The 57,671-nt window shown below is 53.4% G+C and carries 50 protein-coding genes and 1 pseudogene (2 of these 51 cut by a window edge); 24 read left to right on the plus strand and 27 right to left on the minus strand.

Going from position 1 to position 57,671, the window contains the following annotated elements; translation table 11 throughout:
• From VSX58_RS11305 to VSX58_RS11315, 3 genes are all read left to right on the plus strand, one after another.
• A protein-coding gene (locus tag VSX58_RS11305) for a transposase (RefSeq protein ID WP_327618154.1) crosses the window boundary here: on the plus strand, positions 1–265 show its 3' portion. It extends 620 nt beyond the left edge of the window; the window shows 265 of its 885 coding nt (coding positions 621–885); the start codon falls outside the window, past its left edge; it ends in the stop codon at positions 263–265.
• 10 nt (positions 266–275) lie between these two features.
• Positions 276–731, plus strand: coding sequence for a hypothetical protein (locus tag VSX58_RS11310; RefSeq protein WP_327618155.1), 456 nt, complete (start codon positions 276–278; stop codon positions 729–731).
• Between the two features lie 93 nt (positions 732–824).
• A complete protein-coding gene (locus VSX58_RS11315; RefSeq protein WP_327618156.1) occupies positions 825–1,622 on the plus strand; it encodes a hypothetical protein in 798 nt (265 codons plus the stop codon).
• 89 nt (positions 1,623–1,711) lie between these two features.
• Here the strand turns inward: VSX58_RS11315 and mobQ are convergent, their stop codons facing one another.
• Positions 1,712–3,133, minus strand: a complete 1,422-nt coding sequence (gene mobQ, locus VSX58_RS11320; RefSeq protein WP_327618157.1) for a MobQ family relaxase — start codon at positions 3,131–3,133, stop codon at positions 1,712–1,714.
• Positions 3,134–4,050: 917 nt separating this feature from the next.
• On the opposite strand from mobQ, the gene VSX58_RS11325 reads away from it, so the two are divergent.
• Positions 4,051–4,344 carry a hypothetical protein gene (locus VSX58_RS11325; protein WP_327618158.1) on the plus strand — a complete coding sequence of 98 codons (294 nt, stop codon included), beginning with the start codon at positions 4,051–4,053 and terminating at the stop codon, positions 4,342–4,344.
• Between the two features lie 28 nt (positions 4,345–4,372).
• Entirely contained in the window at positions 4,373–4,657 is a 285-nt protein-coding gene (locus tag VSX58_RS11330) for a conjugal transfer protein TraD (RefSeq protein ID WP_327618159.1), read from the plus strand.
• Positions 4,658–4,932: 275 nt separating this feature from the next.
• On the opposite strand, the gene VSX58_RS11335 is transcribed toward VSX58_RS11330, so the two are convergent.
• Positions 4,933–5,265 carry a YegP family protein gene (locus VSX58_RS11335; RefSeq protein ID WP_327618160.1) on the minus strand — a complete coding sequence of 111 codons (333 nt, stop codon included), beginning with the start codon at positions 5,263–5,265 and terminating at the stop codon, positions 4,933–4,935.
• Between the two features lie 231 nt (positions 5,266–5,496).
• On the opposite strand from VSX58_RS11335, the gene VSX58_RS11340 reads away from it, so the two are divergent.
• Together VSX58_RS11340 and VSX58_RS11345 are read left to right on the plus strand one after the other, a co-directional pair.
• On the plus strand, positions 5,497–5,748 hold the full coding sequence (locus tag VSX58_RS11340) for a type II toxin-antitoxin system Phd/YefM family antitoxin (protein ID WP_327618161.1): 252 nt from the start codon (positions 5,497–5,499) through the stop codon (positions 5,746–5,748).
• Position 5,749: 1 nt separating this feature from the next.
• Positions 5,750–6,019, plus strand: a complete 270-nt coding sequence (locus tag VSX58_RS11345; RefSeq protein WP_327618162.1) for a Txe/YoeB family addiction module toxin — start codon at positions 5,750–5,752, stop codon at positions 6,017–6,019.
• An 87-nt stretch (positions 6,020–6,106) separates the two neighbouring features.
• On the opposite strand, the gene VSX58_RS11350 is transcribed toward VSX58_RS11345, so the two are convergent.
• Positions 6,107–6,511: an H-NS family histone-like protein gene (locus tag VSX58_RS11350; protein ID WP_327618163.1), complete on the minus strand. Its 405-nt coding sequence runs from the start codon at positions 6,509–6,511 to the stop codon at positions 6,107–6,109.
• Positions 6,512–6,617: 106 nt separating this feature from the next.
• Here VSX58_RS11350 and VSX58_RS11355 point away from each other — a divergent pair, with 106 nt between their 5' ends.
• Together VSX58_RS11355 and VSX58_RS11360 are read left to right on the plus strand one after the other, a co-directional pair.
• On the plus strand, positions 6,618–6,878 hold the full coding sequence (locus VSX58_RS11355; RefSeq protein ID WP_327618164.1) for a hypothetical protein: 261 nt from the start codon (positions 6,618–6,620) through the stop codon (positions 6,876–6,878).
• 248 nt (positions 6,879–7,126) lie between these two features.
• On the plus strand, positions 7,127–7,705 hold the full coding sequence (locus VSX58_RS11360; protein ID WP_327618165.1) for a type 4 pilus major pilin: 579 nt from the start codon (positions 7,127–7,129) through the stop codon (positions 7,703–7,705).
• Positions 7,706–7,747: 42 nt separating this feature from the next.
• On the opposite strand, the gene VSX58_RS11365 is transcribed toward VSX58_RS11360, so the two are convergent.
• Positions 7,748–8,425 (minus strand): O-methyltransferase, encoded by a 678-nt coding sequence (locus tag VSX58_RS11365; protein WP_327618166.1) that lies wholly within the window; start codon positions 8,423–8,425, stop codon positions 7,748–7,750.
• 162 nt (positions 8,426–8,587) lie between these two features.
• Here VSX58_RS11365 and VSX58_RS11370 point away from each other — a divergent pair, with 162 nt between their 5' ends.
• A complete protein-coding gene (locus VSX58_RS11370; protein ID WP_407654865.1) occupies positions 8,588–10,174 on the plus strand; it encodes a shufflon system plasmid conjugative transfer pilus tip adhesin PilV in 1,587 nt (528 codons plus the stop codon).
• An 89-nt stretch (positions 10,175–10,263) separates the two neighbouring features.
• Here VSX58_RS11370 and VSX58_RS11375 read toward each other — a convergent pair whose 3' ends face one another.
• Positions 10,264–10,434 (minus strand): hypothetical protein, encoded by a 171-nt coding sequence (locus tag VSX58_RS11375; RefSeq protein ID WP_327618168.1) that lies wholly within the window; start codon positions 10,432–10,434, stop codon positions 10,264–10,266.
• Between the two features lie 513 nt (positions 10,435–10,947).
• On the opposite strand from VSX58_RS11375, the gene VSX58_RS11380 reads away from it, so the two are divergent.
• Positions 10,948–11,376, plus strand: coding sequence for a hypothetical protein (locus tag VSX58_RS11380; RefSeq protein ID WP_327618169.1), 429 nt, complete (start codon positions 10,948–10,950; stop codon positions 11,374–11,376).
• A gap of 373 nt (positions 11,377–11,749) precedes the next feature.
• On the opposite strand, the gene VSX58_RS11385 is transcribed toward VSX58_RS11380, so the two are convergent.
• The 3 genes and pseudogenes from VSX58_RS11385 to VSX58_RS11395 all read right to left on the minus strand — a co-directional run bounded on the left by VSX58_RS11385 (position 11,750) and on the right by VSX58_RS11395 (position 13,813).
• The gene (locus VSX58_RS11385; protein WP_327618170.1) at positions 11,750–12,082 is read right to left on the minus strand and encodes a hypothetical protein; all 333 of its coding nucleotides are present in this window, start codon (positions 12,080–12,082) and stop codon (positions 11,750–11,752) included.
• Between the two features lie 196 nt (positions 12,083–12,278).
• A pseudogene (locus VSX58_RS11390) lies at positions 12,279–12,578 on the minus strand (tyrosine-type recombinase/integrase); the annotation flags it as partial.
• On the minus strand, positions 12,575–13,813 hold the full coding sequence (locus VSX58_RS11395) for a tyrosine-type recombinase/integrase (protein WP_407654866.1): 1,239 nt from the start codon (positions 13,811–13,813) through the stop codon (positions 12,575–12,577). The gene VSX58_RS11395 and the pseudogene VSX58_RS11390, both read right to left, overlap by 4 nt.
• A 227-nt stretch (positions 13,814–14,040) precedes the next feature.
• Between VSX58_RS11395 and thiM the strand changes: the two genes are divergently transcribed.
• The gene (gene thiM / locus VSX58_RS11400) at positions 14,041–14,835 is read left to right on the plus strand and encodes a hydroxyethylthiazole kinase (protein WP_327618223.1); all 795 of its coding nucleotides are present in this window, start codon (positions 14,041–14,043) and stop codon (positions 14,833–14,835) included.
• A gap of 22 nt (positions 14,836–14,857) precedes the next feature.
• Complete coding sequence (thiD, locus tag VSX58_RS11405) at positions 14,858–15,664, plus strand: bifunctional hydroxymethylpyrimidine kinase/phosphomethylpyrimidine kinase (RefSeq protein WP_327618171.1); 807 nt, start codon at positions 14,858–14,860, stop codon at positions 15,662–15,664.
• Between the two features lie 87 nt (positions 15,665–15,751).
• Here thiD and fbaB read toward each other — a convergent pair whose 3' ends face one another.
• Complete coding sequence (gene fbaB, locus VSX58_RS11410) at positions 15,752–16,801, minus strand: class I fructose-bisphosphate aldolase (RefSeq protein ID WP_327618172.1); 1,050 nt, start codon at positions 16,799–16,801, stop codon at positions 15,752–15,754.
• Positions 16,802–17,350: 549 nt separating this feature from the next.
• Here fbaB and psiE point away from each other — a divergent pair.
• Positions 17,351–17,758 (plus strand): phosphate-starvation-inducible protein PsiE, encoded by a 408-nt coding sequence (psiE, locus tag VSX58_RS11415; protein ID WP_327618173.1) that lies wholly within the window; start codon positions 17,351–17,353, stop codon positions 17,756–17,758.
• A gap of 44 nt (positions 17,759–17,802) precedes the next feature.
• Here psiE and yegS read toward each other — a convergent pair whose 3' ends face one another.
• From yegS to VSX58_RS11430, 3 genes are all read right to left on the minus strand, one after another.
• Positions 17,803–18,702, minus strand: a complete 900-nt coding sequence (gene yegS, locus VSX58_RS11420; protein WP_327618174.1) for a lipid kinase YegS — start codon at positions 18,700–18,702, stop codon at positions 17,803–17,805.
• Between the two features lie 491 nt (positions 18,703–19,193).
• Entirely contained in the window at positions 19,194–20,558 is a 1,365-nt protein-coding gene (gene trhP, locus VSX58_RS11425) for a prephenate-dependent tRNA uridine(34) hydroxylase TrhP (protein ID WP_327618175.1), read from the minus strand.
• Positions 20,559–20,764: 206 nt separating this feature from the next.
• The gene (locus VSX58_RS11430; RefSeq protein WP_327618224.1) at positions 20,765–21,727 is read right to left on the minus strand and encodes a glutathione S-transferase family protein; all 963 of its coding nucleotides are present in this window, start codon (positions 21,725–21,727) and stop codon (positions 20,765–20,767) included.
• Positions 21,728–22,268: 541 nt separating this feature from the next.
• Between VSX58_RS11430 and VSX58_RS11435 the strand changes: the two genes are divergently transcribed.
• The 3 genes from VSX58_RS11435 to VSX58_RS11445 are packed head-to-tail and all read left to right on the plus strand — an operon-like array spanning position 22,269 to position 24,382.
• Positions 22,269–22,652, plus strand: coding sequence for a PAAR domain-containing protein (locus VSX58_RS11435; protein WP_327618176.1), 384 nt, complete (start codon positions 22,269–22,271; stop codon positions 22,650–22,652).
• A gap of 51 nt (positions 22,653–22,703) precedes the next feature.
• Positions 22,704–23,918 carry an S-type pyocin domain-containing protein gene (locus VSX58_RS11440; protein WP_327618177.1) on the plus strand — a complete coding sequence of 405 codons (1,215 nt, stop codon included), beginning with the start codon at positions 22,704–22,706 and terminating at the stop codon, positions 23,916–23,918.
• Positions 23,915–24,382, plus strand: coding sequence for a DUF6392 family protein (locus VSX58_RS11445; protein ID WP_327618178.1), 468 nt, complete (start codon positions 23,915–23,917; stop codon positions 24,380–24,382). The genes VSX58_RS11440 and VSX58_RS11445 overlap by 4 nt, the downstream gene beginning before the upstream one ends.
• A gap of 79 nt (positions 24,383–24,461) precedes the next feature.
• On the opposite strand, the gene baeR is transcribed toward VSX58_RS11445, so the two are convergent.
• From baeR to VSX58_RS11480, 7 genes are all read right to left on the minus strand, one after another.
• The gene (baeR, locus tag VSX58_RS11450; RefSeq protein WP_327618225.1) at positions 24,462–25,184 is read right to left on the minus strand and encodes an envelope stress response regulator BaeR; all 723 of its coding nucleotides are present in this window, start codon (positions 25,182–25,184) and stop codon (positions 24,462–24,464) included.
• A 14-nt stretch (positions 25,185–25,198) separates the two neighbouring features.
• On the minus strand, positions 25,199–26,584 hold the full coding sequence (gene baeS / locus VSX58_RS11455; protein ID WP_327618226.1) for an envelope stress sensor histidine kinase BaeS: 1,386 nt from the start codon (positions 26,582–26,584) through the stop codon (positions 25,199–25,201).
• A gap of 7 nt (positions 26,585–26,591) precedes the next feature.
• Positions 26,592–27,995 (minus strand): multidrug transporter subunit MdtD, encoded by a 1,404-nt coding sequence (mdtD, locus tag VSX58_RS11460; RefSeq protein WP_327618179.1) that lies wholly within the window; start codon positions 27,993–27,995, stop codon positions 26,592–26,594.
• A 169-nt stretch (positions 27,996–28,164) separates the two neighbouring features.
• Positions 28,165–31,224 (minus strand): multidrug efflux RND transporter permease subunit MdtC, encoded by a 3,060-nt coding sequence (gene mdtC, locus VSX58_RS11465; protein WP_327618180.1) that lies wholly within the window; start codon positions 31,222–31,224, stop codon positions 28,165–28,167.
• Positions 31,221–34,343, minus strand: a complete 3,123-nt coding sequence (locus VSX58_RS11470) for an MdtB/MuxB family multidrug efflux RND transporter permease subunit (protein ID WP_327618181.1) — start codon at positions 34,341–34,343, stop codon at positions 31,221–31,223. The genes mdtC and VSX58_RS11470 overlap by 4 nt, the downstream gene beginning before the upstream one ends.
• A complete protein-coding gene (locus tag VSX58_RS11475; protein ID WP_327618182.1) occupies positions 34,343–35,563 on the minus strand; it encodes an MdtA/MuxA family multidrug efflux RND transporter periplasmic adaptor subunit in 1,221 nt (406 codons plus the stop codon). The genes VSX58_RS11470 and VSX58_RS11475 overlap by 1 nt, the downstream gene beginning before the upstream one ends.
• A gap of 219 nt (positions 35,564–35,782) precedes the next feature.
• Positions 35,783–36,979 carry a NupC/NupG family nucleoside CNT transporter gene (locus VSX58_RS11480; RefSeq protein WP_327618183.1) on the minus strand — a complete coding sequence of 399 codons (1,197 nt, stop codon included), beginning with the start codon at positions 36,977–36,979 and terminating at the stop codon, positions 35,783–35,785.
• A 391-nt stretch (positions 36,980–37,370) separates the two neighbouring features.
• Here VSX58_RS11480 and VSX58_RS11485 point away from each other — a divergent pair, with 391 nt between their 5' ends.
• A complete protein-coding gene (locus VSX58_RS11485) occupies positions 37,371–38,699 on the plus strand; it encodes a D-serine ammonia-lyase (protein ID WP_327618184.1) in 1,329 nt (442 codons plus the stop codon).
• Positions 38,700–38,891: 192 nt separating this feature from the next.
• Here VSX58_RS11485 and galR read toward each other — a convergent pair whose 3' ends face one another.
• Positions 38,892–39,902 carry an HTH-type transcriptional regulator GalR gene (gene galR, locus VSX58_RS11490; RefSeq protein WP_327618185.1) on the minus strand — a complete coding sequence of 337 codons (1,011 nt, stop codon included), beginning with the start codon at positions 39,900–39,902 and terminating at the stop codon, positions 38,892–38,894.
• 320 nt (positions 39,903–40,222) lie between these two features.
• Between galR and galT the strand changes: the two genes are divergently transcribed.
• Together galT and galK are read left to right on the plus strand one after the other, a co-directional pair.
• Positions 40,223–41,263, plus strand: a complete 1,041-nt coding sequence (gene galT / locus VSX58_RS11495) for a galactose-1-phosphate uridylyltransferase (RefSeq protein WP_327618186.1) — start codon at positions 40,223–40,225, stop codon at positions 41,261–41,263.
• 9 nt (positions 41,264–41,272) lie between these two features.
• Positions 41,273–42,436 (plus strand): galactokinase, encoded by a 1,164-nt coding sequence (galK, locus tag VSX58_RS11500; protein WP_327618187.1) that lies wholly within the window; start codon positions 41,273–41,275, stop codon positions 42,434–42,436.
• A 233-nt stretch (positions 42,437–42,669) separates the two neighbouring features.
• Here the strand turns inward: galK and mgtE are convergent, their stop codons facing one another.
• The 4 genes from mgtE to VSX58_RS11520 all read right to left on the minus strand — a co-directional run bounded on the left by mgtE (position 42,670) and on the right by VSX58_RS11520 (position 47,000).
• Positions 42,670–44,094, minus strand: a complete 1,425-nt coding sequence (gene mgtE / locus VSX58_RS11505; protein ID WP_327618188.1) for a magnesium transporter — start codon at positions 44,092–44,094, stop codon at positions 42,670–42,672.
• A gap of 352 nt (positions 44,095–44,446) precedes the next feature.
• A complete protein-coding gene (locus tag VSX58_RS11510) occupies positions 44,447–44,671 on the minus strand; it encodes a YfgG family protein (RefSeq protein WP_327613346.1) in 225 nt (74 codons plus the stop codon).
• 201 nt (positions 44,672–44,872) lie between these two features.
• A complete protein-coding gene (locus VSX58_RS11515; RefSeq protein WP_407654868.1) occupies positions 44,873–46,015 on the minus strand; it encodes an MFS transporter in 1,143 nt (380 codons plus the stop codon).
• Between the two features lie 649 nt (positions 46,016–46,664).
• On the minus strand, positions 46,665–47,000 hold the full coding sequence (locus tag VSX58_RS11520) for a hypothetical protein (protein WP_327618190.1): 336 nt from the start codon (positions 46,998–47,000) through the stop codon (positions 46,665–46,667).
• A gap of 482 nt (positions 47,001–47,482) precedes the next feature.
• Between VSX58_RS11520 and VSX58_RS11525 the strand changes: the two genes are divergently transcribed.
• A complete protein-coding gene (locus VSX58_RS11525) occupies positions 47,483–48,727 on the plus strand; it encodes a Zn-dependent hydrolase (protein WP_327618191.1) in 1,245 nt (414 codons plus the stop codon).
• Here the strand turns inward: VSX58_RS11525 and VSX58_RS11530 are convergent, their stop codons facing one another.
• A complete protein-coding gene (locus VSX58_RS11530) occupies positions 48,728–49,615 on the minus strand; it encodes a helix-turn-helix domain-containing protein (RefSeq protein WP_327613342.1) in 888 nt (295 codons plus the stop codon).
• 368 nt (positions 49,616–49,983) lie between these two features.
• Between VSX58_RS11530 and VSX58_RS11535 the strand changes: the two genes are divergently transcribed.
• Together VSX58_RS11535 and VSX58_RS11540 are read left to right on the plus strand one after the other, a co-directional pair.
• On the plus strand, positions 49,984–50,784 hold the full coding sequence (locus tag VSX58_RS11535) for a dihydroorotate dehydrogenase electron transfer subunit (RefSeq protein WP_327618192.1): 801 nt from the start codon (positions 49,984–49,986) through the stop codon (positions 50,782–50,784).
• On the plus strand, positions 50,781–51,713 hold the full coding sequence (locus VSX58_RS11540) for a dihydroorotate dehydrogenase (protein ID WP_327618193.1): 933 nt from the start codon (positions 50,781–50,783) through the stop codon (positions 51,711–51,713). Before VSX58_RS11535 ends, VSX58_RS11540 begins: the two co-directional genes overlap by 4 nt.
• Before the next feature lie 76 nt (positions 51,714–51,789).
• On the opposite strand, the gene ppx is transcribed toward VSX58_RS11540, so the two are convergent.
• Together ppx and ppk1 are read right to left on the minus strand one after the other, a co-directional pair.
• Positions 51,790–53,325: an exopolyphosphatase gene (gene ppx, locus VSX58_RS11545; RefSeq protein ID WP_327618194.1), complete on the minus strand. Its 1,536-nt coding sequence runs from the start codon at positions 53,323–53,325 to the stop codon at positions 51,790–51,792.
• Complete coding sequence (gene ppk1 / locus VSX58_RS11550; protein ID WP_327618195.1) at positions 53,325–55,397, minus strand: polyphosphate kinase 1; 2,073 nt, start codon at positions 55,395–55,397, stop codon at positions 53,325–53,327. Before ppk1 ends, ppx begins: the two co-directional genes overlap by 1 nt.
• A gap of 379 nt (positions 55,398–55,776) precedes the next feature.
• On the opposite strand from ppk1, the gene VSX58_RS11555 reads away from it, so the two are divergent.
• Positions 55,777–57,671, plus strand: partial view of an ABC transporter permease subunit gene (locus tag VSX58_RS11555; protein WP_327618196.1) — the 5' portion only. It continues 271 nt past the right edge of the window; only the first 1,895 of its 2,166 coding nucleotides appear in the window; its start codon is at positions 55,777–55,779; its stop codon lies off the right edge, out of view.

Here is a 57,671-nt window from a genome sequence, read left to right on the forward strand (position 1 = left end):
CCTGTCAGCGTACTTCCGCTATCCGGCGGATATCCGCAAGGTGATTTACACCACCAACGCCATCGAATCGGTGCATCGGCAGTTCCGTAAGCTGACGAAAACCAAAGGCGCATTCCCGAACGAAAACAGCCTGTTGAAGCTGCTTTATCTGGGGCGAATGAATGCGCAGGAGAAATGGACAATGCCAATCCAGAACTGGAACCTGACCTTGTCGCAGTTAGCCATTTATTTTGACGGGCGACTGAATAACGTGATTACGCTGTAGGACATTTACCGTGACACAGAATTCTGAACACTCCCTTTCTATCTGCCAGTCTTGCCTGACGCACTTTAGGAAAGTGATTGCGGCCTGCAGCCGGTGGCAAATTCCCCGTGAACTCTACACGCCTATCAATGTTCCTGTCGATCATGGCAAGAGTATTGCCGACATCATGAAATGCTACCGATGCGGTGAAGTAATCCCTATCTTTGATTTTGAAAGGCATAACGGAAGAAAGCCACATACAGTTCAATACCGGTATTCCAAGACAGCGGGAGCGAAGTATTGGGCCAACACCTGTCCGAATTGTAGAGCGCTACAGGGTCATTGGTTTCTCTATATGGAAATTCATGAGGATGGCTCCCTATGCCACCTGCAGAGCATCGATGACAACGAGTATGAACTCGGCCAAGTATGGGGAACGGATGAAGAAAAACTTGCGGCCATTCTTCATTTCGACAGTAAATTATGATCATAAATAACGTGATAAAAATGTGATGATTTCCTTAAATTTATATGCTATTGATATAAAATGTTATGTTTTATTGTTTAACAGGGTGAGTTGATGAAAATATATTTGGACCATAACATTATTATTTATTTGCGTAATGGAAATGCAGATGAGCTTAGTAGGAAGATAGATGATTTGAAATCAAATGGAAATATTTTTTTATTTAGCCCTGCGCATTTAGAAGAAATTGCCGTGTCATACAAGAGATATAATGTAAATAAAAAAATTATTGATAGAGATATTTCATTTTTGACAGACCTTTGTGGAAATAATTCCTTAAGACCAAATACAAGAGAAAGCGTGGCCGTTGGTACGGAATACCCGATTGAATGCTTCCAACGAGTTATAAGATATTATGACAGAAATGATGAAGCCGAGATGATTGATCGAGAGGTTATTGTCGATGCTAATGATAATCCCGCAGGCTCTCCTCAAGAGATGAATAATATACTTCCTGAAGATGTTCTTGAACACGCCCACTATAAAGAGAGGTTACTTTGTTCATTGGTGATTAATAAATATATAAGTCAAGAGGATTCTATTAAATACTTCAATTCGTGGCATTTCGACCAATCACCACCGAAAATAATTAGAGACAGGTTCTGCGTTTTAGAACATTCTATAAATTTAATCGCTAACTGGCTTGAAAAACTTGGCTACTATAGAGAAAAAGAGACAAAGTATAGATCAAGGCTTCATGACGTTTCTCATATAATATATGGGAGATACTCTGATATATTTGTATCTAACGATAGTAAGTTAGTAAAAAAAGCTCAAGCAATATATGCTTTTTTAGGAGTTGAAACTAAGGTCATGCTTATGCAACAATTTTTAGATGATCCTAAGTTATAGATGATCTGCTAATATTTAAGATATGATAAACGCTCTACAATTTATCGTGAGCGTTTATTGACGAAAGATTATCTTTAACAATATAGTTGTTATCTATCTTTATAGCCATTATGTGGCCTTAGTTTGGGTATTGGCGGTTTCCCATCAGCCGCTAGTGTTGGTCTGTAGTTAAGAGCGCTATCAGGCTGTGCTGGTTTAACTGGACGACGTGGAAAGCGTCTAATCGCATCAGGTGTTGGACTATAAGTGTCACTGTTGAATCTGGCGCGTCTTTCATACTCAGTACGTGGCACATAGATGCCTTGAACCTCATCAAAGACATAGTTTTCAGCAATACGCTTATCATGTTCAGCATCAACGGAAACAGGTGCAGGTTTCTTCTTAGCCCAGACAAATTTCTCTTTTATGTATTCTACTACCAACCGCGTGAAACGTTTAAATATACCATCTTGACGAGGTTTAGCCTGCTTTCTCTTAGATTTAACAGGAGCGCGTTTAACCGTACTGGCAGTTGGGAAGGATGAGGTTTTCAGTTTAGTGCGTGTATGAGGCGTAGGGGCAACGAGAACAGGTTTTTGGCCTTCAGATGCTGACTGTGAACCTGTTTCAGAGAACTCTGTTCGAGGTTGTATTTCAGGCAATACGATTTCAACAGGCTCAGGCATTTCGGATACGGTGAAACTTCTAAGGTCAACAACGATCTGCAGATCTAAATCTTTGAAGGTGTTGTATGTGGCCTGTGCTTCCTGTTTCATCTCATCACGAACAGCCTGTTCAGCAGCACGTTTTTCCTGAACGCTCTTATTGTTCCACTTGGCACGATGGACACGTTGCATAGGTGGACGGCTGGTTGCTGTTGCCTTGGCGAGCCATAATGCTTTTGCTTCTACATCTAAGGTAATAGTGGCGTTTTCGAGTGCTTCATTGTATTGAGCATCAATAGAACGATGATCAATACGCTCATTGCTACCAGCAGCAGCCAGATAGCGATTGGCAATCACTGACCATGATTCACGCCAAAGGATTACGTTTTTCTTGTCGTTCCAGCTTCTTTCTTTTTTACCAAAGCCATCAGCAGTGATTGGTTTCAAAGTCAACATCACATGAGCATGGGGATTATTACCATCAAGATCGTGAAATGCGATATCGGCAATCATGCCCTTATCAACGAAATTTGTCTGGCAGTATTCAACAACCAATTTTATCTTGTCTTCATTGCTAAGTTCACAGGGAATAGCTACATCAAAATAACGAGCTGTTTGACCGTCTTTTTGACGCTCAACTCTTTCTACTTCATTCCACAAGGCTGTTGAGCTTTCAATAATATGAGCAGGCGAGGAAGCTGGCGCTAATATCTGATGATGGAATAAATCTGTTCGGTGGCTGAAATCATATGTGTTGCCAGTGCGATCATCTGTTATTTTGCAACGCGCATGGTAGGCAGCCTTCCTACAGGAAGACATGCCCTCAGAACGTTTCACAATTTTAAACTCCAGATGAAATATCGCCATATACTAATTAACCTCAAATATGACCATGCTGCTGTTAGTTTTTCGTAAGAAAAACTCTATGTGTTGACCTTGGTTTTGCTTTTAGCCTGCGGCAGGCAACCGTCGGTAGACCCCACACGCTCACGAAGTGAGTGTATAAGTGGGCATTGTTTTTTCTAACAATGTAAAAGCCTCTACTTAATTAATACGAAATATATTAACGACTGTAAAACAAAACGCCGAATTAAGCGGCGCTATCTGGATGAAAGGGCGAAGTATTCCGCGATATTACACGGATGGGTTTTAGATAGCGTCCGAAGGACAAGGGAAGTATTAATTTATCCCGCCGTAAGGCGGGAAAGACCTAAAACAAGAAAATAGTTGTTATAGCCGATAGTTTTCCCTGTTGCACAATTCACAGGTTAATAGAAAATTTTCAGGATAAAATGCAACAGGTAAAAACAAAAACACTAATGATCAAAATTAAGTAACGTGGTGAGTATTAGATAAAATAGTTAGTGATTACTATCGCATAGTGTTGTTAAATTTGATTTCACTTTTCAGTTTCATACATTTTCTTAAACTGGTCATACCTGAGCATGGAGAAAAAATGAAAATTTGTATTGAGTTCGAACCCTCATCATCGGGACAATCCCTCACAGCAAGTGATTGTCGTCAACAATCACGAAATGCTGCCTTATTATATTAATTTGCCATTTCAATAAAAATAAAGTAGAGAATAACAGGCGTGAAATAAAAGGAGAACAACATGAGGCTTGGTAGGCCATTAATTTAATGACAATAAATTCTGTGGCTTTGGGAATAAATATTTGGCTGATGAGTATGTGGATCATCAGATAAAAATATAATGTTCTATCCTATTGAAAAATATTAAAAATGTGTTAATTGAATTGCACTGAATATTACAAGGAGAGAGTATGCATAAAAATCATGATGAGGCCATTGATTGGGTAGCAAGACGATTAATTGAGGATGGTATCTACACTAACATTGAACAAGCCTATGCTAAGGCAACAGATATCATTAGCCGTAAAAGAGAGGAGATGAGAGAAAAACAGGAGAAGGATTATTTTCGTTTTCGTATTAAGTCCATAAAGAAAAGAATAGCATCAGGATACGAATACGCAAATATTCCATACAGGCCTAAAAAGCCGATAGTAAAAAACAACTATTCAGATTCATTTTTGGATTGGGATGCTGACGACAAATAAAACTATAAAAATATAAAGGAGAAAAATCATGACAAGAAAAACAATCAAACAACAAATTGCTTCAGCACAGGAACGCCTATTTTTCTTGGAAGCTAAAAAGAAACAGCAAACGAAAAAAGAAAACACGCGTCAGAAAATTATTTTCGGCGCAGAGGTTGCCAAAGTTTTAGGATGTGATATTGGTTATGTAGATAAGGAATTGGTTTTTGGGATTCTGCTTGATATCCCGAATCTTAATGAAAGTGATGTTGATGCCTACAGAGCACAAGGTCAAGCCTATATTGAAAGTGTTTTAAATAAATCCAAGCAGTAAATTTTCCTTTTTTCACGTCCGTACGGTGAGCCGACCTAAAACTTGTTTTTAGGTCGGTGAGCTGCTAAGTGAATATGAATAAATCATTTTTAACCAATTGCATCAATTGATAATTATTATATTGTGATTGGTGGCGTCCATCCTGAATTTTCTTGATATCAACTTCAGTGTCAACTCGATAGATATATTCAGTCATAGTGCTAATTATTATTTAAGTTAAATATTTGCTGTAAAGCCAAATCCAAAAGGTAGGATTTGGCTCAGAGATAATACGATCAGGTATTATCTCTCACGGTCTTGGTGCTTCCGTTATTTTTTACCGATGCAATGCCTGTTTCACGAGATTGCGTGGTGGCATACAGTTGGCTTGTCCCAATAACCTGATGATTGGCCGCTTTTAAATTGAAATAGAATTTTCCATTGGCGGAATCTTTCTTTTCATACCTTTCATCTAAAGGACTATTTACCTGAACAGAGGCAATGCCATTCTCTGCTGCTCCTTTTGTCGTATAAAGCTCGCTGGTAAGAATAATTTCGCCATTACCTGCTTTAAGAACAAATCGGAACTGACCATCACTGCTCTTACTCAATTCGAACCAACCAGACATATGAACTCCTTGATTTAAATCGATGATGTAAACAGTATTTGAAAACGCATTTTATGCAAAACCAGTATGCCTGAAAACCCACTTGGTGGGAATGAGGTGATGAAGTCCATGATTTGTATTGACCTGATTTTTACTTTTATGTTGATATCCCTGTCCTACCTTGACTTTTTCAAGCGCTCCAATTAATCTGTACATAAATACGTACGTTTGTTGTATAGAGGAGACATTGCTATGGCGCACGTCCGTTTGACCGAATTCCGTCAGAACATCGCCGCACATTTTGATGAGGTCATCTCATCAAGAGCGCCTTTGCTTGTTACACGCCAAGGGTCAGAGGCTATGGTCATGCTGGCTGAAGGGGAATACGAATCCATTCTGGAAACCCTGCACTTGCTTTCAACTCCGGCAAACTCTGAGCGGTTGCGCGAAAGCATTAAACAGCTCAGTGACGGAAAGGTGGTAGAGAAGGATCTGACTCTCTGATATGAAACTTCTATGGACAGAGAATGCTTGGCAGGATTATCTATACTGGCAGGAAAACGACCCCAGTATGGTCACAAAAATCAACGAGCTGATTAAGGATACCAAACGGTCGCCCTTCAAGGGATTGGGGAAACCAGAACCCCTCAAAGGTGACCTATCTGGTTTCTGGTCACGACGAATATCCGGTGAGCATCGTTTTGTCTACCGTGTGTCGGGAAAAGACAATACTCAGCAACTGGACGTTGTTCAGTGTCGATTCCATTACAAATAGCCTGCACCTAAGTGTATTAGCTTGATGATGAGTTAATACACTTTATAGTCATTCGTTATGCTGTTTTTGTAGCGCTGGTGTTCCGAGTTACCTGATTTCGAAATCCTCCAAGCTCTTACCACTTCCAAGAGCGGCAGCAATCGCTTTAGGTGTACGACCCTGACCCGTCCATAACTTTTCATTGCCATTCTCATCAACGTATTTATATTTAGCTGGACGAGGAGTACGTTTAGATTTTGCTGATTTTCCGGTAGACACAGAGCCAAGCAGTTCAGCCGGATCAATTCCATCAGCCAGTAATTGAGCGCGGAAGGCTTCAAGTTTGGCCTGACGCTCTGCATTTTGTTGTTGTGCGCTGGCTTCTTCTTCGCGGCGGTCTTCAACAATCGCGGTCAATTTTTCCAGCATTTCTTCCAATGTTTCCAGATCGATTTCACGCGCCTGAGCACGAAGGGTACGAATATTGTTTAATACTTTAAGGGCTTCACTCATAGTCTGTCATCCTGATAAAGAGAAATAGGTTATCGTGAGTTAGTGAGTTAAAAATTTGACAATCGACAACGCTAAATTATATATCAATATAACTAAGGAGGAAACAATGAAGAGAGAAAAATTAAGCGTCTACTCTGGATTTATTTATACAATGGTATTTTTAGCCGTTTTAATCGTGCCATATGGTTTGGGATGGGCGCTTTGCCATATCAGCCATGATGTTTTAAGCCATCTTATTTTGTATTCTTTAGGGGGTGCGGGGCTTGGTGTGTTTCTCATGCTATTAGGTATTGTACTTATGATCACTGACAGTTTATGGCGTTTTTTAAAGAATGCTCAAAAAATATTTCTGAGAGAAAAATCATGAAGAAAATAACAAAAGGTCGATATGGTTTTGTTTATGTGACTGTGTTTTTTATTGTCTTGGCTGTTAATGTAATTATTAATCTATCATAGATGACTATTCGATCATTAAAAGAGACGTTTTTCTTTTTTACATCTATAACAGATTGACCGTTCATCGGTAAAAAAGCCAAGTATCCGTTTTTTGCTCTTGTTCAATCAAAATTAATTGATTATCTCTTTTTTATCATTTAAATGACAAAGGAGATAAAAATGATCTTGTTGAAGAAAAGAAAAAGTAAAAAAGGGTTTTCCCTGCTTGAACTACTTTTAGTTCTTGGGATTATCGCAGCGTTAGTGGTTGCGGCATTTATTGTTTATCCAAAGGTTCAGTCCTCGCAAAGAGCCACAGCGGAAAGTAATAACATAGCGACAATTCAGGCTGGGGTAAAAGCGCTTTACACGGCAGCATCCAGTTATTCAGGGTTAAATGAAACTGTTGCAGTTCAGGCAAAGATTTTCCCTGATAATATGTTGAGTGGTTCAGGCTCCGCAGCGAAGCCTGTTAATGCCTTTAAAGGCAACGTCTTATTAGGCACCTCAACCGATAGTCCTTCCGGCGTGGCTAACTCGGCATTTACTATCACATATGTTGATGTTCCTGCATTAGAATGCACCAAGATTGTTTCCGGCGTTGGCGCAAACTTTTACAGCGTAGCGATTGGAACAGGTAGTTCGGCGTTAACAACAGGCAATATCAGAAAAGCCAGCAGCGATATGAATATGGCGACAGTGGCATCAACGTGTCAGTCTGGTGGAAACAGTAATACCATTACCTTCACCTCATTATGAATAAAAGGGCGTTCGCCCTTTTATCAATTAGTAAAAATATTATTATTTTACAATTGCTATTGCAAAACCATCCCAACCTTTTTCACCAACGGTTTGAATAGCCGTACTGGTCAAGCGAGGTTCTTCTGACATCATTTGAAGAAACGTTCTTACACCTATGACATTTTTATCTTCAGATCTCTCATCTGCTACTGCACCACCACGAACCACGTTATCACCAATGATAACTGTTCCCGAACGTGATAAATTTAGAGCCCATTTAAGATACTCTGGATTATTGACTTTATCTGCATCAATAAAAATTAAATCAAAAGATTCTTTAAGTGCAGGCAATATATCAATTGCAGGCCCTACATGAAGTTCTACCTTGTCATCTATTCCTGCGTTTACTATATTTTGTTTAGCAATGGTGGCGTGTTTTTTATTCGCTTCTATTGTGACGATTTTCCCTGTATTGGGAAGTGCTTTCGCCATCCAAATGGTACTATATCCACCGAGAGTGCCAATCTCCAATATACGTGAAGCTTTTATCATTTTGGCGTAAAGATAAAGCAATTTACCCTGTGTAGGGGAAACATCATGTTCAGGAAGAGAGTTCTCTTTGTTGTTTATTAATGCATTAGTTAACGATTCATCTTGTGCTACCAAAAGATTAGAAAAATATTCATCAACAGCGGCCCATTGTTTATGGCCTTCAGATGGATAATCAGGCGTTCTCATTGTCATTCCTCTTATGATGAAGTGTTAGTGTAGTCTATCACTTTAATATTTCACATTAATGATGAGTGAAAGTATATTTAAATATAATTTATAACAATCATATTGACCACTTTTTTATTTTTGCTAATTAAATAGTACGTGAAATAAAAAAGGACGATGAAAATGATTAAACATAAAAAAGGGTTTTCCTTACTGGAAATTATTCTGGTGTTAGGTATTGGCACTGCAATGGCTTTCCTGAAGTTTCAGGATATGAAGAATGAACAAGAAACAGTAATGGCGAATGCCGTTGGTTCTCAAATGAAACAAATGGGGGAAGCGGTCAACCGCTATATTAGTATCCGCTATGATAAACTTTCAACCCTGTCTTCCAGTAGCAGCCAAACCAGCGATCCGGGACCAAGAATCTGTTCAGCGGCAGAGTGTGAAATCACTTATCAGACATTGATTAATGAAGGGCTATTGCCTGTTAGTTATACAGGTAAAAATGCTCAGGCGTCTTCCTATAAGATTATTTTAAAGCGTGATGGCACCGCACCCAATTATGTTATCAATGGCCTGATTACCACAACTTTAGCATGGAAAGAAGGCGCTAAAATCCGCTATGACCTGTTAGGCCGTGCAATGTGGACAGCGGGTATCGATAGCGGAATCACGAGAACGGCAACGGTCGTTTCAGGGTATCAGGGGCAGTGGTCAGAAAAAGCAGCGGATTATAGCAATATCACATCAGAAGGATTACTGGTCTACCGCGTCGGCTATGATAGTTCCATGTATTCGGTTTATTTGCGTCGTGATGGAACCTTGCCAATGACGGGCGATCTGAATATGGGAGGTAATGATATTAACAATGCCAGAAATATTACTGCTTCAGGAACCGGTAATTTTGGTGGTTATATAAAATCCGGTGGCAACATCACCGCGACCACAGGTTTTGGCGATCTTATTTCACTCGGGGGTGACAAGGTAAACCGTGATTATGAAATGATCCTCCACACTAAAGGATTACCGTTAATTATTCATGATACAGAAAACTCCACCGACAGCACTATTTTAAAAACGTATGGAAATATTGAGGCCAATGGAAACATTCTTGCCAGTAAAAATATTACGGCTACAGGTAATTTGAATGGACGTCAGCTTACGGTGAAAAATGGCTATGGTGATACGATGATATTAGGCGGTGATGCGGCAGGTGAGGATTATGAAATAAGATTATCGGATAATCGACCACTGACGCTATGGCGTCATGATGGCACGACATCAGGTTCTGCGACAGAAACACGTTTTCAGGTTTGGGGCAGCCAATCCAATCGAGGGGATCTTAATATTGCTGCATCGGGAGCAGCAGCAGGAAAGATAACTGCGTCTGGCAATATCTTATCTGGAGGAACTGTTTCAGGGCAATATTTACAGCCAACATCGACAATCAGTAGTGGTGCAGCGTGTTCAATACCCGGTGCAATTAGTAAAGATGATAAAGGGGCGATTTATTCCTGTGAAGATCTAATATGGCAGCAACCAGCATCAAAGGTTTTGATAGGTTTATACCGAGTTGATATTGTTAACAGAGGAGGACGTAAGGAGTGTGTTTTACCGAATTCTGCAACAGGTGATTGTTCATGCTCTCCCGGTTTAAAAAGTGTTCAAATATCATCAACCAGTGAACAACATGAACAAGGGGGAGGCGGTAATGGTTCGGGGGCGAGTTATTATTCATATCAAAATATATATGCTTGTGTTAATTAAATAGGTCTAAAGAAATAGCTTGTTTCCGTGCATGGTCTATTTAGAATACAAGCTATTTTTGAGATAAATAGCAGTAACTTCTTCCAGTTTTAACTCATTTCTGCTTTTTGATAGGTCTGATGTAGAATATCGAGCCTTTCCCACAACACAAGAGACAGGATCTCTTTGGCTTGGGGGTTTTCAATCTCAACAACAGCGTAAATTAATGCCCGACATTGATCGATGATTTCTTCCAGTTCTAGCGGCGTGTTATCGAACATGATAAGCCTCCGCTACTGGATACTGATATGTGGCAAAAAAAGCAGTAGCCAGATGCAGATTTTCAGGAAGGGAATAGGTAAACTGACACACAGCCATAGCGTTATCCTTCTAACGTTGAGGTTAGCCCTTGTCTGGTATCGCAAGTACCTTTCAGGGGCGAAACGGTCTTTTTGTTAAATACGTACCTGATTGGCTGCAATGTAAGGCTAGGAATGGTGCTAGTCAATTCAATTAATTAACGCGATACAAGGCTGTGCTGGGCAAAACTCCATTCCCTTAAAATACATCTAGTTCTAGATATGTGTGAACAGCAGGATAAGCTGTTGTTAATGCTGAGATGAGTTTGGGGGATTGGCTCAACGCATTGACTTGGCAGAAATTTAAACGAATGAGGAGTAAGTCAAAGAGGTAAAGCTCAAAATAAATTTTAATTAAAAAATCAACACCATTTTTTTGACAAAAACCTTGTTATTTATTATTGATAATAAATCATAAATAACATAGGTGTTTAAATGAAAATATTAATTAACGTACAAAAAAACTGGCCTGATAATGTAAAAGATCTCAATTCAGCTAAATATGATCAAAATGAAATCCCTTGGTGTGGTAAAGAACTGTTCTTTTTACATGAAGATGGAAGGGTTTATCAGAGATATGTGAAGATGCCTTTTATCGTTGATGTTGATGAGTTTTCTTTATTCTCGTTAACAAATAAGGACGATAGCTCTTTTTTGATAGAAAAAATCACTGATTGGCCTAAAGGTGTCAATATTCGAAAAGGATTCGTCCGTGCAGAATGGGGACATAAATCCTATGGGTCTTGTTTTTATGTTTTTCCTGATGGTAGCAATGTGTATGCTTATTTTGATGCCCCGGTGATTCAAGAGCATCATAGGATATATAACGTAATGCCTTTTATTACATACGAGGTCTTGAACTAACTTGTCTTTTTAGTTCTTCAATCTTTATTTTTAATCTAATGAGATAGCAGGGGGATCGACTCCGCTGACTATTTTTTACTCATGATTTTTTATTTTAAATTATTGCTATTTACTTGCAAGGGGCTATTTTGAAAATAAATAAATATTTTAAAATTAAAACAGTGACAATTTGACAGGCGTAAATAAATATATTAATTGATGACTGTGTTTTCTAAATTTCTTAATAAAAGGTGGGGTGATTATGGTTTCTTATGGCTTTATGATTTTTGTGGTGATTTGTTCGGTTATAATAACAGGATTAATGTCTGGAAGCTCAGAAGATGCAGATAAAGACATCAAGATAAGACGTTCATCTTATCTTGATGGTCCATCATCATGAGTTCTTTAATTTCCCGACAACAATTGCGCCACGAGTAACAGAAAAGCCCGTATCACCGAGATATTTTTTGTTACCGTTACTGAGAATTGCATGATTCTGTTCTGACGTACCGAGATTCAGAGGAAGAATGTTCACAACCTCATACCCCTCTTCATCGAGTTTGTTATAAGTATCTTCAAGTGCTTTGGAAAATTGATCATAATCTGCGAGTCTTGAGGTTGGTAACTCAATAGATTTTGTTTTTTTCCACCAGAAATATCCTTCTGTAACTTGATCTTCATATTTACCAATACCAGCGTAAAACCATCGAGTAACAAATTTTTTCATAATTTAAAATTCCTTTTTATCACATTAGTTTTTTCTGTTTTACGAAATTTTTTGTTTGCTGGCACTTTGCTATACGGATTTGTCAGCAAGGGCAGGCCGAAATTTATAGTGTCAGATTATGTTCTGAGAAGAATGAAAAAGCCAGAAGGAATAAATTTTTTAGCAGGATAACAGGCCGTCCGTGGCCTTGATCAATTTATCCCTTCTGCCCAAACTCAAACGGCCTGACCATATCGCTGCTGTTAGCATCCAGAAAATCAGCCCACCATTGCAACATTAGGCGACTTTGCTCAAGATGTTTAGCTTTGTGGGTATAGGGTGCACGAACGTTGTTATTTTCCATGTGGCACATTTGGAGTTCAACTACGTCTTCCGGCCAGATACCCGATTCAATCAACGCGCTGCATGCCAGTGTGCGGAAACCATGACCGCACAGATCGGTTTTGGTGTCATAGCCTATCTTTCGTAGCGCCTTGTTGATGGTGTTCTCACTCATTTACTTGTATCCGCAAGTTTAGGCAGTCCCTCTTGCCATTCCTTTGGCTTCTTGTTGATGATATTTTTCTCAAACCACTGAAACCAAACAGGCCAAGCCTTATCGACCTTTTTCTGAAAGGCTTTTGGTTGGTAAGTTGCCAGAATCTTTGACATTACCATACTGAGGCTATGACCTAACATCAGGTCTACAATAATGGGATCAATTCCCGCCTCGTTGCTCATCATTGATGCCGTACTGCGTCTCAGATCGTGAGTCGTAAAATCATTTCCTACCGTTTCTCGTAGCCTGACAGCGGAATGAGACATCGTGGTATGTCCGATATGTGTCCATATCTGTTTGCTAAGGTTATGCTTTGTCCAAGACCATTCTTCTAACAGACTGATCAGGTAGTCAGGAAGAGGGTATACACGCTCCTGTTTTGTTTTGGTGCGTTCTGCGGGTAAGGTCCATGTTTTAGCCTTTAAATCTATTTCAGGCCATACCAGCTTTGCTGATTCCGACTTGCGAGTACCAAAGACCATAATAAAGCGCATCGCTGCATGAGAAGGGGTGTTACCCAAGGAATGCCAGAGTATGCGGTATTGTTCTGCCTGTAGATGGTTATCACGTATTTTACCTATTACAGCAGCAACTTTTTTTCTGTCATGGATCTCTGACAATTTTTGCGGAACGTATACAGGTTGTCCCGGTTGTTGCCCTTGTATGCCATGCACCTGAAAGGCATATAACATCACCATTTTGATAATCTGGCACATACGATGAGAAGCGTTGCTGACCCCCATCGCCAAAATATGAGAATAGACATGGTGGTAAGTAAGCTGTTCAGGGTCTACGTTATGCAGGGCTTTACCATGTTTGTTCCAGATCGCCCGTCTTCCCGGTTTTGACGGTTTAGCGCATTTTACTTCCAGCCACTCCTGAACCAGACCATCCATAGTGGTGGGTTTTCCGGTGAGTGTTTTGCTGGGTGCGAAGCCTTGTCTGGTTTTTTGTACCTGTTGCAAATGCCATTTTCTGGCATCTTCCAGACTGTAGGCTGGATAGGTGCCTAAAGTAACATCATTGCTACCTACAATATAACGCCAGCTTTTTGTTATCACGCCTGATGGATTTCTTCGGGCAGCAAAGTACAATCCTGTTAATCCGTTGTTGAAGACGATTTCTTTCTTCATTGTCTTACCATCGGGGATGGTGAAACGCTGGATGTCAGTTTTAGTTTTGAGCATTGGCATTATCCGATTTTTTCACGTCCCTAGTATGTACCTAAAATGCACCGAGATGAATAGAAATCTTATGAGACATAGTGAACTATTATCTCATTGTTTTATTGCTACTATTTAACTTTGTTAGATGTTCTGAGACACTAGCTTTCTATTTGAACTGGATAATGCCAGCGTAGGGAAGTCTCGGTATGCCAACCAACCGGTTACCGCCTTCTTGCACGCCGGTTGGGGGAATGATGAACACTCGACCTGTCGATTTACCGGCTGCCCGCGCGGCGGCGTCTCTAACGCAGTTTCATGCGTTGTCTCCTTTAGTTCACTGTCTGACCAACGACGTGGTGCAATCGTTCACCGCCAACGTGTTGCTGGCGCTCAACGCATCGCCGGCGATGGTGGTGGATCCAGAGGAGGCCGCGCAGTTCAGCGCACTGGCCGACGCGCTGTTGATCAATGTCGGCACACTGGAGCGCCACCGCGCCGACGCCATGCTGGCGGCCGTGCGCGCCGCCAACCAGGCGGGCACGCCCTGGACGCTTGACCCGGTGGCGGTCGGCGGGCTGACGTTCCGTAGCGGATTCGCCCGCGAACTGCTGCAATTAAAGCCGGCCGCCATCCGGGGAAATGCGTCGGAGATCATGGCGCTGGCCGGGATGAACGCGCAGGGGCGCGGGGTGGATAGCGCCAACGACTCATTGAGCGCGCTGCCCGCCGCCCGCGAGCTGGCCCTGCGCTTCTGCACGGTGGTGGCGGTGACGGGCGCGGTGGATTATGTGACGGACGGCGCTCATGACTGGGCGGTAAGCGGCGGGGATAAAATTATGACCCGCGTAGTGGGAACCGGCTGCGCGCTATCCGCCGTAGTCGCCGCTTTCTGTGCGCTGGAGGGCGATCGTTTGCAGCACGTGGCGACGGCCTGCTATGTGATGGCGCTGGCGGGAAAGCAGGCCGCCGCACAGTCGCAGGGGCCGGGCAGTTTTATTCCCGCCTTTCTTGACCGTCTTTATGGCCTGCGGGCGGAGGATCTGGCATGAAACAGCGTATTGAGGATCTGGCATGAAACAGCGTATTAATGCGTTAACCATCGCCGGCACCGACCCCAGCGGCGGGGCCGGGATCCAGGCAGATTTGAAAACGTTTTCCGCGCTGGGGGCTTACGGCGCCTCGGTGATTACCGCGCTGGTGGCGCAAAATACCCGCGGCGTTCAGTCCGTCTACCGAATTGAGCCGGCGTTTGTGGCGGCCCAGCTTGATTCCGTGCTGAGCGACGTGCGTATCGACAGCGCCAAAATCGGCATGTTGGCGCAGGCCGAAATCGTCGAGACGGTGGCCGAGCGTTTGCGTCACTATGCTATCCCTTACGTGGTGCTGGATACGGTTATGCTGGCGAAAAGCGGCGATCCGTTGCTGTCGAGCGATGCCGTGGCGTCGATTCGCCATTTACTGCTGCCGCATGTCTCGCTGATTACCCCTAATTTACCGGAAGCGGCCGCCTTGCTTGGTTGTCCGCCGGCCGAAAACGAACCAGAGATGCGCGAGCAGGGAGAGGCGCTGCTGGCTTTGGGATGCCGGGCGGTGTTGATGAAAGGCGGGCATTTAAGCGAGGATGAGAGCCCCGACTGGCTGTTCAGCAAGAACGCTCGGCCGCTGCGTTTCACCGCGCCACGCGTCGACACCCGGCATACTCACGGCACCGGGTGTACCCTGTCCGCCGCGCTGGCGGCGCTGCGTCCGCGCCATGCCGACTGGGCGTCGACGGTCGCGGCGGCGAAACATTATCTGCAACAGGCGCTTGAGCAGGCCGATTCGCTGGAAGTGGGGCAGGGGATAGGCCCGGTGCATCATTTTCATGCCTGGTGGTGATTCTACGTCAGGGGAGATGAAATGCGCGCGGCGCTATGCGGCTGTCCGGCGCGCGCATCGCGGCGCGGCCGGACAATTTCCGGCGGGTTACGCGATGGTTACGCTCTTATCGAGATAGGTATCCTGTACGGCGTTGATCAGCGCCACGCCCTCTTTCATGGATTTTTTGAACGCCTTGCGGCCGAGGATCAGTCCCATGCCGCCCGCGCGTTTGTTGATCACCGCGGTCCGCACGGACTCCTGCAGATCGTTATCGCCGGCGGCGCCGCCGGAGTTGATCAGCCCGGCCCGTCCCATGTAGCAGTTGGCCAACTGATAGCGCACCAGATCGATCGGGTGTTCGGTGGTGAGTCGGTCGTAGACGCGATCGTCGGTATAGCCGAATTTAATGGCGCGGTAGCCGCCGTTGTTTTCCGCCATTTTCTGCTTCACGATATCGGCGCCGATGGTGGCGGCGATATGGTTGGCCTGGCCGGTAAGATCGGCGCTGGCGTGGTAATCGACCCCGTCTTTTTTGAAGGCCGGATTGCGCAGATAGGCCCAGAGTACGGTGACCAGGCCCAGTTCGTGCGCGCGTTCGAAGGCGCTTGAGATCTCTTCAATCTGGCGGCGCGACTGCTCCGAGCCAAAGTAGATGGTGGCGCCCACGGCGACCGCCCCCAGATTAAACGCCTGCTCGACGCTGGCGTACAGCGTCTGGTCGTACTGGGTCGGGTAGCTCAGGGTTTCATTGTGATTGAGTTTGACCAGGAACGGGATCTTATGCGCATAGCGGCGCGAAACCGCGGCCAGCACGCCGTAGGTGGAGGCCACGCAATTGCAGCCCGCTTCTATCGCCAGCTCAACGATATTTTTCGGGTCGAAGTAGAGCGGGTTGGCGGCGAAGGAGGCGCCGGCGGAGTGTTCCACGCCCTGATCGACCGGCAGGATGGAGAGGTATCCGGTGCCGGCCAGGCGGCCGTGGTTGAACAAGGTCTGCATCGAACGCAGCACGCCGTTGGGGCGGTTATTATCGAGCATAACCCGATCGACGAAGTCGGCGCCCGGCAGGTAGAGGTTTTCCGCAGGGATGGTGGTACAGCGGTGTTGCAGCAGATCTTCCGCTTCCTTACCTAATAACTGTGCAATATCAGTCATGGTTAACTCCTGGTTTGGCTTTTCTTTATCGCCGTCTCAGGTGATTGCGCTTGTTATGCTGGGTAAAAGACCCGTTAGTTATAAGTCCTACATCTTGTCCCAGGATGACTGGTGCAAAACGGTTACGGCGTAATGAAAAGCGACGGTTGACGTCTGGTAAAAGCAGGAACGGTACATCCTGACTTTTAACAGAAACCATAGTTGCGATCGCCGATAATTGCCATGATACGCGGCAAATTTCGCGCGGCGTTTCCCCTGCTGGCGGCGCAGGGGAAATACAACCTTCGTCAACAGCGGAAAAAACGGGGCGAGCCGCGAGTGCGGGTCACTTAAGCCGGTTTTTAGGGGAAAAACCGGGGGAGGTTCCCGTAGGGACGCCTCACCCCGGTGGTCGCCCCGTGCATCTCAATGCTTAAACGATCGGCATTAAGCGAACCGCTTTTTTAGCGGTAATTTTGCTTATAAATAAGCATCTTGTTTCCCTGATGAAAGATAAGGGTGTTAACCTGATGAGAGGAAGCGGCGCAATGATTGATGTAAGGAGTAAGCATGACGGCTTCAAAACGCGGGATAATGGTTTCCAAGGGATTGCAGACGATACTCAATATCGGTCTGCTGATATTGGCTATTATTCTGGTGATTTTTTTGGGGAAAGAGACCTACCATCTGGCGCAGGTATTATTGATTGCCAATGAGAAAGATTCTTCCTATCAGTTAATTGAAAGTATTGTGATCTACTTTTTGTATTTTGAATTTATCGCGCTGATCGTGAAGTATTTCCAGTCGGGATACCATTTTCCGCTGCGCTATTTCGTGTATATCGGCATCACGGCGATTATCCGGCTGATTATCGTCGACCACAAAAATCCGATCGATACGCTGATTTACGCCGCCGCCATTTTGCTGCTGGTGATTACGCTCTATCTAGCGAACAGCAACCGCCTCAAGCGCGAGTGACTCGGCGGCCGCGTCCTGACGGCGGACGCGGCCGTTTTGCGCGGCTAGCCGAGCAATGGGCACTGCGGCGGCAGGCGGCAGCGAATAGCCCCCGGCATCACCTCGATGCGCAGGCGGTTGGCTTTAAACGGCTCGCCGTCCAGATTAAAGGTCATCTCGTTCGGCGCGGTAATCTCCAGCCAGGGCTGGGAGGCCGAAATCATATTGGGGTTTTCCGCGCCGGTGAACCAGGCCTGTAGCATATTGGGCAGCGGCGCTTGCGCCGACAGGATGCTCAGCGCCAATTGACCGTCGTTCACCAGCGCATTCGGACAAAGCTGCTGACCGCCGCCGGCCTGGCGGCCGTTGCCGATGGCGACGACCCAGGTATCCCCCGACCAGTTAAAATCCGGTCCGCGGATTTCGCAGCGTTCGGACTGCAGCATATCCATGCGCAGCAGCGCGTTCAGCACATAGGATGCGCCGCCCAGCGCGGCTTTCATTTTCGCTGGCGTTTCCGTGGTTATGCGGGTGGCGAAACCGCCGGTCGCCATATTGATGAAATAGTGCTCGTTATTCACTTTGGCGACATCGATGGCGGTCGCTCGCCCCTTGATCGCCAGCGTCAGCGCGTTATGCACATCGACAGGGATCTGGCAACCGGTGGCGAAATCATTGGCGGTTCCCAGCGGAATGATGCCCATGCTGGGGCGTACCGCTTCCGCCTGTTCCGCCAGCGCGCCGGCGACCTCATTAACCGTGCCGTCTCCTCCCGCGGCGATGACATTATCGGCTTTCAGCCGGACGGCTTCTTCCACGTAGCGGCGCGCATCGCCTGATTCCCAGGTCACTCTGACATGCAGGGTGTTTCCCTCCTTACGCTGCTCGCCAATGGCCTGGCGCAGCAGATCGTTATCGCTGTTTTTCCCGTTTAGAATGAGCAGAGTGGCGGAGGATTGAGCCATGACGTTCTCCAATTCGGTATCGCAAAATAAGTCAATCTTATGGCGAATCCGCTGCGGCAGGCGAGAAATCGCGCTCGCGCGCAAAAAACACCGGGCGCACCGCCGTCTGCCGTCGGGACTCGCCCTCTAATAATAGCCAGTAAATACAGTTAGTCAGCAAAAACGAAGGCTGAAACCGGAAGATACGCTGAATGCCTGCGGCCGGCGCATGATGCGGCACGATGGGTGCCTGAAAAAGAAAAAGCCAGCTCAAGGGAGATTGAGCTGGCCAAGGAGGTGGTTCCTAGTAGTATCACTACGCTTATTTTTCGTTCTATATTTTCTCAGCGACACAATAGTAACTATTAGGGCGAATAATTGATGTGATCTGATTCTAATATTTATCTATACCCGTCATACTTCAAGCCGCATATGCGTTGGCTTTATTACTCGCCCCGTCCGTGGGCTTGCCGCCGCGGGGACGCCGGCGTGAAGCCGGCGGCCGGGCCGCGCTATTTGGCGTTTGGATTGCGCGTGGTGGTGGCTTCCGGCAAATTACGCAGCAGCAGCGCGTATTCCAGCTCAATCTCCTCCGGCACCGGCAGATAGACGATATGTCCGTTGCCCGGCGCGACGTCGGTCGCCTGTCCTTTGGCGTTTTGCATGGCTTCGACGGTGAATTGAACGTTGCCTTTAGGGGTCATCATCTCCACGCTGTCGCCGCAGGAGAATTTGTTTTTCACCGCGACTTCCGCCAGCCCGTCGCGCCGAACGCCGGTGAACTCGCCGACAAACTGCTGGCGGTCGGAAACGGAATAGCCGTAGTCGTAGTTCTGGTAATCCTCATGCACGTGGCGGCGCAGGAAACCTTCGGTATAGCCGCGGTGTGCCAGGCCTTCCAGCGTCGCCAGCAGGGTCGGGTCGAAGGGTTTGCCGGCCGCGGCGTCGTCAATGGCGCGGCGGTAGACCTGGGCGGTGCGGGCGCAGTAGTAAAACGACTTGGTGCGCCCCTCGATTTTCAGCGAATGGACTTGCATCTGCGTCAACCGTTCCACGTGCTGGATGGCGCGCAGATCGCGCGAGTTCATGATGTAGGTGCCGTGTTCGTCTTCAAAGGCGCTCATATATTCGCCGGGGCGCTGGCTCTCTTCCAGCATAAAGACTTTATCGGTCGGTTCGCCGATGCCCAGCGTCGGCTCGACGTTTTTCACCGCGATAGGCGGGTGTCGGTGGACGATATTACCGACCTCATCCTCTTTGCCTTCCTGGACCTTGTATTCCCAGCGGCAGGCGTTGGTGCAGGTGCCCTGATTGGGATCGCGCTTATTGATGTAGCCGGACAGCAGGCAGCGGCCGGAGTAGGCCATGCACAGCGCGCCGTGGACGAAGATCTCCAGCTCCATCTCCGGTACTTTGCCGCGGATTTCGGCGATCTCTTCCAGCGACAGCTCGCGGGAGAGAATCACGCGGCTCAGCCCCATCTGCTGCCAGAATTTCACCGTCGCCCAGTTGACCGCGTTGGCCTGAACGGACAGGTGAATCGGCATCTGCGGGAAGTTTTCCCGCACCAGCATAATCAGTCCCGGATCGGACATGATCAGCGCGTCCGGCCCCATATCAATCACCGGCTGCAGGTCGCGCAGGAAGGTTTTCAGTTTGGCGTTATGCGGCGCGATATTAACCACCACATAGAATTTCTTTCCCAGCGCGTGGGTTTCATTGATGGCCTGCGCCAGCGTCTGGTGGTTGAATTCGTTATTACGCACCCGCAGGCTGTAGCGAGGCTGGCCGGCGTAAATCGCGTCCGCGCCGTAGGCGAAGGCGTAACGCATATTTTTCAGCGTCCCGGCCGGAGAAAGCAGTTCCGGTTTAAACATGATGTCTCTCGATTCTGATCACAAGTCAGGCTGCTCCCCGCAGGGGGCAGTAAAGGCGGGGATTCTAGCGCTTATCAATGAAAAAAGCAGCAGATGGCCCACAAAAAGTAGGCGTAAAGATCGCGCTGGCGGCGGCCCGCGGGCGCGTCATATTTAGCGCCGTCGGCGGCGCGATCGGTTCGGCTATGATACGATCGGCAAGGCAATCAGCCCTTGAGCGCCGTCCGCGAGGCGCCCAGTCTTTCCCGGTCATGGGGGCGGGAGAAGTCGATCCGCGGGCCCGCCGGCACGATGCCGGTGGGGTTTAGCCACTTAATACCGTAATAACCGGCCTTAATCTGCGCGATATTGACGGTCTCTTTCACGCCCGGCCATTGGTACAGCTCGCGCAGATAGTTCGACAGGTTGGGGTAATCCTCGATACGGCGCAGATTGCATTTGAACGCGCCGTGATAGGCGACGTCGAAACGGGTCAGGGTGACGAACAGGCGCCAGTCGGCCTCGGTCAGCGTGCCGCCGGCAAGATAACGGTTCGCCGCCAGGTGCGCCTCAACCACGTCCAGCGTGGCAAACAGGGTCGCGACCGCCTGGTTATAGCTCTCCTGCGTTTTGGCGAAGCCGGTTTTATAGACGCCGTTGTTGATGCCGTGGTAGATAAGGTCATTCCAGCGGTCGATATCGTCGCGCAGCGCGGGCGGATAGAAATCGAGCCGGTTGTCGGTCAGCGGGTCAAAGCTATCGTTGAGGATACGGATGATATCCGCCGATTCGTTATTGACGATGTTCCCCTCCTGGCGGTCCCATAGGATCGGCACCGACACTTTTCCCGTATAGTTTTTATCGCTGGCGGTATACAGCTGGTGCAGAAAGCGGATAGGACCGACTTTTCCGCCGGCGTCCTGCGGCGCGCTGAATTCCCAGCCGTTGTCTCCGATATGGGGCTCGGCGATGGCGATCCGGATGATATTTTCCAATCCTTTCAGCTTGCGAAAAATTAACGTGCGGGAGGCCCAGGGACAAAAGTAAGAGACAAAAAGCTGATAGCGGCCGGGCTCCGCGGCCACCTCGGTCTGGCGGAATAGCGTCTCCTGCCGGTGGAATGCGCCGTTCTTAATCTCTTCGGCGGCGACGTCGCCGTTAACCCATTTGCCATCCACTAAACCTGCCATCATGCCTCGCTATAATTTGATGATAATTGCCGTTGGGGATAAGCCTATCAGCTTGAGACAAAGAGAAAATGATAAATATTTCACTAACTCGGACAGATTTTTTGACCGGGTCGGTCTGTCGCGGCGCAGGGAATGGTGGCCGTTGTCGGCATTTTCTCTATGTGTTTGGGCACAGCCGGCGCAGCCGTGACACGGTGAGCGCGAGCGCCGACGGCTCCTGGTTATTCAACGGACGTTCGCAATATTCGCGGCTGAGATACAGGATCGCATCGTTGCCGTCAGGCTGATTGCCGACTGGCGCCACTTGATGGGAGCAACAATCTCGGCGTTCCGGCGCAATCGCGACATTATGGGTAGAAACACCTTGATGAAAAAGATATTCTCTGGAACTAATGCTGTTCACTTAAGCCGGTTTTTAGGGGAAACACAGGGGGAGGTTCCCGTAGGGACGCCTCACCCCTGTGGTCGCCCCGTGTATCTCGATGCTTAAACGATCGGCATTAATTCTTTGGAACGGTCTATCATAGAGAAAGGATTTTTTATGAGTCGCGCATTGGCCTGCCTTGGGGATAAAACCACCTACGGCCGTATCGTTTCCGCCTCCTCGTCATGGTTCGAAGGCAGTAAAGCCATTGCGCTGTCCGGGGATAAAGCCTGGTGCGGTAAATGCAAGGGGACGTTCCCGATCGTCGGCACGGCGGAAGGGTGGGGTGAAACGCAGCTTTTCGTCGCGACGGGCGACAGAGTGGCATGCGGTTGTCCCGGGCATGTCGTCTTTGGCTCGACGAGCCAGTACGTTCAGTCATTCTCCAGTTCAACGCCCTCACCATCGCCGGCTGTTTCTGCCCCGCCTTACGCTTCGCTTTCCAGCCCGATAACGCCAATACACACTCGCGTATTCGCCAAATCCTGTCTGCGCGGGTAGGGATGCAATGACGCCGGGAAAGCGCGCGAGCCGCATACCAATTTTGCCGAGATGGCCTTTTATCAGGCTGTTCCTGCTGACGATCCGGCCACAGATAATGACGTTCCCCAACATGCCCAGAGCGCCAAGAAAAAGAAACCGGTCGAAGAGATTCCAGAACCGAAGAAGCGAAGCGCCCCGTATAAATGGTGGTTCGGTAATCATGAGGAAACGGATTATCAGGCGGCAAAAGCTACGGCTGCCGGTGCGGCTAACGCCCGGACGGCGGTAGAAGGAGCCAGCGTTCTTGGGTTGGTTGGCGGGAGAGCCATTACATCAGGAACGTGGGCGGTACGTGCTGCCGCCGGTCTGGGAGAAATCGCCGCCGCAGGCCCCGGCGCGCCATTAGCCGCATTACTGGTAGGCATGTATCCCGGCAAGCTCAATGACGGCGAGCAGGATTTTATTGATCGCATGAGGCTGGAGCAGATGCGCGAAGCCCCAAGCCGAGTGCGTTATACATGGGAAACCGACGGCCAAGGCAATCCTGTTCCGCATGGCTGGCATACGCCGCCGGGTAAAGACAGGGTGCGGGTGCGCAAAATGGCATGGGACAATAGCCGGCAGGCGTATACCTTCACCACAGAGGAAGAGCCGCGTATCACCATTATCTGGACGCCGGACAGTTCAGGTGTCAATGTTCCTTCGAATACCGGCAATCAGAACCCGGTAAGGATACCTAATCCGGTTGTTGTCGATCCTTTACCGGATAACACCAATATTGAGGCAACGACCAGCCCGGCGGCGGAAGAGAAGACGTTTGCGGATTATATTTTGATCTTGCCGGTGGCGAACATTCCGCCGATTTATGTTTATTTGAGCAAGCCACCTGTTGAGTTTTTGGAGGTTGAGCTTTATAGCGATTTTGTTAGGCGCTCACGTCAGGGAAAATATGAGGCAGATCATATGCCATCGAAAGCAGCAGTTAAGGCATATCTGAAAACCCATTATCCAGAAATGACACCTGAAGATATTGAGTTTGCATCTCAAGATGTCGCTGCAATAGTGATACCTAAAAAGGTACACCGGCAGATCAGTGAAACCTACGGCGGGCGCAACACATCTGCGCAAATTGAACTGGACTCAAAAAATCTCAGGGCTGCCCTTGATCGCAATCTTGATGCAATTAAACCAGCTTTAAAAGAACATGGGGCAACAGAAAGCCAGATAGAATCTGCAAGGTCGAAAATGCATAAGCTAAACAGTGAAATGGGGTTGTATAAATGACAGTGAATATTGATGTTTTAATAAGCTGTTTAGGCAAAACGTATCAGGAACTTATTGATAATGAATTGATCACCTACAAAAGCCCCCCGACAGGATCATCTGGAGATCCTGACCTAAGTCTTGATATGGCAAAAGAAGGTCTTTTCTTATCTTTCAAACGAGATGGCCGGACATTGCAGGCTATCGTCGTAAAAATCCAGAATGATAAGGTAAAAAACTGGATATTCCCGAACGAATTGCCAGATCCATTGAAGAGAAGCATGTCGAGAGAATGGGTGCATGACAATATAGGAGCGCCATTAAGAAGCAGTCCTCCAAAGGTGGTTATGCGGCGGGCTTTTGGCTGGACTGATCTTTATGAAGCCAAAAAGCGACCAATACCTACTATGATGCAGATAAGCTATGACACGTCAGATCACGTCAGGGCAGTGACATTTCTCCCTGCTTCAGATCTTCGTTGGTAGGTTTTATTCTGCCATCGGATGTTTACTGCGGGGACCATATGACCTTCCTGCATCTCTTGACAATGGTTCGTGGCCTGCTCTACACCAGCTCGCCGGGGTCGGCCTCCCAGCGATACCCCATACCGTAAACCGTACGGATAAATGAGGTTTCCCCATCAAGCTGTTCCAGCTTGCGCCGCAGATTTTTGATATGGCTGTCGATGGTGCGATCGGTGACGACCCGGTAGTCGTCATAGAGTTTATCCAGCAGCGCTTCGCGCGAAAAAACTTTGCCCGGCTCGGTGGAGAGCGTTTTGAGCAGCCGGAGCTCGGCGGGCGTCAGATCGAGAGTTTGCCCCAGATAGCTGGCCTGAAAACTGCTTTTATCAATCAGTAAAGCGGATTTATCCGCCGGTTTCCGGGCGTCGGACAGCCAGCCGCAGCGGCGTAGCAGGGTACGTACCCGCACCACCACTTCCCGCGGGCTGAAGGGCTTGCAGATATAGTCGTCCGCGCCGATTTCCAGCCCCAGCAGGCGGTCGATCTCTTCGCTGCGGGCGGTGACCATAATGATGGGCACGTTGGAAAACTGGCGGATGGTGCGGCACAGCGTCAGGCCGTCGGTGCCCGGCAGCATCAAATCCAGCAGGATCAGCGCCGGCCGATTCTGCTTGACCCACTCGAGCACGTCGTCGCCGTTGCCGATCCAGTGGGCCCGATAATCGGCGGCCCGAAGGTAATCAAGCAACAGTTGCCCCAGTTTGGGTTCATCTTCAACGATCAGCACCGGGAGAGGCGCGGAGGAAATGGGGTCGGTTGTCATCATTTTAGGTTCGGTCATGGAGGGTTTCTGTTTGGCGCAGGCAAAGGCAGCTCGATGATAATCAGCAGACCGCCTAACGGCGAGTGCTCAGCATACAGCCGTCCGCCATGGGCCTCAACGATATTGTTGCAAATAGCCAGCCCCAGACCGGATCCGCCGCTGGCGCGGTTGCGCGAGCTTTCCGCCCGGTAAAAACGTTCGAATATTCGCGTCAGTTGCTCGTCGGTCACGCCGGGGGCGCTGTCCTGCCAGGCGATGACCAGCCGGCCCTGGCGCGGGGCGGCGCAGATTTCCAGCTTTCCGTCTTCGTCGGTGTAGCGCAGGCTGTTTTCCAGCAGATTGTTGAACAACTGGATTAAACGATCCGGATCGCCGAACGTATCGATGCGGGTCGGCAGTGCCGCCTTTAGCGTAATATTTTTTTTCCGGTAGCGTTGATTAAAGGCGGCGATGGCGATATGCAGCAGTTGTACGATATCCACCGTGCGCTTGCGGTAGGTGAGCGCGCCCCGATCGGACAGCGACAGCTGATGAAGGTCGTCCACCAGCTTGGTCAGGGTGGTCACCTCCGTCTGTAGCGAATGCAGCGAGTCGGCATTGGGCTGGCGGACGCCGTCCTGCAGCGCTTCCAGCTCGCCGCGCAGTACCGCCAGCGGCGTGCGCAACTCGTGGGATATGTCCGCCATAAACGCGCGGCGCGACTGCTCGTTTCTTTCCAAGGCGTCGGCGAGCTGGTTAAAATCCTGCGCCAGCCGGCCCAACTCATCGTGCGTGGCGGCGGTGACGCGGGCGCTGAAATCGCCCGCCGCCAGATGGTGTATGCCGTTGACCAGCCGTTTAACCGGTGCCAGCAGGCCGCGCGCGGTCAGCCAGGTGGCGAATATCGCCAGCAGGGTGGACAGCGCCACGATAAGCCAGCTGATTCGCTGCTGCTGTCGGTCGAAATTGATATCGGCATTGCGCGTCAGGCGCTCGGCGGGCGGGGCGACGACCCAGCCGACCGTCTGGTTACGCACCGTAATCGCCTGCCGTATGCCTTCCGCCGGCGGCGTCCGCGGGGGGCCGAACAGGATATGGTTGTCGGCGTCCAGCACCCAGAGGCGAACGCGCCAGCCGTGTAAGGCATTGCCGGCGCCGTCCTCGCTATTCTGCTCCATGGAGTGCAGTATCTTGGCGACCAAACGTTCATTGTTGCGTAAAAATGACCAGTCGCCGTAGTGCTGGTATTGCTCCGCCAGCGTATCGCGCAGCTGCGTCACCCGCTGTTCGTTGCCGCGCTTGATATAGTCGATAAATCCGCGTTCGAAGCTGATGCGTACTCCCCAGTGCATGGTGATCAGCACCAGCATGCAGGTGGCGAAAATCGCCAGGAATAATTTAGCGGTGATGCCGAATCTCATCATGACCTCACAGCCGGCGGGAAAGGGTTGACAGCTTGACGTCGTCCGGCGGCACGCGGTTAAAAATTAACGCCGGGAAAGCAATAATGACCGCCATGGCGAGATAGGTATAAAGGAACACGCTATGGGTTTGCGCGATCTCGGCCATCGGATGATGCCGGGAAAACATGCCCAGCAGCATCCCCGCGATGCTGACGCCCAGGCTCATGGATAGCTGCATGCTCATGGACAGCAGGCCGTTGCCGCCGCTGGCGAGGGTATCGGGCAGATCCTTCAGCGTCAGCGTATTCATGGCGGAAAAACGCATGGCGTTCACCGAACCGAGGAAAAACAGCACCACCGGCAGCAGCCAAACCCAATTCATCATCGCCGCCAGCGCGAAGAGCAGAATAACCAACGCCAGCAGCAGCGTCGAGGCGACCAGCACCCGGCGGTAGCCGAAGCGGTTGACGATGTTCACCACTATCCGTTTGATTCCCATATTGCCCAGCACCATGGGGATCATCATCAGCCCGGCATGAAAAGGCGAAAACCCCATCCCTAACTGCAGGAATAACGGCGTCATAAAAGGCAGCATGCCGCTGCCGATGCGCGCCAGAAAACCGCCGCCCAGCCCGATGGCGAACGTTTGGGTGTTGAACAGGCGCAGATTGAACAGCGCGCGCGGGTTTTCGCGGGCATGCAGCCAATAGCTCAGCAGGCAAATCAGCCCGACGGCGATCGCCGCGTAAATCGCCTGCGGCGGAATACCGAGATTGTTGCGCCCGTCCAGCGCCAGCGTCAGGGTCGCCATGGCGACGGCGAGCCATAAAAAGCCGCGCATATCGAAACGCTGGGTTTGCATGGTGTAGTTGGGCATCAGCAGCCAGGTGGCCGCCGCGCCGGCGATGCCCACCGGCAGGTTGATAAGGAAAATCCAGTGCCAACTGGCGTATTCGACCAGAAAGCCGCCCAGCGCCGGCCCCATCATCGGGCCGATCTGGCCGGGCAGCGTGACGAACGTCATGGCGGCCATATACTGATCGCGCGGCACGATCTTCATTACCGTTAGGCGGCCGACCGGCACCATCATGGCGCCGCCGACGCCCTGCACCACCCGGAAGGTAAGGAGTTCGTTCAGCGTTTCCGCCCGGGCGCACAGCAGGGAGCCCAGCGTGAACAGCAGGATGGCGGAAAAGAAGACGTTTTTGACGCCGAGACGGTCCGCCAGCCAGCCGCTGGCGGGCAGCATAATGGCGACCGTCAGCACATAGGCGACGATCACCGAGTGCATATGCAGCGGGTTTTCGTTCAGGCTGGCGGCCATTGAGGGCAGGGCGGTATTCACAATGGTGGTGTCCAGCGTCTGCATAAAGAAGCCGAAGGCGACGATCCACAATTGCCAGCGAACGGAAGCGGGCTGAGTCAGCATGTATCAGGATGCTCCCGATGGCAAAAATTGATAAAGCATATTTGATGTTACCTTTTACTTTTGGGGCCGGTGTGTGAAATTTATTCATATGTATGCGCGGAGAAGTTTCGTGCGCCCGAAGACCGCCGCCTCTATGCTACGACGTAGCGCGCGCCCGACACAGGGCGGCTCATGCGCCGCCGCGCCGCCAACCCCGCAGTTTATCGAAAAACAGATAGACCACGGGAGTGGTATACAGCGTCAGCACCTGGCTCATCGCCAGCCCGCCGACGATGGTGATCCCCAGCGGCTGGCGCAGCTCCGCGCCGTCGCCGCTGTCGAGCACCAGCGGCAGGGCGCCGAACAGGGCGGCCAGCGTGGTCATCATGATCGGGCGGAAACGCAGCAGACAGGCCTGGAATATGGCGTCTCTGGCGCTGATTCCGCCGGCGCGCTGCGCCGTCAGCGCGAAGTCCACCATCATGATGGCGTTCTTTTTGACGATGCCGATTAATAGCATAATGCCGATGAGGGCAACCAGGCTAAAGGGCGCGCCGAACCACTCCAGCGCCAGTAAGGCGCCCACCCCGGCGGAGGGCAGGGTGGAGAGAATGGTCAATGGGTGGATATAGCTTTCGTACAGCATCCCCAGCACGATATACACCGTAATAATGGCGGCTAGAATCAGCAGCGCCTGCGACGACTGCGACTGCTGGAAAGCCTGCGCCGTGCCGGAGAACTGACCGCGCACCGACGGCGGCACCCCCAGGGCGATCATGGTTTTCTCAATCGCCGCGGTGGCCGCGGAAAGCGTTGCGCCCTCCGGCAGGTTAAAAGAGAGGGTCGAGGCGGCGGACAGCCCCTCATGGTTGACCGACAGCGGCGCGTTGATCGGCCGCCAACTGGCGAAATAGGCGAGCGGAATCGGTTTGCCTTCGCCGTTGATCACAAACATTTTTTGCAGCGCGCCGACATCCTGCGTATAGGCTTCATCCACCTCCATCACCACTTTGTACTGGTTCAACGGCTGATAAATCGTGGATATCTGGCGCTGGCCGAACGCGTTGTTCAGCAGGGCGTTGGCGTCCGCCACGCTGATCCCGAGACGGGCCATCGCATCGCGATCGTACGTGAGCGCCATCTCCGCGCCTTTATCCTGCTGATCGGAGTTAACGTCGGCCAGTTCGGGTAATTTCCCCAGCGCGGCGCGGATTCTGGGTTCCCAGACGCGCAGCTCGTCAAGGTCGTCGGCCAGCAGCGTGTATTGATAGCCGGCATTGGCCTCCCGTCCGCCGATGCGGATATCCTGCACCGCCATTAAAAACAGATTCGCGCCGGGCTCCTGCGCCAGTTTGCCGCGTAAACGGCTAATCACCTGCTGGGCGCTGACATCGCGCTCGGAGAGCGGCTTGAGCGCGATAAACATCGATCCGCTGTTGGTGCGCCAGCCGCCGGTAAAGCCGGTGACGTTATTCACCGCCGGATCGCTGCGCACGATGGCCATAAAGTTCTGCAATTTCTGCGTCATCGCCTGAAAAGAGATGCTTTGATCGGCCTGAATAAACCCCATCAGCCTGCCGGTATCCTGCTCGGGAAAGAAGGTTTTGGGAATAGTGATATACAGCCAGACGTTGAGGACGATGGCCGCCAATAGCAGCGCCAGCACCCAGCGGGCGTGGTCGAGCGCCCAGTTAAGCGAGCGGCCGTAGGATTGCTGCAACGCGACCAGGACGCGGCCGAAGCCCCGTTTGCGCCGCAGGCCGCGCCTGGGCGCCGGGCGCAGCAGTCTGGCGCACATCATGGGCGTCAGGGTCAGCGAAATCAGCAGCGAGATGGCGATCGCCACCGACAGCGTAACGGCGAATTCGCGCAATAGCCTGCCCGGCAATCCCTCCATCAGCAGCAGCGGAATAAACACCGCTATCAGCGAGACGCTCATCGACAGGACGGTGAAGCCCACTTCGCGCACCCCCTGCAGCGACGCCGGCAACGGTTTCATTCCGGCTTCAATATGGCGTGAAATATTTTCCAGCACCACGATGGCGTCATCCACCACAAAACCGGTGGCGATGGTCAGCGCCATTAGGGAGAGGTTATTCAGACTGAAGCCGCACAGATACATGGCGGCGAAGGTGCCGATCAGCGAAACCGGCACCGCCGCCGCCGGGATCAGCGTCGCGCGTCCCGAACGCAGAAACAGAAACACCACCAGAATGACTAGCCCCACGGCGATCGCCAGCGATTGTTCCACCTCTTTCAGCGAGGCGCGGATGGTCGGCGAGCGATCCTGGGCGACGCCGAGCCGGATCTCGGCGGGCAGGCCGGCGCGCAGTTCGGGCAACGCCGCGCGGATGCTGTCCACGGTGGTAATGATATTGGCGTCGGGCGCGCGGCGGATAACGATCAGAACGGCCGGCCCGGCGTCGGCCATCCCGGCGTTGCGCGCGTCCTGCACCGAATCCTTCACCGTGGCGACGTCGCTCAGCCGCACGGCGGCGCCGTTGTTATAGCGGACAATCAGCGGCCGATAGGCGTCGGCGCTTTTCAACTCGTCGTTGGTTTTTATCTGCCAGCGCCGCTGATGATTTTCAACGTTGCCCACCGGGCGGCGGATATTGGCCTGGCTAATCGCCTGGCGGACCTCATCCAGCGACACGCCCTGATTGAACAGCGCCTGCGGATTTAGCGCCACGCGCACGGCGGGCAGCGAGCCTCCGCCGACGGAAACGTCGCCCACGCCCGCCATCTGGGAGATTTTCTGCGCCAATTGGGTCGAGGCGTAGTCATACAGCTGCCCCTGATCGTAGGTATCCGATGTGAGCGTCAGGATCATGATCGGCGCTTCGGAAGGATTCACTTTCCGATAGGTCGGCCGGCTGGCCATGCCGGAAGGCAGCATGCTTTGCGCCGCGTTAATGGCCGACTGCACGTCGCGCGCCGCGCCGTTGATATCCCGGTCGAGGTTGAACACTAGGATAATGCGCGTGCTGCCCAGCGAGCTCATGGAGGTCATTTCGGTGACGCCCGAAATGCGGCCCAGGGCGCGCTCCAGCGGGGTCGCAATCGAGGTCGCCATGGTCTCCGGCGACGCGCCGGACAGCGAGGCGCTGACCAGGATCACCGGAAAATCCACCTGCGGCAGCGGGGAGACCGGCAGCAGGCGAAAGCCGAGCGCGCCGCAGAGCGCGATCGCCAACGTCAGCAGCGTGGTGGCGACCGGCCGATGGATAAACAGGGCGAAGAACCTCACTCGATCTCTTCCTCCCGACGGGGGGCGCGCCGGAAATGCAGCGCCATCCGGTCGAACAGCAGATAAATCACCGGGGTGGTGAACAGGGTCAATATCTGGCTCATGATCAGGCCGCCGACCATACAGATCCCCAGCGGCTGGCGCAACTCGGCGCCGACGCCGGTGCTCAGCATCAGCGGCAGAGCGCTAAGCAGGGCGGCCAAGGTGGTCATCAGTATCGGCCGGAAGCGCAGCAGGCAGGCCTGGTAGATGGCCTCATACGGGCTCATACCCTGTTCGCGCTCGGCGGCCAGGGCGAAGTCGATCATCATAATGGCGTTCTTTTTCACGATGCCGATCAGCAAGATGATGCCGATGACGGCGATCACGTTCAGCTCGCTGCCCGCCATCATCAGCGCCAGCAAGGCGCCCACTCCCGCCGTCGGCAGCGTGGAGAGAATGGTCACCGGATGGATGAAACTCTCATACAGTACGCCGAGCACGATGTACATGGCGACAATCGCCGCGGCGATCAGCCATACCGTGTTGCTCAGCGCCGACTGGAAGGCCAGCGTCGTGCCCTGAAACCGCGTGGTGATGTTCGCCGGCAGTTCCATTTGCCGCTCCGCCTGGGTGATGGCCTGCACCGCGTCGCCCAGCGAGTAGCCGCTGCTCACGTTGAAGGAGAGGGTGGCGGCGGGCAAGCGGTCGAGATGGTTGATGGTCAGCGGCCCCAGGCGTTCCTCGACGCTGGCGATGCTGCCGAGCGGAATGGTTCCGCCGTCGCGGCCGATCAAGCGGATATCGTACAGGGCGTCCAGCCCGTTATTGCGGCCGGTATCGTGTACGAGCACCACGCGGTACTGGCTGGATTGGGTGTAGATGGTGGAAATCAGGCGCTGGCCGAAAGCGTTATACAGCGCGCTGTCCACCGCCGACATGCTGATCCCCAGGCGGCTGGCGCTGTCGCGGTCGACGTTGACGTAGGCGATGGGGGCCCGATCCTGCCAGTCGCTGCTGACGTCTTTCAACTGCGGCAGTTTCTGTAGAACGGTCATCAATTTGGGCACCCACAGGCTCAATTCGTCCAGCGACATGGATTGGAGCGTGAACTGATACTGCGTACGGCCGATCTGCGTATCAATGGTGAGATCCTGCACCGGCTGCAGATAGAGCCGCACGCCGGGGATCTGCGCGGTTTTCCGCTGCAGCCGGGCCACGATCGCCGGAATGCGTTCATCGCGCTCGTCGATCGGCTTCAGGTTGATCTGCAGGCGGCCGCTGTTGAGCGCGGAGTTGGCGCCGTCGACGCCGACGAAAGAGGAGACGCTTTGCACCGCAGGATCCTGCATGATAAGCGAGACGACCTGCTGCTGGCGCTCGGCCATATTGCCGAATGAAACCGACTGCGGCGCCTGCACCGTTCCCTGGATAATGCTGTTGTCCTGCGCCGGGAAGAAGCCCTTGGGTATCCACAGATAGAGCAAAACGGTGAGCAGCAGGGTTCCCAGCGCCACGCCCAGGGTCAGCCAGGGATGATGCAGCACTTTGCTCAGCCAGACGCCGTAAATCTCAATCAGCCGAGTAAAGAAACGTTCGCTGGCGCGGGTAAAGCGGTTCTGCCTGCGCAAGGATTGATGGCTCAGCAGCCGGGCGCACATCATCGGCGTGAGCGTTAGCGAGATAACGGCGGAGATCAGAATCGAGACGGCCAGAGTGATGGCGAATTCACGAAACAGCCGGCCGATAATGTCCCCCATAAACAGCAGCGGGATCAGCACGGCGACCAGCGAGAAGGTTAATGAAATAATGGTGAAACCGATTTCACCGGCGCCTTTTAATGCGGCGTCGAGCGGCTTCTCGCCTTTTTCGATATAGCGGGAGATATTTTCAATCACCACGATCGCATCATCGACCACAAACCCGGTGGCGATGGTCAGCGCCATCAGCGTCAGGTTATTAATCGAGAAGCCGAGAAAATACATGGCGGAAAAGGTACCGATCAGCGATAGCGGAACCGCGATGCTGGGGATAAGCGTCGCGACCGCGTTGCGCAAAAACAGGTAAATCACCATCACCACCAGGGCGATGGCCAGCAGCAATTCAAACTGTACGTCTTTTACCGAAGCGCGAATGCTGGTGGTCCGGTCGGTCAGTATCGAGACCTCCACCGATTTAGGCAGGCTGGCGGCGAGCTCGGGCAGCATTTTGCGAATACTGTCGGTGGTGGTGATGACGTTGGCGCCCGGCTGGCGCTGTACGTTGATAATGATGGCCTGCTGACGATTGGCCCAGGCCGCCAGATCGGTATTTTCCGCCGCCTGTTCGATGACGGCGACGTCGCGCAGGCGCACCGGCGCCTCATTGCGCCAGGCGACGATCAGCCGGCGATAATCCTCGATGGACTTCATCTGATCGTTGGCCGATAGGGTGACCGAGCGGGTCGGCCCGTCCAGGCTCCCTTTGGCGGAGTTGACGTTGGCGGCGGTAATGGCGGTGCGGACCTCTTCGCTGGTCAGCCCGTAAGCCGCCAGCGCCGGCGCATTCAGTTTTACCCGTACCGCCGGGCGCTGCCCGCCTGCCAGCGACACTAGCCCGACGCCGGATACCTGCGAAATTTTCTGCGCGATGCGGTTATCGGCCATGTCCTGTAATTGCGTCATGGCGACGGCGGTGGAGGTTACGGCCAGCGTGATAATCGGCGGATCGGCCGGGTTAACCTTACTGTAGGTCGGCAGATAGGGCAGGTCGTCGGGCAGCAGATTGGTCGCGGCGTTAATCGCCGCCTGCACGTCCTGTTCGGCGATATCCAGCGGGAGTTCGAGCAGGAATTGCAGCGTAATGACGGAAGCGCCGCCGGCGCTTTGGGTCGACATCTGCTTCAGCCCGGATATCTGTCCGAACTGGCGTTCCAGCGGCGCGCTGATGGCCGAGGTGACGACTTCGGGGCTGGCGCCCGGATAGAGGGTGACGACCTGGATCGTCGGGTAGTCCACTTCCGGCAGCGCCGCGACCGGCAGAGCGCGGTAGCCGACGATGCCGGCCAGCAATATCGCCACCATTAACAGCGTGGTGGCGACCGGGCGCAGGATAAAAAGCCGCGAGGGCCCGCCGCCGCGGGTTGGAACGCTATCCGGCATCAGGGTCTCTCCCCGGTGACGGCCGGCGTTTTCCACGTCGAGTCGGACGCTATCACCTCCACCTTCGTCCCTTCGATTAGGCGATCGATCCCATCGGTGACGACCTGAACGTTTTCGTCCAGCCCGGCGGTTACCACGATGTTCTGGCCGTATTGAATACCGGTGGCGACCAGACGCTTGCTGACCTCATTTCGCTCATTCATTATCCAGACGTAGTGGCCTTCATTGCCCATCTGTATGGCGGCGGCGGGAGCTAAAATCGCATTTTGCAGCGTATCCACCTTCATACGGATGTTCACGAACTGATTGGGGAACAGCGCGTCATCGCTATTCTCGAAACGGGCCTTAAGCTTGACGGTGCCGGTGGTGGCGTCGATCTGATTATCCATGCTCAGCAGGCCGCCCTGCGACAGCTTTCGCCGGTTGGCGCGATCCCAAGCTTCAACCACCGGCGGCTGTTCGGCCTTCTGCGCTTTCAGTACCGTGGCGATCTCGCCTTCCGGTAAGGTAAACACCACATCGATAGGATGCGTCTGGGTGATGACCACGATGCCGTTGGCGTCGCCGCTGGTGATGTAATTCCCCACGTCGACCTGCCTCAGCCCCACCCGTCCGCCGATGGGCGCGGTAATTCTGCTGTAAGCCAGCTGCAGTTCGGCGCTGGCCACCGCGCCTTCGTCGGCCTTGACCGCGCCTTCCGACTGACGCACCAGAGATAGCTGCGCGTCCAGCTCCTGTTGCGAAATCAGATTGGTTTTCACCAGTTTTTGATAACGGGCGAAATCCTGCCGGGCGTTCGCCAGCGCCGCCCGATCCTTAGCCAGCTGTCCCTGAGCCTGCGTCAGCTCCACCTGATACGGCCGGGGGTCGATTTCAGCCAGCAGATCGCCCGCCTTGACCTGGCGTCCTTCCTGAAAGTGCAATGCCATCAGTTCGCCGTTAACCCGGCTGCGGATGGTCACCGTGTTGGCGGCGGTTACGGTGCCGAGCCCGGAGAGGTAGTAGGGCACCGATGCCGCCTGCGTGCGCGCCGCCTGAACGGGGGGCGGCGCGCCCATCGACGCGCGGCGGCCGGCGGCGCCAGGACGCGACGGCTGGCCGGCCTGATGGCCCGGCTGGCCGGATGGCGCGGAAGGTTGGGTAAAATGGCGCCAAAGCGACAGCGCGGCAATAACGGCGACGATCGGTATCAACAGGCGAGAGAGGCGTTTGGCATTCATGGTAAAGGGATAATCTCTCCAGATTGCTCAGGCGCAGAGCAGGTCCATGGAACAATTTTCTCATCATACAAGTTTAAACAGAATGTATCGGACAAAAATGAAGGAAATGTGGAAGATATGTCAGGGTTTGTCGACGTGAAAAGGGCGGCAGGCGCGGCCGGAGAAGCCTTCTCGCCGCTCCCCGCGCCTGTGCGGGGAGCGGCGGTGACGTGATGAAAGCTATAGCACCAGTCCGGCGATGGAGGCGGAGAGAATGCTCACCAGCGTGGAGCCGTAAACCAGTTTCAGACCGAAGCGGGAAACCACGTTGCCCTGCTGTTCGTTCAGCCCCTTAATTGCGCCGGCGATGATGCCGATGGAAGAGAAGTTGGCGAAGGAAACCAGGAATACGGAGAGGATCCCAACGCTGCGCGGCGACAGTTCACCCGCGACTTTTTGCAGCTCCAGCATGGCGACGAATTCGTTGGAGACCAGTTTGGTCGCCATGATGCTGCCCACCTGCAAGGCTTCATGCGAAGGAATGCCCATGATCCAGGCGAACGGATAGAACACATAGCCCAGGATTTCCTGGAAGCTGATGCCGAAAAGCGCGCTGCAGATAGCGTTGATGGCGGCGATCAGCGCGATAAAACCAATCAGCATGGCGGCAACGATGACCGCGACTTTAAAACCGGTCAGGATATATTCGCCCAGCATTTCGAAGAAGCTTTGATTTTCATGAAGATTGCCCAGCTGCAGTTCAGGCTCTTCGCCGACTTTGTACGGATTGATAATCGACAGCACGATAAAAGTGCTGAACATGTTCAGGATCAGCGCGGCGACGACAAACTTGGCGTCCAGCATTGACATGTAGGCGCCGACAATCGACATGGAAACCGTCGACATCGCCGTCGCCGCCATGGTGTACATGCGTTTTTCGGACATCTTGCCCAGAATGTCCTTGTAGGCGATAAAGTTTTCAGACTGGCCGAGGATCAGGGAACTGACGGCGTTAAACGATTCCAGTTTACCCATGCCGTTGATTTTTGAAAGAATGGTGCCGATCAGGCGGATAACGATCGGTAATACCTTAATGTACTGCAAAATCCCGATCAGGGCGGAGATGAAGACGATGGGGCAGAGCACTTTAAAGAAGAAAGAGATGAGATTCTTATCGCTGTTGGCCATATCGCCAAAGACAAAATCGGTTCCCTGACCGGCGAAACCGAGCAATTTATCGAACATGGCGGCGAAGCCTGTCACTACGCCCAGTCCGGCGTTCGAATAGAGGAAAAAGTAGGCCAGTAGAATTTCAACGACCAAAAGTTGAATAATGTAGCGAATACGGATGCTTTTACGATCGCGGCAAATGAGTAACGACAACGCGGCGACAACGACTAATGCTAAGATAAATTGTGCAATATGTGACGGGGACATGTTTGCTCCAAATAAGAGGCCAGCCAGGTTTTCCAGGTCATTCTAGGTATACTCATCATACTTCGGGCCGCATGCGCGTCGCGTTGTCGCTCGGCCTCGCATGGGGCTGGCGCAAACGCTGTGCAAAAACGCCGCCGGCGTTTTTTGTGTTGCGACTCGAATTATTTAGCGCATAACGAGTTCGTGAAAATGAGAGGAATAACGCAAAGGCGCGATTATATCTTGGATTATTGCGCAAACTAAATGCCGCGTCTCGCCATTGCGCTCTTTTTATCCATTCATTATTTTGATGTTACCGAATACGGCGACATTTCCACCAATGAGCGCATAAAACCGCCGCCGGGCGCAGACTTCCCGCGCTTATGCCGCGAGATTAAAGATGGGAGAAGCAATGGATAAGACGGAAATTGAAAAACTGGTTAGGCAGTATCCCCTGGTTCAGCGTCTCATCAACCTGGAAGCGGTGACCTGGTTTAATCCCAACGTCACCTCTTCGGCGCAGGGGCTGCCGTACGTCGGGCTGACGGCGCAGGATGTCGACGATGCGCAAGCCCGGCTGCTGCGCTTCGCGCCCTATTTATGCCTCGCCTTTCCGGAAACCGCCGGCACGCAGGGCATTATTGAATCGGATGTGGTGGCGATTCCGGCGATGCAGCAGGCGATGGCGCAGCGTTACCGACAGCCGATCGCCGGCCAAATGTGGCTGAAAAAAGACAGCCATTTGCCCATCTCCGGCTCTATCAAGGCGCGCGGGGGCATTTATGAGGTGCTGGCCCATGCGGAAAAATTGGCGCTGGAGGCGGGGATGCTCAGCCTGGAGGACGATTACCGTATCCTCTATTCGGATAAATTCCGCCGGTTTTTCAGCCAGTACCGTATCGCCGTTGGGTCGACCGGCAATCTGGGTATGTCGATCGGCATTATGAGCGCCAGGCTGGGCTTCAGCGTCAGCGTGCATATGTCGGCCGACGCGCGCGCCTGGAAGAAGCAAAAGCTGCGCGATAGCGGGGTCAATGTGGTTGAGTACGCGGAGGATTACGGCGTCGCTGTGGCGCGGGGACGTAAAGACGCGGAGCCGGACCCCCGCTGCTTTTTCATCGACGACGAGAACTCGCGCACGCTGTTTCTGGGGTACGCGGTGGCCGGCAGCCGTTTGCGCCGGCAGTTCGCCGAGATAAATCGGCCCGTCGATGCGCGGCACCCGCTGTTCGTCTATCTTCCCTGCGGCGTGGGAGGCGGCCCGGGCGGGGTGGCGTTCGGCCTGAAGCTGGCGTTCGGCGACCATGTGCACTGCATTTTCGCCGAACCGACGCATTCGCCCTGCATGCTGCTGGGCGTTCATACCGGATTGCACGATGGCATCGCGGTACAGGATCTCGGCATTGATAACCTGACGGCCGCCGATGGTTTGGCGGTAGGACGGGCATCCGGTTTTGTCGGGCGGGCGATGGAGAGGCTGCTGGACGGCTTCTATACCCTGAGCGATCGGGAGATGTATGACCTGCTCGGTTTGCTCAATCGCAGCGAAAATATTCGGCTGGAGCCGTCCGCCCTGGCCGGCATGGCCGGGCCGACGCGGGTCTGCGCCGATGCGCAATACCTGCGCGCCGCAGGCATCGATGACGAAAGCCTGCGGCGGGCGACGCATCTGGTCTGGGCCACCGGCGGCGGGATGGTGCCCGCCGAAGAAATGGCGAAATATCTTGCGGCGGCGGAGTGATAATCCGCGTTCCGCTGCGGTTATCACCTATTGCTTTCTCCTCCCGCGCGCTCTTCGTCCCCGCGGGAGATTGCCGTCAGCGCGGCGAGGGAGGGCGTTCAGGGAACGGCCGCGGAGTTTCGGCTACCCGTTCTTCCCTGCCGGGAGCGTTATCGGTGCGATAGGGGAGTGTAACCGTTTTCAGTAAAGACGCTATTCCCCGCGCGACGGCGGGCTGACGGAGTGGCGGCGAACCAGCGTCGGGCTGAACATATTGGTCATTTCCTTCAGCGATTTTCCCTGGTGCAGGGCGATAGCCAGCTCAGCGGCCTGCGTCGCCATCGCGGAAACCGGGTAGTGCACCGTGGTCAGGCGCGGGCGCAGATAGCGGGCGATCAGCACATCGTCAAACCCCACGATGGACATATCCCGGGGAACATCGATGCTGTTGTCGCTGAGCACCGAGAGCGCGCCGGCGGCCATGGAGTCGTTATAACACGCCACGGCGGTCATCTTGCCGCCGCGGCTCAGCAGTTCGGTCATGGCGCTCTCTCCCCCCACTTCATCGGGCGCGGCGCGGGCGATAAGCCGCTCATCCACCGTAATATGGTGCTCATTCAGCGCGTCGATATAGCCTTGCAGACGATCGAATGAGTCGGAAATCTGGTGATTCGAGCAGAGAAAACCAATCTTGCGGTGTCCTTCCTGAATTAGATGACGGGTCGCCAGCCAGGCGCCGTAGCGGTCGTCCAGCGCCACGCAGCGGTTTTCATACTCCGGCAACGTACGGTTGATCAGCACCATATCGGGAATGTGGCTCATCAAGGCCGCCAGCTCCCGGTCCGCAATCATTTTGGCGTGAACCACCAGCCCGGCGCAGCGGTGGCGAATCAGCTGCTCTATCGCTTTCTTTTCCTGCTCCGCATTGTGGTAGCCATTGCCGATGAGTAAAAAATTACCCGTCGCCTGAGCGATTTGCTCTACCGATTTCACCATGGCGCCGAAAAAGGGATCGGAGACATCCGCCACCACCAGCCCCAGCGTCTCCGCGCTTTGATGCGCAAGGGCTCTGGCATTGGCGTTGGGATGATACTGCAATTCGGCCATCGCCTTATGTACCGCCCTGCGCGAGGCGTCGCTGGCTTTGGGCGAGTCGTTGATGACGCGTGAAACCGTTGCAACCGATACCCCTGACAGCCGGGCGACGTCTTTAATTGTGGCCATGTGTGATTCCCGAACGATAGATTGTTGTATATACCGATATTACCTACAGATTCTCCCTTCCGCGGCGGGCAAAAAAGGCTTATGTGATCGTCATCACGACCTGCGTCACTCCCTACTGTTCAAACCGCATCCTGAGGTTTAGATTTAGGGTAAACGGTTACACTAAATCGGTGAGCGAAAAAACACCGTGGGTAATTCTGCCGATGCCCGTGTACCGCGATGCTTAAACAATCGGCATTTCATCGGCGTTAAGCCCCATTTGCCGCCGTAAATATAGCATCGGCGAACCGGGAACGATCATGTTTTAAGGAGTGGTTTTTATGTTATTCGTACCAACAGAGCATCCGCACCGCCGCTACAACCCGTTGAAAGGGGAGTGGATTCTGGTTTCACCCCATCGGGCTAAACGGCCGTGGCAAGGGCAGCAGGATGAGCCTGACCGCCGTACACCGCCGCAGCATGATCCCCATTGCTATCTGTGCGCGGGCAATAAGCGCGTCACCGGCGATGTCAATCCGCAGTATCAGGGCACCTTTGTTTTCACCAATGACTTTTCCGCTCTGCGGGAAGACACGCCGGCGGCTACGCCCAATAGCGATCCGCTATTTCGTATACAGAGCGCGCGCGGCGTCAGTCGCGTGATCTGTTTTTCGCCCGACCACGGCAAGAGCCTGCCGCTGCTATCGCTGCCGGCTTTGCGGGGCGTGGTCGACACCTGGATCGACCAGACGTCGGAACTGGGACGGCGTTATCCCTGGGTTCAGGTGTTTGAGAATAAAGGGGCGATGATGGGGTGCTCAAACCCGCACCCGCACGGACAGGTTTGGGCCAATGATTTTTTACCGAATGAAGCGGCGCGCGAAGATCGCGAACAGCGGGCCTATTTTGAACGTCAGGGGACGCCTCTGCTGCTTGACTATGCGCGGCGCGAGTCGGCCGACGGTAGCCGGTTGGTGGTGGAGACCGACTTCTGGCTGGCGGTGGTGCCCTATTGGGCCGCCTGGCCGTTTGAGACGCTGCTGCTGCCCAAATTCGCCGTACGACAGCTGCCGCAGCTCGACGCGGTGCAGCGCGAAGATCTCGCCGCGGCGCTGAAAAAATTGACCAGCCGCTACGATAACCTGTTTCAGTGTTCATTTCCGTACTCCATGGGGTGGCACGGCGCGCCCTTTAATGGCGAAGAGAATGCCCACTGGCAACTGCATGCCCATTTCTATCCGCCGCTGCTGCGTTCGGCCAGCGTGCGCAAGTTTATGGTCGGTTACGAAATGCTGGCGGAGGCCCAGCGCGACCTGACGGCGGAACAGGCCGCCGAACGCCTGCGCGCCGTCAGCGATATCCATTTTCGTGAGCAAATTTGAGGGGATTTTATGAACCGTATCGATGCCTTGCGCCAATCGGCGCAATCGACGTTCGAACGCCTGTTCGGCTATGCGCCGCAGGCGGAGATTCAGGCGCCGGGGCGCGTAAACCTGATCGGCGAACATACCGATTATAACGATGGATTTGTTTTACCCTGCGCGATCGATTATCAGACGGTGATCGGCGCGGCCGTTCGGCGGGACAGCGTGGTGCGCGTGGCGGCGCTAAACTTTGATCAGCAGCAGGATGAGTTCGACCTGAGGCAAGAGATTCGGCCGCACGCCGAATACACCTGGGCGAACTATGTGCGCGGCACCGTCAAATTTTTACAGGCGCGCGGCCTGCCGATGAGCGGTATGGATATGGTGATTTCCGGCAATGTGCCGGTGGGCGCGGGGTTAAGTTCTTCGGCCTCGCTGGAGGTGGCCATCGGGCAGACCTTCAAGACGCTCAATCGCCTGAATGTCAGCCAGCTGGATTTGGCGCTGATCGGCCAGCAGGCGGAAAACGATTTTGTCGGCTGTAGCTGCGGCATTATGGATCAGTTTATTTCGGCGCAGGGCCAGTCCGGCCATGCGCTGCTGATCGACTGCCGTTCGCTGGAGGGGCGGGCGGTGCGTATGCTGGACGGGTTCGATATCCTGATTGTTAATTCCAACGTGCGCCGCGGGCTGGTTGACAGCGAATACAATACCCGCCGCCGGCAGTGCGAGTCGGCGGCGCGCCATTTTGGCGTCAAGGCGCTGCGCGACCTTTCCCTGGAACGGTTTGCCGCGGGAGCGGCGGGGCTGGATCCGCTGACCGTGCGCCGCGCCCGGCATGTCATTACGGAAAACGACCGCACGCTGGCGGCCGCCGATGCCTTGGACCGGCAGGACGCAGGCCGCCTGTTTACCCTGATGGCCGAGTCCCACGCCTCCATGCGCGACGATTTTGCCATCACGGTGCCGCAGATTGATACATTGGTTGAGCTGATCCAGACGCACGTGGGGGATCGGGGCGGCGCCAGAATGACCGGCGGCGGCTTTGGCGGCTGCGTGGTGTCGTTGATCCCGGATTCGCTGACCGACGGCGTGTGCCGGATGCTGGAGCGCGAATATCCGGCGCGCACCGGATTGCAGCCGTCGATCTATCTTTGCCAGCCGTCTAACGGCGCAGGTCCGCTTAACTGATGTGGTTTTCACTCTGTGAGTCAGGCAGAGTATGCCTATTTATGCTGTCTGATAATTCACGTTGAGCCGAATGCCCGCCGGTAAAAAGAGCCGATGGGCAGGTAATGCCGATCGTTTAAGTATCGAGATACACGGGGCGACTACAGGGGTGAGGCGTCCCTACGGGAACCTCCCCCTGTGTTTCCCCTAAAAATGGGCTTAAATGAACAGCATTACGTTGGGCAGGGGGCTTATCAAGGCAACAGAAACAGCGTGGCCAGCCCCAGGAAGATGAAGAATCCGCCGGTATCGGTGATAGCGGTGATCATGACGCTGGAGCCGATGGCGGGATCGCGGCCCAATTTCACCATGATTAATGGGATCAATACGCCCATAAGCGCGGCCAGCAGCAGGTTAAGCAGAATGGCCAGCATCATTACGCCCCCCATCTGCAGGCTGCCATAGAGCGCGTAGGTGATCAGGCCCATCACGGTGCCCCATATCACGCCGTTGACCATCGCCACGCCCAGCTCTTTTAACAGCAGGTAAGATTTTCGCCCATGCTCCAACTGATGCAGCGCCAGCGCCCGAACGATCATGGTGATCGTCTGGTTGCCGGTATTGCCGCCCAGCCCCGCCACGATCGGCATTAAGGTCGCCAGCGCCACCAGATGAGAGAGCGTATTTTCGAACAGCCCGATCACCCGCGACGCCAACAGCGCGGTACACAGGTTGATGGCCAGCCAGGTCCAGCGATTACGCACGGCCTTGTAGACCGGCGCATATACATCCTCGGAAGGCGTTAAGCCGCCGGAGCGCCGCAGATTGCTGTCGCTCTCTTTATTAACCACATTCACGATATCCTCTACCGTCAGGCGGCCCATCAGCTTGCCCTTGTTATCCACCACGGCGGCGGAAATCAGGTTATAACGCTCAAAAGCTCCCGCGGCGTCAGCCGCCTGATCTTCCGGTTGAAACATCGTCGGCTGCTTATTCATAATGGCGGCCACCGGCGTCTCCGGCGCGTTCAGCAGTATATTGGCCAGGGAGAGTTCGCCAATCAGCATGTTTTTGCGATCGGTGACGAACAGCTTATCGGTGGAGTCCGGGATAACCTTTCGATAGCGCAGGTAACGCTGGACGGTCGCCAGGGTAACATCGGGACGTATGGTGATGAGCTTGAAGTCCATAATATGACCGACGCACTCTTCGTCATAATTGATCGCCCCGCGCAGCTGCGCGCGCTGTTTCGGCTCCAGCGAGGTCAGGATCCGTCCCAGCAGCTGGCGGGGAAGAATGCGCGCCAGCTGCGCCTGCTCATCGACATCCAGTATGCGCACCGCCTTCAGAATATCTTTATTGCGCATATCGCTGATAAGGTCGTCCGAGATGCTGTCGGAGACTTCAATCAGCACCGAACCGCGCCTGTCGATGGGGATCAGCCGCCAAAGCGCCAGGCGTTCGTCATAAGGCAGCGATTCCAGCAGATCCGCCAGGTCGGCGGCGTGCAACCCGGTAATCGACCGGCATATTTCGGCGGTTTGATCGAGTAAGGCTTTATGGTCTGTGGCGGTATCTTCGGGATGTCGATGGAGAATATCATCAACCAAGTCACTATTTTCTAAAAGTAAAAAAGAAATACGGCGCCGCAAGGCGGAAACTTTTTTTGCATTCGTCATCGGTTATTTGTGCTCGGTCTGGTTTGGTTTCTGATATGTCCCTATCCCTGAGATTCCCATCATACTCTACGTCGCTGATGTTTCAGCCTTTCGATAGGGGAAACGGCGCTGCGGCTTCCGGCTCGGTTTTTTTATTCATTATGAGGCGCGGATATCCGTGGCTTGAACGCATTGCCAGGGTAAATATAGCGCAGAATCAGTGAATTAATAATAAACGCTTTACCCTCTATCGTGGGAAAGACGGCAAGACGGGAATTATGGGCGGCGGAAAGGACGCACGACAAACGGCGACAAGGCACAATATCTGACGCTGATAATACGGTCTCATTTCGCGGTTGATGCGGAGTACGCGCTACTCTTTCTTATCGATCTTTTCGATGAACGCGCCGGAGACGGAGAAAGGTTGTTCGATGCGCTGTTGCTGTTTGTCTTGATGATAAGCGAATGCGCTGATGGTGGAGTAAGCAAAACGGCCTAAGAGGATGATGAAGCTGATGAGTAACACGGCGCGAGCAAGACGGGTTCCACTTCGTCGCGGCCGCATTGATATTCGTCGTCTGTGGGTAAGCGTAGACATTACCGGAAAATCTCCTGTGAAAGCGAACATTCGCTGTCGTTCATTTATACACAAGCATCGGGTTAGGTCAATCGTTCGAAATGAAAAAATGGCCGTCGCGACAGAAAGCCTCCATTTTTAGGGAAGTTAGGCACGATCGCGGTTATTAAAGCAAAATAAGAAGAGGCCGGTAGGAACCGGTCTCTTATCGCCGTCGTCGACTCAGTCGAGTTTTTTGCCTTTCAGCTCCGGCACCAGGAACAGGGTCGCCAGAATATCAAGGATGTAAATCGCCGCCAGCAGGGCAATGGCGGCCTGGAAGGAGTACAAACTGGCCGCCGCGCCGATGACCACCGGGCCGAAGCCGCCAACCGCGCGGCCGATGTTGAACAGAACGTTCTGAGCGGTGGCGCGGGCCTCGGTCGGGTAGGCTTCGGACATCAGCGCGCCGTATCCCCCCATCATTCCGTTGACGAACATACCCAGCAGCGCGCCGGCCCATAGCATGGTGACCGGATCGGATAGCTGCGAATAGACCAGAACCATGATCAGCGCACCGCTCTGAAACAGCAGAAAACTGGGTTTGCGTCCGATGCGATCGGCCAACTGCCCGAAGACCCAGATACCGGCAATCATCCCCATGATAGTGACGGATGTCCACATGGCCGACTTGGTCAGGTTGAATCCCAGCGTTTTGGCGAGAAAGCTCGGCATCCAGATCATGATGCCGTAATAGCCGAAATTCTGTACGGAGGTCAGTATGATAATCCCGGCGCTGATTTTGCTGGTCGCCTTGTCCTTAACCAGTAGTTTGAATGACTCCAGCGCCGCTTTCTTTTTCGTCGTTTTGCGGACGAACACCTCTGGCTCATGCAGACGATGGCGGATGAACCAGGCAACAAACGCCGGGATAACGCCGACGATAAACATGCCGCGCCAGCCGATATGCGGCAGAAGCATCGGCGTCAGTATGGCGGCGGCCAATACGCCTGACTGCCAGCCCAATGCGACATAAGAGGAGGCGCGCGCGCGGTGGCGGGCCGGCCAGGCTTCGGCGGCCAGCGCCATGCCGATGCCAAATTCGCCGCCCAAACCGATGCCGGCTATCGTGCGATATATCAGCAGGTCCCAGTATCCCTGGGCAAAGGCGCACAGGCCGGTAAACACGGCGAAAAGCACGATGGTCCAGGTCAGTACGCGAATACGGCCGAAGCGGTCGCTCAACGCGCCGAAAATAAGGCCGCCGATAACGGCGCCGATCAGCGTCCAGGTGACCAGCGAGCCGGCCTGACCCGACGTTAGATTGAGGTCGGTTGAGATGGCGGTCAGCATAAACCCGAGGATCAGCAGGTCGAAGCCATCCATCGCATAGCCTATTGCCGATCCGGCCAGGGCTTTCCAACTATAGCTATCAACGACTTGTTTTTCCTCGAATGCGGGTGTTGCTGAAGAGGTTTTATCCGGACAGGTTGGGTCCATGGTTTCGCTCCTGGCGTTGGCAATGTAAATGTCGAAGTAAAATTATGTTGCGCCGCGCGTTGTTTCGCCGCAAGACGCGTATCAATTTTGATACATGGTAATAAGCAATAATGGTGCCAAAATTTTACCTTGGCGTTATCTCTGAAGGATTGCCGCGGCATTGCGTCCGCAGCGTAAAGAGGAGTGTTTTAATTAAATGATAATTAATTATTTTTTACGCAGAATTAATAGAGCTGTCCGCGCTGAAGTTAGCCGTAGGAGAGAGTCCCGCCCTTATGACGCACGTTATTTCTTCCATTTAATGCACTAAAATAATGCATTATCAGGCGTCATGCATTAAGTTGGTGCTTGTTGTGAGGCGCGATGCACTAATCTGGTTACCGCGTCGCTAGGCGAAAAGGGCGAAACAGCGCCGAAAGTCGACGCTGGAAATAAAAAATGTTTCATTTTTGATACGGAAGGGTAACGAAAACGCCCGGCAGGCTGATGATGTGCAGCGGGCGGGCATTGCGGCGTCGAGCCTGAGCGGGACGCTTTAGAAGTGTTTTTTGCCAGACCAGTAGGTAATGACCAACTGATTAATCGCATGGTAACGCTGTTCCGCCGTCACGTTATCGCCGGACAAAATGTCCTTAACGATATCCAGGAGCTGCGTCATCTCTTTTTTCGCTCTGGACGCGAAATCCGGCGTAATCGCCTGGTCGGCGTAGAGAGTGACGTAACTGTCGGCCAGGCCGCGAAGAATGTAGTAGGACACTGCGTTATCGGGATCGTTGCTGATCAAATTGTCTAAATTTTTCCGCAGGGAAACGTAGCTGTCAGTCCCGTCGAGACTTTCAGTAAAAGCATGATATGCGTTTGCAAAATCCATCACTGCCACCTTTGATTAGCACCATCCGGCTATATCCATCAGATGCGCCACCGCGGTTTCGGCTTCCCTCACGCGCCGCGGCATGGCGCCGGAAACGGGGAAACGCGATATCCGCCTGTAGCCTGATATCTGTTGAGTATAGATTTGGAAAACTTCACTTTCTAAAACTAAAGCAAGATCTTGTCAACCGCTCTCTGAGACTTTTGTATAAAAAAAGATACAAATCATCGGTGCAGAGTGATTTTTATTACTCATTCAAACCAGTGTTTAAAATTAAATCCAATATAAACAAATGGATATTTTTAATTGAGATAACCTGTGCTAATTTTTTGTCTAAATTTTTAGACAAAAATATTGACTCGCCCCGGATAACCGAGCAACACTGAAATCCCCCGGCGTCTGTATGGCGGGGAGTGCGATCGACGGTTCGATCGTGTTGAAGCGGGCTGAATAACGCTTGGGCGAACGCGCGGAGTTTTGTGATGCGGTCATATTTTGGTGCCGAAGAGATCGGATATTTACTGGAAGAGCTGGGCACTTTTTCCATGACGACGGGAAAAAGCGGCGTAACGCGTCTGGCTTTCGGCGAGGCTGATGAAACGGCGCATCATTTTCTGGCGGAAAAAATCGCGTCGCTGGGGCTTAACGTAAGCCGCGACGCGATGGGCAATATTTTCGCGCGCCTGCCGGGATGGGACCGATCGCTGCCGGCGGTGGGGACGGGCTCGCATATCGATAGCGTACCCTCCGGCGGTCTCTATGACGGAACTCTGGGCGTGGTCGGCGGTTTATATTCGCTGTTGCAGTTTCGGCCGGAAGAGCTGCGCAGGGATTTGGAGCTGGTGGTTTTCAGAGGCGAAGAGTCAAGCCGTTTTGGTTTCTCCTGCATCGGCAGCAAGATTTTAACCGGCCACTGCGACGAAAAAAAATGGCGCGAAAATACCGACGACAGCGGCCTGAATGTCTTTCAGGCGATGACGCAGTGCGGCTATTCGGTGAACCAATTGGCGCGTTGCGAACTGGCGGAACGGCGCTATTCGGCATTTGTGGAGCTGCATATTGAACAGGGCCGGGTGCTGGAAAATGAAGAGAAAGCCATCGGCATTGTGCACGGCATCGCCGCGCCGACCCGCTACCGGGTAACGGTGACCGGCTGCGCCGATCACTCCGGCGCCACGCCGATGTATCAGCGCCACGATGCGCTGGTGGCCAGCGCGATGATGATCAACGATATCCATCATGCCGCTTGCAAAGAGATCATTTACGGCACCGTGGGCACCGTCGGCAAGCTGGATGTATCACCGAACGCCATGAACGTGATCCCCGGTCTGGTGAAGTTTTACGTGGATATTCGCGGCATCGACCCGGCCAGTATTCAGCGCGTCGCCGAGCGTTTGCAGGATTCGGTCGCCAAGACCGCCAGAGAAAATGACGTTGAGATTTCACTTGAGCTGGTGGCGGCGGAAAGCCCGGTCCCGCTTGATGATGGCATTTGCGAGGTGATTGAAAATGTCGCCCTGGAACAGGGGGTCAGCTATCGCCGCATGATGAGCGGCGCCGGGCATGATGCCATGTATATGGCTGGCAAATATCCGACGGCCATGATATTCGCGCCATCGAAAAACGGCATCAGCCATCATCCGGAAGAATACACCAGTCCGCAGCAGATTATTACCGCGGCCGATGTATTGAAACAGACGCTGGCGCGGTTAGCCAACGCGGAATAATTAAAAACGGTCCAGCGTCTCCTGCAATAACCGGCAGGCGTCCTCGCCTTTGGCGGCGTTGTGCCAGAGGCCGTCGAACAGCGACTGATGATGGAGAATGGCCTCTTTTGACGAGGAAACCCAGGCTACGCCGGAATGGATATTGGGCAGTTCGCCGAGGCGGAACGGGCTGGAGGCAACCGAGAGCGGTTCGCGATCTTTATAAAAAATCTGGAATGTGGACGAGGGCATCGTCTCTGTGGTGATCGCCACCTGAACAATGTTCTTTTTCTCTTCAAGAACCTGCAGCAGGTGTTGAACCTCCTGCCGCGCCAGCAGAACACGTTCCATCCTGGCGCTGGGGGAAATATTCAGCGTGCCGATAAGGCCCAGGTGAATAAATTTTTCAATATGCTGAATGCCGATAAGGTTATGGATTTTGGGCAGATGCTTATTCAGATGCGATTTTCGCTCAAACAGGATATCAAGCGTTTGTCGCGATTTTTCATCCAGAACATCGGAGTTCGCGCGATTATTGTCTGCTTCCAGCAGCATTTGCTTCAGATAATCATCGTAGCGCCGAGACGTCAGCAGATAGGAGAAGGGGTCGAAATGGGAATAAATACGCGTGGAGCTCTCTTCAAGCTGGCGCATTCTTTCAAGAAAGCCGCTGGCATGGGAATAGTATTCCATACCGACGCCAAGAAGCGTTTCGAATGTGGTATTCAGGCATCCGGCCAGACGTTCAAGCGTTTCAATTTTCTTGATATCGCCTTTTTCAAGCCGATATACGGCGGCGCGGGATATGCCGAGCGCCGAGGCAATTTGCTCCGCGTTTAATGAGGCCGCTATGCGATAAGCTCTCAGTCTTTGTCCGATAGCCAGATAATCGATCGCGGTATTTTTCATGGTGTTCTATATGCCAAAAATTTGCGTGATGTTAACACTAAAGGATCGGGCTGACAATGTAGCGCGCCCGCGACGTCGGGCGCATAAGAGGAGGTCGCACGGAAAACTGTAGCGCGGGCGACAAATGAAACGACTGTAGTACCAATAGGCCGGAGGATACCAGCTCCGCTGGCGATATAACACGAATATGAAATTGATTATCCCCCAAATAATGCGGGTTGCAGGAAAGCCGACGCAGCCGCTGCTTGAAGTATGGCGGGTATAAATATTTATTTTAATTATGGTTGCCTCACCAGGGAAAACCAATAAATACGCGCCGCGCGTTATGGCGTAACAATAATTCTGATGATTATTTAACGGAGACAGTCATGACTGTTATTGATGGGACCGCTCGGGTTATCAGTAACCAATGGGTAAACAGTGAATATAAGCATATGGCGATTCACGTCGGGCCGGTTGCATCGCAGGTCAAGCCGGGGCAGTTTTTCAACCTGCTGTGTCCGCAGACTGATGCCGACAAGCCTTTTTTTCGCCGTCCCATGAGTACCTGGTTCGCCGATGAACGCCAGGGTCGGGTGGATTTTCTCTATAAAGTGGTGGGCGCCGGCACGCGCGGACTCGCCACGCTGAACCCGGACGATCGGTTGAGCTACCTTGGCCCGCTGGGGAAAGGGTTTACGCTAACGCCCGACTACCGCCATATTCTGGTCGTCGGTCGCGGCGTGGGGCTGGCGACGCTTGCTCCGCTGGCGGAACACGCGGCGGCGATGAATATTCAGGTTACGGCGTTGCTCAGCGCCAAAGATAGGGAGCGGCTGATGTCGCAGCGCCGTTTTCTCGATAGCGGCGCGCAGCTGATCGAAGTGGTGGATAGCGATGGCTCCAGCGCGACGGAAAACGTGGAACGTCTGATCCGTTCGTTGCACCGGCGCCTGTCGATTGACGCGGCCTATACCTGCGGCTCGACGCGCCTGATTCGATTGCTGCAAACCCTGTCCGCGGAGCTGGATTTTGCCGGCGAAGTGGCGCTGGAGCAGCAGATGGCCTGCGGACTCGGCATGTGTTACTGCTGCGTGCGTCCGATGCGAGTCGGCATGAGCGAGAAACGGGAGAGCAAACGCGTGTGCTACGACGGCCCGGTCTTTAACTTGCGCGAGGTGGTGCTGTGATCGACCTATCCGTCAATATCAACGGGCTACGCCTGGATAATCCGGTGATGCCGGCATCCGGCACCTTTGCCGAAGGGCTGACCGAGGTGATGGACGTCAACCGGCTGGGGGCCTTCGTCACCAAAACCTTTACCCTACATCCGCGCGCCGGTAATCCGGTTCCCCGGGTTTGCGAGCTGGATTCAGCGATGCTTAATTCGATTGGCATTCCCGGGAAAGGCGTTGAGCACGTTATTCAGCATATGGTGCCGTTTTGGCGCCGCTATCAGCCGCCGTTGATTGTCAGTATTTCCGCGAATACGGCGGATGAGTTTGCGCAGCTGGCCGAACGGCTCAGCGACGTTGCGGGCATTGCGGCGATTGAAGCCAATATCTCCTGTCCCAATATCGAGGCGGATGGCAAGGCGTTCGCGATTGAGGCGGCGTCGACCGCCAAAGTTATCCGGGCGTTGCGCCACGCGACGCGTTTACCGCTGTGGGCCAAGCTGACGCCCAATGCCGCGGATATCGCCGCCGTGGCGCGGGCGGTTGAAAACGAAGGCGGAGACGCCATCGTCGTCGGTAACACCCTGCTGGGAATGCGCATCGATATTCAGACCCGCCGTCCTAAGCTGGGCAATATCATGGGGGGATTATCGGGGCCGGCGCTCAAGCCGATTATGCTGCGCATGGTTTACCAGTGCCGCAGGCAGGTATCCATTCCGATTATTGGCTGTGGCGGCATCAGTCAGGCAGACGATGTGATCGAGTATTTTTTCGCCGGCGCCAGCGCGGTTCAGGTGGGGACGGCCACGTTCATTCATCCGACGGCGATGATTACCATTCTTGACGATTTACATGACTATTGCCGGCGGCAGGGGATAGCGCGTATCGCCGATCTGACCGGCGCCATTCTCGATGAGGTTACGCCGTATGACGGCGTTTCCTGAGCAACCCGATGCGGACGCGCCACGGCGTCCATCTACGGCGGCGGGCGGATTGCGCTCCGCGCCGCCGCGGCGCGGATTAAGCCCGCTCTTCTTCGATATTCAGTTTCCAGCCCGTGACGTCGCGCCAATACTCCTGCTCCCGCTCTAAGTCCAACTGAACGAGGGTATTCTGGCTGAAAAAGTCGTGCGGAAATATCAGCGTCCAGTGGTTATCGTCGGTATTCAGGCGCAGCGTCTCCGGGGTGGTGGTGGCCTGCCTCTGATTATTGAGCAGAGTGGCGAGGCGCAATAGCTGAACCATGGGCAAATACTGTTTCTTTTTAAACAGATTCAGGCGCGGCAACTCTTCCAGCTTGATGGCCTTGCGGTGTAAACGCACGATCAGGGAAAGCAGCAATTGCTGCTCCTGATTGAAGCCGGGCAGGTTGGTGTTTTGTAGAATGTAGGCGGAGTGGCGGTGCATGCCGCTCTGGTTGATGCTCAGCCCTACTTCATGCAGCATGGCGGCCCAGTTGAGGAGCGCTTTAAGCTGCGGGTCGACCAGACTGGAGTTTTGCTCCGCCCACTGCACATAGAGCAGCTCGGCGGTGTCCCGCACGCGCCGGGCCTGCTCGCGGTCAATATTGTAATGACCGGCGAGGCTTTGCGCGGTGCGGATGCGGATATCCTGATGGCGGAAGCGCCCTTCCATTTCATACAGCACGCCTTCGCGCAGCGCGCCGTCGGACAGGCGCAGCTCTTTGATCGACAGCGCGTCAAAGACGCCGCACAGAATGGCGAGTCCGGGCACCAGCACCGACTGCCTCTCTTCCGCCAGACCCGGCAGGCTCAGCGATTTGAACGATTTGAATTGCAGAATCTGCTCGCGCAGCATTTCCAGCCGTTCCGGCGTGATCAGACCATCCTTTTTACCCATCTCCAGCAGGATTTCGTGGACCGCCTTGATGGTGCCGGACGCGCCCAGCGCGTACTCCCAGCCGTACATGCGATATTTCCAGGTCAGCGTTTCCAGCTTTTGAGCCGCCGCCAACCGGGCGCGTTTGAAATTGCTTTCGCTGATTTCGCCGTTGGGAAAAAACTGTTGGGCGAAGCTGACGCAGCCCATGCGGCGGCTTTCGATCAGGATAGGGTCGAAATCTTCGCCGATGACCAGTTCGGTGGAGCCGCCGCCGATATCGATAACCAGCTTGCGGCCTTTTTCCGGCTGCGTGTGCTCCACGCCCATAAAAATCAGGCGCGCCTCTTCATGGCCGGAGATGATGGCGATCGGGTAGGGCATGATATCGGCGGCCCGGCGCAGAAATTCGCGGGCGTTTTCCGCCTGGCGCAGGGCGTGCGTGGCGACGATCGACACATTCGACGGAGAGAATCCTTGCAGCCGCTCGGCAAACAGCGCCAGGCAGCTCAATCCCCGCTCCATGGCTTCCTCGCTGAGCATGTTTTTGCCGTCCAGCCCGTCGGCCAGATAAACGCGCTGCTTTAAACGGCTCAGCACCTGAAGCGCCCCGTTCACCACGCGGGCGATCACCATATGGAAACTGTTGGAGCCCAGGTCGACCGCGGCGAACTCCTGGGGTTTTACGGCATTGCTATCTTCATTTGTTAACGGCATTATTCGGGTTTGTCTCCAGGTTGCTCAAGCGCCTTGATGTAATCATAGACGGCATTTTGCGCGCGCACTTTACGGCGGTTGCCGCGCGCTACATAGCGGTTGCTCAGCTCTTTATCAATCACGCGGGCTTTCACCGTATCACTGAACAGAATATCAAGAATGTCCAAAATTCGATTTTTCAGCATAGGATCGAGCACTTCGACGGCGACTTCAATACGGTAATCGATGTTGCGCGTCATCCAGTCGGCCGATGAGAGGTAAACTTTCTTATCGCCGCCGTTATTAAATACATACACGCGATCGTGCTCCAAGTAACGATCGACGATGCTGATAACCTGAATATTGTCGCTGACGCCCGGCAATTGGGGGATCAGCGAACACATACCGCGAACCAGCAGATTGATTTTCACGCCGGCGGCGGAGGCCTGATAGAGTTTTTCCATCAGCCCCTTATCCACCAGATTATTTACCTTAAGGGTGATGCCCGCATCAATATTCGCCCGCGCGTTTTCGATTTCTCTATCGATCAGCCGATAGAGCCGGTCGCGCGAGTTTTGCGGGGAGACCAGCAGGTACTCAAAGGATACCGGCCGGTAAGGGTTCTCAATAAAATTAAATACCCGCCGTACCTCATTGGTAATACGTTCATCCGCGGTAAGCAACGAATAGTCGGTATAGATCCGGGCGGTTTTTTCGTTGAAGTTACCGGTACCGATGTGGGCGTAACGCACGATGGCGCCCTCTTCACGGCGTGAAATTAAAAACAGTTTGGCATGGATTTTCAACCCCGGCACCGAGAAAAGCACGTGAACGCCGGCTTCGGTCAGCCGTTTTGACCACTGAATGTTGGCTTCTTCATCAAAACGCGCCTGCAATTCCACCACCACGGTGACCTTCTTGCCGTTGTGAGCGGCGTGGATCATGGAGTTAATGATGCGCGAATCTTTCGCCACCCGGTAGATATTGATTTTGATCGCCAGCACGTTGGGGTCGAATGAGGCCTGGCGCAGCAGTTCCAGCACGTGTTCGAACGTGTGATACGGATAGTAAAGCAGAATATCCCGCTCGCGGATAGCGTCGAAGCCGTTACGGAAATGGTTGAAGCCGTCGTGCCGCAGGCGCGGCAGCGGTTTGTTCACCAGATTGGCCCGCCCGACGTTGGGGAAAGAGATAAAGTCTTTAAAGTTATGGTAACGGCCGCCCGGGATGACGGAGTCAAACGAGGAGATCCCCAGTTTTTCCTGCAAAACGGCGACCATGGCGTCGGGCATATCGCGCTGATAAACGAATCTGACCGGCTCCGCGGTCAGACGCTGTTTCAGGCTGGAGGACATCAGCTCCAGCAGGCTGGACTCCATTTCGCTCACCAGGTCGTATTCCGCGTCGCGGGTCATTTTCATGGAATAGGCGTTGAGCGCATCGTAATCGAAAAAGCCTTTGAAGATGTCATTCAGGCAATAGCGCAGAATATTGTCGATCAAAATCATGGTCTTGCGCCGGCGCGGCGCTTCCGCCGGCAGATTAACGAAGCGGGGAATCTTGTCGGAAGGAATTTCCAGCAGCGCATAATTGGTTTCTTCGCCGCGAATAATTTCGACCACCAGATAGGTGTAGTCGTCTTTCAGAAACTGTACCAGGTTGGTGTCATGCAGGATCAGGATCGGCGTGATATGCGGGCGTAGGTGTTGTCTGAAGTACTCTCTCAGCCACTCCTGCTGGTTGGGAGAAACCTGACGCTCGTTGACCAGAAAGATCTGGTTGCGGGCCATCTCCAGCAGTAACTCATTGTAAAGGTTGTCGAATACCAGGTCTGTTTTCAGGACGCGGGCCTGAATCTTTCCCAAAAGGTGGCGTAAATTGCCGTCTGAGCCCTGTTCTTCGTTGATTAAAATTCGTCTTTTCAGATCGGCGAAACGAACTTTATAAAACTCATCGAGATTATTGGAGTAAATACCAAGAAAGCGCATGCGCTCAATCAGGGGGTTACTTTTATCTGCCGCTTCCTGAAGTACCCGTTCATTAAAGGATAACCAACTTAACTCTTTCTCAATGTAGAGTTTATCCTGACTCATTTTCACTCCGTTAGACTATATGCCGAATATCTATACCCAATAAACATCACAGCGTGATCGGGCGACAGCCGCGCGGATTTTCCCCGCTAAGTTTAGTCAAGGCAGCGACCGCGGCGACGGATCCGCCGGCAGCGCGTTTGAACACGGCTTACGGCGATCGCGCGGAGGATAAGCCGAGTCATTTGGGGAAACCAATACCACCGCAACTTGAAAGATGAAGGGTATAACAACATTATGGCGCGTTCATGACGATAAAATCTAATACGCAGACGGACTTACCATTGTCATATTATGAGGGTAAAGGCAACATATGCCACCCGTTTTCTTTGGGATGAGCGATTAAAGGGACGCTGACGAGTGCAATATTACGGCGAGAGCGATGGAAAATACAGTTAACCGATTACAGCGCCGGGATCGCCGGCGAGCGTGGATTGAGCGCCTGACGCGCCGCGTCGTCGCCGGCAGCGGTTTATTGGTGCTGATGGCGCCGTTATCTATTTTTTTCTATCTGCTGTATGTGGTAACGCCGATCTTCCTTTCCCCTTCCGTCAGCGAATGGCAAGCGATTCCGCTGAACGCCGGGGAGCCTGCGCTGGCCGTAGGAATTAGCGACAACGGACAAATCGGCTTTCGCATCGATCGGCAAGGCTACGGCGAATTTATTTCACTCTCGTCCGGTTTGGCGACGCAGCGTGTGCGGCTTGCGCCGTCGGTGAATTTACTGACGGAAAGCCATAACGATCGGCAGCTTTACGCGCTGGGCCAGTCTGACGGACGCATCCGCATCGTGCAGCCCTTGCTGCCGCCGAATGGAAATCTCCCCGCGCAGTGGAAATTCCCGTTCGGCGAGGAGCCGCTATCGCTGGGGCTGCCCGCGCAGCCGTTACGTCAGCTGAGCGTGGCGGCGGTTGCCGAAAAACGCCTGATAGTGGCGGCCGTCACCCAGGATTACCGTCTGACGGTCAGCGAAGTTGGGGAGGCGGGCGTGCGGCAACAGGCGCAGATCGAACTGCCTGAAAAGGCGGTCGACCAACTGCTGATAACGCCGGATGGCCGGCAAATTTATCTTCTCAACGGTACTCAACTGAGCGTATGGCAATCGGACGCCGGGCTGATACTGCGGGAGAAACGGCAGTTGGCCGAACAAGGCGCGGCGCGCCTGGCCTTACTGGCCGGCGGACGTTCGCTTCTGGTGCAATCGGCCGCAGGAGAGATCGCCCAGTGGTTTGACGTTCCGACGGAAGAGGGGATGCGGCTGACGGCCATCCGCCGGTTTACCCAGGCGGCGGGGGCATCGGCGTTGTTAGCCAGCGAGGCGCAGCGCAGGGTGTTTGCGACGCTGACGCCGCAGGGCGAGCTGTCCCTTTTCGCCAGCAAACAGCCGGACGCGCTGTTGACCGAACGGATCGCGCAGAACGCGCGATCGCTGGCGTTTTCTCCCCGCGGCCAGGCGATGCTGGTGGAGACGGAAAACGGCTGGCGGACGTACAAAGTGGACAACCCCTACCCGGATATCGGCTGGCGCGGGCTGTGGCAAAAACTATGGTATGAAAATTATCCCGAACCGGCCTATATCTGGCAGTCCACCGCTGCGGATGACGGCTATCAGGCTAAATTCAGCATGGTGCCGCTGATGCTGGGCACGCTGAAAGCCGCCGTCTACGCGATGCTTTTCGCTACGCCGCTGTCGCTGGCGGCCGCCGTCTATACCGCCTGCTTTATGTCTCCGGCGTTGCGACGCTGGATTAAACCGACGCTGGAGATCATGGGCGCGCTGCCGACGGTGGTGATCGGCCTGATTGCCGCCGTCTGGCTTGCGCCGCACTTCGCCGCCTATCTGTCGACCATCCTGGCTATGCCGTTTTTATTGGCGCTGGCCGTGCTCGCCAGCGGCCGGCTGCTGGAATCCCTGCCCGCCGGCTGGCGTAAATATTTCCCCGCCGGCTGGGATGCGCTGTTTCTGCTGCCGCCCATCCTGCTGGCGCTGGCGATCGGCTGCTGGCTGGGGCCGGCTCTGGAAATCCGGCTGCTGGGCCAGCCCTTATACCAGTGGCTGGGGGATGATTTCGTTCAGCGCAACTCGCTGGTGGCGGGCGTTGCGTTAGGATTCGCCCTGATCCCGCTAATCTTTTCGCTGGCGGAGGATGCGTTATTCAGCGTGCCGGCCCGTTTGAGCCAGGGCTCGTTGGCGTTGGGCGCCACGCCGTGGCAAACCTTGTGGCGCGTGGTGCTGCCTTCCGCCAGCGCCGGGATTTTCGCCGCGCTGATGCTCAG

Origin of the sequence: Brenneria populi (genome assembly GCF_036016195.1) — a bacterium.
Taxonomy (GTDB): domain Bacteria; phylum Pseudomonadota; class Gammaproteobacteria; order Enterobacterales; family Enterobacteriaceae; genus Brenneria; species Brenneria populi.

Excerpts from the sequence above, each read along its gene's own strand:
- VSX58_RS11355 (WP_327618164.1), top strand. The coding sequence starts at position 6,618 with ATGAAGAGAGAAAAATTAAGCGTCTACTCTGGATTTATTTATACAATG.
- baeS (WP_327618226.1), bottom strand. The coding sequence starts at position 26,584 with ATGAGATTCGGCATCACCGCTAAATTATTCCTGGCGATTTTCGCCACC.
- VSX58_RS11515 (WP_407654868.1), bottom strand. The coding sequence starts at position 46,015 with ATGGATGGCTTCGACCTGCTGATCCTCGGGTTTATGCTGACCGCCATC.
- VSX58_RS11435 (WP_327618176.1), top strand. The coding sequence starts at position 22,269 with ATGAGTCGCGCATTGGCCTGCCTTGGGGATAAAACCACCTACGGCCGT.
- VSX58_RS11325 (WP_327618158.1), top strand. The coding sequence starts at position 4,051 with ATGCATAAAAATCATGATGAGGCCATTGATTGGGTAGCAAGACGATTA.
- VSX58_RS11335 (WP_327618160.1), bottom strand. The coding sequence starts at position 5,265 with ATGTCTGGTTGGTTCGAATTGAGTAAGAGCAGTGATGGTCAGTTCCGA.
- mgtE (WP_327618188.1), bottom strand. The coding sequence starts at position 44,094 with ATGACGAATGCAAAAAAAGTTTCCGCCTTGCGGCGCCGTATTTCTTTT.
- mobQ (WP_327618157.1), bottom strand. The coding sequence starts at position 3,133 with ATGGCGATATTTCATCTGGAGTTTAAAATTGTGAAACGTTCTGAGGGC.
- galK (WP_327618187.1), top strand. The coding sequence starts at position 41,273 with ATGAACCGTATCGATGCCTTGCGCCAATCGGCGCAATCGACGTTCGAA.
- VSX58_RS11525 (WP_327618191.1), top strand. The coding sequence starts at position 47,483 with ATGCGGTCATATTTTGGTGCCGAAGAGATCGGATATTTACTGGAAGAG.
- VSX58_RS11370 (WP_407654865.1), top strand. The coding sequence starts at position 8,588 with ATGATTAAACATAAAAAAGGGTTTTCCTTACTGGAAATTATTCTGGTG.
- ppk1 (WP_327618195.1), bottom strand. The coding sequence starts at position 55,397 with ATGAGTCAGGATAAACTCTACATTGAGAAAGAGTTAAGTTGGTTATCC.
- VSX58_RS11445 (WP_327618178.1), top strand. The coding sequence starts at position 23,915 with ATGACAGTGAATATTGATGTTTTAATAAGCTGTTTAGGCAAAACGTAT.
- VSX58_RS11480 (WP_327618183.1), bottom strand. The coding sequence starts at position 36,979 with ATGTCCCCGTCACATATTGCACAATTTATCTTAGCATTAGTCGTTGTC.
- VSX58_RS11520 (WP_327618190.1), bottom strand. The coding sequence starts at position 47,000 with ATGGATTTTGCAAACGCATATCATGCTTTTACTGAAAGTCTCGACGGG.
- trhP (WP_327618175.1), bottom strand. The coding sequence starts at position 20,558 with ATGTTTAAACCGGAACTGCTTTCTCCGGCCGGGACGCTGAAAAATATG.
- VSX58_RS11365 (WP_327618166.1), bottom strand. The coding sequence starts at position 8,425 with ATGAGAACGCCTGATTATCCATCTGAAGGCCATAAACAATGGGCCGCT.
- ppx (WP_327618194.1), bottom strand. The coding sequence starts at position 53,325 with ATGCCGTTAACAAATGAAGATAGCAATGCCGTAAAACCCCAGGAGTTC.
- fbaB (WP_327618172.1), bottom strand. The coding sequence starts at position 16,801 with ATGACTGATATTGCACAGTTATTAGGTAAGGAAGCGGAAGATCTGCTG.
- mdtD (WP_327618179.1), bottom strand. The coding sequence starts at position 27,995 with ATGCTGACTCAGCCCGCTTCCGTTCGCTGGCAATTGTGGATCGTCGCC.
- VSX58_RS11475 (WP_327618182.1), bottom strand. The coding sequence starts at position 35,563 with ATGAATGCCAAACGCCTCTCTCGCCTGTTGATACCGATCGTCGCCGTT.
- VSX58_RS11430 (WP_327618224.1), bottom strand. The coding sequence starts at position 21,727 with ATGGCAGGTTTAGTGGATGGCAAATGGGTTAACGGCGACGTCGCCGCC.
- VSX58_RS11360 (WP_327618165.1), top strand. The coding sequence starts at position 7,127 with ATGATCTTGTTGAAGAAAAGAAAAAGTAAAAAAGGGTTTTCCCTGCTT.
- VSX58_RS11380 (WP_327618169.1), top strand. The coding sequence starts at position 10,948 with ATGAAAATATTAATTAACGTACAAAAAAACTGGCCTGATAATGTAAAA.
- galR (WP_327618185.1), bottom strand. The coding sequence starts at position 39,902 with ATGGCCACAATTAAAGACGTCGCCCGGCTGTCAGGGGTATCGGTTGCA.
- thiD (WP_327618171.1), top strand. The coding sequence starts at position 14,858 with ATGAAACAGCGTATTAATGCGTTAACCATCGCCGGCACCGACCCCAGC.
- yegS (WP_327618174.1), bottom strand. The coding sequence starts at position 18,702 with ATGGCTCAATCCTCCGCCACTCTGCTCATTCTAAACGGGAAAAACAGC.
- VSX58_RS11375 (WP_327618168.1), bottom strand. The coding sequence starts at position 10,434 with ATGTTCGATAACACGCCGCTAGAACTGGAAGAAATCATCGATCAATGT.
- VSX58_RS11340 (WP_327618161.1), top strand. The coding sequence starts at position 5,497 with ATGGCGCACGTCCGTTTGACCGAATTCCGTCAGAACATCGCCGCACAT.
- galT (WP_327618186.1), top strand. The coding sequence starts at position 40,223 with ATGTTATTCGTACCAACAGAGCATCCGCACCGCCGCTACAACCCGTTG.
- VSX58_RS11315 (WP_327618156.1), top strand. The coding sequence starts at position 825 with ATGAAAATATATTTGGACCATAACATTATTATTTATTTGCGTAATGGA.
- VSX58_RS11345 (WP_327618162.1), top strand. The coding sequence starts at position 5,750 with ATGAAACTTCTATGGACAGAGAATGCTTGGCAGGATTATCTATACTGG.
- baeR (WP_327618225.1), bottom strand. The coding sequence starts at position 25,184 with ATGACAACCGACCCCATTTCCTCCGCGCCTCTCCCGGTGCTGATCGTT.
- VSX58_RS11395 (WP_407654866.1), bottom strand. The coding sequence starts at position 13,813 with ATGCCAATGCTCAAAACTAAAACTGACATCCAGCGTTTCACCATCCCC.
- VSX58_RS11350 (WP_327618163.1), bottom strand. The coding sequence starts at position 6,511 with ATGAGTGAAGCCCTTAAAGTATTAAACAATATTCGTACCCTTCGTGCT.
- VSX58_RS11385 (WP_327618170.1), bottom strand. The coding sequence starts at position 12,082 with ATGAAAAAATTTGTTACTCGATGGTTTTACGCTGGTATTGGTAAATAT.
- VSX58_RS11535 (WP_327618192.1), top strand. The coding sequence starts at position 49,984 with ATGACTGTTATTGATGGGACCGCTCGGGTTATCAGTAACCAATGGGTA.
- VSX58_RS11440 (WP_327618177.1), top strand. The coding sequence starts at position 22,704 with ATGGCCTTTTATCAGGCTGTTCCTGCTGACGATCCGGCCACAGATAAT.
- psiE (WP_327618173.1), top strand. The coding sequence starts at position 17,351 with ATGACGGCTTCAAAACGCGGGATAATGGTTTCCAAGGGATTGCAGACG.
- VSX58_RS11485 (WP_327618184.1), top strand. The coding sequence starts at position 37,371 with ATGGATAAGACGGAAATTGAAAAACTGGTTAGGCAGTATCCCCTGGTT.
- VSX58_RS11330 (WP_327618159.1), top strand. The coding sequence starts at position 4,373 with ATGACAAGAAAAACAATCAAACAACAAATTGCTTCAGCACAGGAACGC.
- thiM (WP_327618223.1), top strand. The coding sequence starts at position 14,041 with ATGAACACTCGACCTGTCGATTTACCGGCTGCCCGCGCGGCGGCGTCT.
- VSX58_RS11510 (WP_327613346.1), bottom strand. The coding sequence starts at position 44,671 with ATGTCTACGCTTACCCACAGACGACGAATATCAATGCGGCCGCGACGA.
- VSX58_RS11470 (WP_327618181.1), bottom strand. The coding sequence starts at position 34,343 with ATGCCGGATAGCGTTCCAACCCGCGGCGGCGGGCCCTCGCGGCTTTTT.
- VSX58_RS11530 (WP_327613342.1), bottom strand. The coding sequence starts at position 49,615 with ATGAAAAATACCGCGATCGATTATCTGGCTATCGGACAAAGACTGAGA.